Annotated in this window: 51 protein-coding genes, 3 tRNA genes and 1 pseudogene (2 of these 55 running past the window's edge); 27 read left to right on the plus strand and 28 right to left on the minus strand. The window is 65.2% G+C overall.

Annotated features, from left to right (window positions below):
* Positions 1-23, plus strand: partial view of a glucose-1-phosphate thymidylyltransferase RfbA gene (gene rfbA, locus A5740_RS17255; RefSeq protein ID WP_076195864.1) — the 3' end only. It extends 844 nt beyond the left edge of the window; 23 of the gene's 867 nt are visible here — the last part of the coding sequence; the start codon falls outside the window, past its left edge; its stop codon occupies positions 21-23.
* Positions 24-288: 265 nt separating this feature from the next.
* The gene (locus A5740_RS17260) at positions 289-624 is read left to right on the plus strand and encodes a hemophore-related protein (protein ID WP_076195866.1); all 336 of its coding nucleotides are present in this window, start codon (positions 289-291) and stop codon (positions 622-624) included.
* A 121-nt stretch (positions 625-745) separates the two neighbouring features.
* On the opposite strand, the gene A5740_RS17265 is transcribed toward A5740_RS17260, so the two are convergent.
* From A5740_RS17265 to A5740_RS17275, 3 genes are read right to left on the minus strand one after another with little or no spacing between them, the layout of a single operon-like run.
* Complete coding sequence (locus tag A5740_RS17265) at positions 746-3,676, minus strand: RND family transporter (protein WP_076195868.1); 2,931 nt, start codon at positions 3,674-3,676, stop codon at positions 746-748.
* Positions 3,677-3,682: 6 nt separating this feature from the next.
* Positions 3,683-6,550 carry an RND family transporter gene (locus A5740_RS17270; protein WP_076195870.1) on the minus strand — a complete coding sequence of 956 codons (2,868 nt, stop codon included), beginning with the start codon at positions 6,548-6,550 and terminating at the stop codon, positions 3,683-3,685.
* Positions 6,551-6,560: 10 nt separating this feature from the next.
* Positions 6,561-6,980: an MmpS family protein gene (locus A5740_RS17275; protein WP_076195872.1), complete on the minus strand. Its 420-nt coding sequence runs from the start codon at positions 6,978-6,980 to the stop codon at positions 6,561-6,563.
* A 666-nt stretch (positions 6,981-7,646) separates the two neighbouring features.
* On the opposite strand from A5740_RS17275, the gene A5740_RS17280 reads away from it, so the two are divergent.
* Together A5740_RS17280 and A5740_RS17285 are read left to right on the plus strand one after the other, a co-directional pair.
* Entirely contained in the window at positions 7,647-8,759 is a 1,113-nt protein-coding gene (locus A5740_RS17280; protein WP_139335182.1) for an acyltransferase, read from the plus strand.
* A gap of 193 nt (positions 8,760-8,952) precedes the next feature.
* On the plus strand, positions 8,953-9,444 hold the full coding sequence (locus A5740_RS17285; protein ID WP_076195875.1) for a hypothetical protein: 492 nt from the start codon (positions 8,953-8,955) through the stop codon (positions 9,442-9,444).
* A gap of 254 nt (positions 9,445-9,698) precedes the next feature.
* Here A5740_RS17285 and A5740_RS17290 read toward each other — a convergent pair.
* Positions 9,699-9,781, minus strand: a tRNA-Leu gene (locus tag A5740_RS17290).
* Between the two features lie 274 nt (positions 9,782-10,055).
* Between A5740_RS17290 and A5740_RS17295 the strand changes: the two genes are divergently transcribed.
* The 7 genes from A5740_RS17295 to pknB all read left to right on the plus strand — a co-directional run bounded on the left by A5740_RS17295 (position 10,056) and on the right by pknB (position 19,762).
* A complete protein-coding gene (locus A5740_RS17295) occupies positions 10,056-11,528 on the plus strand; it encodes an FhaA domain-containing protein (RefSeq protein ID WP_076195877.1) in 1,473 nt (490 codons plus the stop codon).
* 132 nt (positions 11,529-11,660) lie between these two features.
* Complete coding sequence (locus tag A5740_RS17300) at positions 11,661-12,128, plus strand: FHA domain-containing protein (RefSeq protein WP_029110475.1); 468 nt, start codon at positions 11,661-11,663, stop codon at positions 12,126-12,128.
* 31 nt (positions 12,129-12,159) lie between these two features.
* Positions 12,160-13,677 carry a PP2C family serine/threonine-protein phosphatase gene (locus tag A5740_RS17305; RefSeq protein ID WP_076195879.1) on the plus strand — a complete coding sequence of 506 codons (1,518 nt, stop codon included), beginning with the start codon at positions 12,160-12,162 and terminating at the stop codon, positions 13,675-13,677.
* Positions 13,674-15,089: an FtsW/RodA/SpoVE family cell cycle protein gene (locus A5740_RS17310; RefSeq protein WP_076195881.1), complete on the plus strand. Its 1,416-nt coding sequence runs from the start codon at positions 13,674-13,676 to the stop codon at positions 15,087-15,089. Before A5740_RS17305 ends, A5740_RS17310 begins: the two co-directional genes overlap by 4 nt.
* Entirely contained in the window at positions 15,086-16,561 is a 1,476-nt protein-coding gene (pbpA, locus tag A5740_RS17315) for a D,D-transpeptidase PbpA (protein ID WP_076195883.1), read from the plus strand. Before A5740_RS17310 ends, pbpA begins: the two co-directional genes overlap by 4 nt.
* Before the next feature lie 55 nt (positions 16,562-16,616).
* Positions 16,617-17,894, plus strand: coding sequence for a protein kinase (locus tag A5740_RS17320; protein ID WP_076195885.1), 1,278 nt, complete (start codon positions 16,617-16,619; stop codon positions 17,892-17,894).
* Positions 17,891-19,762 (plus strand): Stk1 family PASTA domain-containing Ser/Thr kinase, encoded by a 1,872-nt coding sequence (gene pknB / locus A5740_RS17325; protein WP_076195887.1) that lies wholly within the window; start codon positions 17,891-17,893, stop codon positions 19,760-19,762. Before A5740_RS17320 ends, pknB begins: the two co-directional genes overlap by 4 nt.
* Here the strand turns inward: pknB and A5740_RS17330 are convergent.
* Both A5740_RS17330 and A5740_RS17335 read right to left on the minus strand, forming a co-directional pair.
* On the minus strand, positions 19,740-20,414 hold the full coding sequence (locus A5740_RS17330; RefSeq protein WP_076195889.1) for an aminodeoxychorismate/anthranilate synthase component II: 675 nt from the start codon (positions 20,412-20,414) through the stop codon (positions 19,740-19,742). The genes pknB and A5740_RS17330 overlap by 23 nt on opposite strands.
* A gap of 17 nt (positions 20,415-20,431) precedes the next feature.
* Complete coding sequence (locus tag A5740_RS17335) at positions 20,432-21,181, minus strand: DUF881 domain-containing protein (protein ID WP_076195892.1); 750 nt, start codon at positions 21,179-21,181, stop codon at positions 20,432-20,434.
* 94 nt (positions 21,182-21,275) lie between these two features.
* On the opposite strand from A5740_RS17335, the gene crgA reads away from it, so the two are divergent.
* Positions 21,276-21,560, plus strand: a complete 285-nt coding sequence (gene crgA / locus A5740_RS17340) for a cell division protein CrgA (protein WP_076195894.1) — start codon at positions 21,276-21,278, stop codon at positions 21,558-21,560.
* A 155-nt stretch (positions 21,561-21,715) separates the two neighbouring features.
* On the plus strand, positions 21,716-22,132 hold the full coding sequence (locus A5740_RS17345; protein WP_076195896.1) for a PH domain-containing protein: 417 nt from the start codon (positions 21,716-21,718) through the stop codon (positions 22,130-22,132).
* A gap of 88 nt (positions 22,133-22,220) precedes the next feature.
* On the opposite strand, the gene A5740_RS17350 is transcribed toward A5740_RS17345, so the two are convergent.
* Positions 22,221-22,766, minus strand: coding sequence for a peptidylprolyl isomerase (locus tag A5740_RS17350; RefSeq protein ID WP_076195898.1), 546 nt, complete (start codon positions 22,764-22,766; stop codon positions 22,221-22,223).
* A 101-nt stretch (positions 22,767-22,867) separates the two neighbouring features.
* Between A5740_RS17350 and cwsA the strand changes: the two genes are divergently transcribed.
* A complete protein-coding gene (gene cwsA, locus A5740_RS17355; RefSeq protein WP_076195900.1) occupies positions 22,868-23,260 on the plus strand; it encodes a cell wall synthesis protein CwsA in 393 nt (130 codons plus the stop codon).
* A 9-nt stretch (positions 23,261-23,269) separates the two neighbouring features.
* On the opposite strand, the gene A5740_RS17360 is transcribed toward cwsA, so the two are convergent.
* Positions 23,270-23,860 (minus strand): hypothetical protein, encoded by a 591-nt coding sequence (locus A5740_RS17360; RefSeq protein ID WP_139335184.1) that lies wholly within the window; start codon positions 23,858-23,860, stop codon positions 23,270-23,272.
* A gap of 834 nt (positions 23,861-24,694) precedes the next feature.
* Between A5740_RS17360 and A5740_RS29410 the strand changes: the two genes are divergently transcribed.
* The 3 genes from A5740_RS29410 to A5740_RS17375 all read left to right on the plus strand — a co-directional run bounded on the left by A5740_RS29410 (position 24,695) and on the right by A5740_RS17375 (position 26,252).
* Positions 24,695-24,892 (plus strand): hypothetical protein, encoded by a 198-nt coding sequence (locus tag A5740_RS29410; RefSeq protein ID WP_371454765.1) that lies wholly within the window; start codon positions 24,695-24,697, stop codon positions 24,890-24,892.
* Positions 24,893-25,062: 170 nt separating this feature from the next.
* On the plus strand, positions 25,063-25,779 hold the full coding sequence (locus tag A5740_RS17370; RefSeq protein ID WP_076196033.1) for a DUF3800 domain-containing protein: 717 nt from the start codon (positions 25,063-25,065) through the stop codon (positions 25,777-25,779).
* Positions 25,776-26,252 carry a hypothetical protein gene (locus A5740_RS17375; protein WP_076195906.1) on the plus strand — a complete coding sequence of 159 codons (477 nt, stop codon included), beginning with the start codon at positions 25,776-25,778 and terminating at the stop codon, positions 26,250-26,252. Before A5740_RS17370 ends, A5740_RS17375 begins: the two co-directional genes overlap by 4 nt.
* Positions 26,253-26,548: 296 nt before the next feature.
* Here A5740_RS17375 and A5740_RS17380 read toward each other — a convergent pair whose 3' ends face one another.
* The 3 genes from A5740_RS17380 to A5740_RS17390 all read right to left on the minus strand — a co-directional run bounded on the left by A5740_RS17380 (position 26,549) and on the right by A5740_RS17390 (position 28,306).
* Positions 26,549-26,890 carry a hypothetical protein gene (locus A5740_RS17380; RefSeq protein ID WP_139335185.1) on the minus strand — a complete coding sequence of 114 codons (342 nt, stop codon included), beginning with the start codon at positions 26,888-26,890 and terminating at the stop codon, positions 26,549-26,551.
* 134 nt (positions 26,891-27,024) lie between these two features.
* Positions 27,025-27,891 (minus strand): DUF2510 domain-containing protein, encoded by an 867-nt coding sequence (locus A5740_RS28935; RefSeq protein WP_076195910.1) that lies wholly within the window; start codon positions 27,889-27,891, stop codon positions 27,025-27,027.
* A gap of 211 nt (positions 27,892-28,102) precedes the next feature.
* The gene (locus tag A5740_RS17390) at positions 28,103-28,306 is read right to left on the minus strand and encodes a hypothetical protein (RefSeq protein WP_076195912.1); all 204 of its coding nucleotides are present in this window, start codon (positions 28,304-28,306) and stop codon (positions 28,103-28,105) included.
* 453 nt (positions 28,307-28,759) lie between these two features.
* On the opposite strand from A5740_RS17390, the gene A5740_RS17400 reads away from it, so the two are divergent.
* On the plus strand, positions 28,760-28,957 hold the full coding sequence (locus A5740_RS17400; protein ID WP_076195916.1) for a hypothetical protein: 198 nt from the start codon (positions 28,760-28,762) through the stop codon (positions 28,955-28,957).
* Positions 28,958-29,167: 210 nt separating this feature from the next.
* On the opposite strand, the gene A5740_RS17405 is transcribed toward A5740_RS17400, so the two are convergent.
* From A5740_RS17405 to dnaA, 10 genes and pseudogenes are all read right to left on the minus strand, one after another.
* Positions 29,168-29,240, minus strand: a tRNA-Ala gene (locus A5740_RS17405).
* 154 nt (positions 29,241-29,394) lie between these two features.
* Positions 29,395-29,468, minus strand: a tRNA-Ile gene (locus A5740_RS17410).
* A gap of 56 nt (positions 29,469-29,524) precedes the next feature.
* A complete protein-coding gene (locus A5740_RS17415; protein WP_076195918.1) occupies positions 29,525-30,442 on the minus strand; it encodes a DUF3566 domain-containing protein in 918 nt (305 codons plus the stop codon).
* A 52-nt stretch (positions 30,443-30,494) separates the two neighbouring features.
* Positions 30,495-34,274 (minus strand): intein-containing DNA gyrase subunit A, encoded by a 3,780-nt coding sequence (gene gyrA, locus A5740_RS17420; RefSeq protein WP_076195920.1) that lies wholly within the window; start codon positions 34,272-34,274, stop codon positions 30,495-30,497.
* 50 nt (positions 34,275-34,324) lie between these two features.
* Entirely contained in the window at positions 34,325-36,352 is a 2,028-nt protein-coding gene (gyrB, locus tag A5740_RS17425; protein ID WP_076195922.1) for a DNA topoisomerase (ATP-hydrolyzing) subunit B, read from the minus strand.
* 218 nt (positions 36,353-36,570) lie between these two features.
* On the minus strand, positions 36,571-37,152 hold the full coding sequence (locus A5740_RS17430) for a DUF721 family protein (protein ID WP_076195924.1): 582 nt from the start codon (positions 37,150-37,152) through the stop codon (positions 36,571-36,573).
* Positions 37,149-38,303: a DNA replication/repair protein RecF gene (gene recF, locus A5740_RS17435; RefSeq protein WP_076195926.1), complete on the minus strand. Its 1,155-nt coding sequence runs from the start codon at positions 38,301-38,303 to the stop codon at positions 37,149-37,151. Before recF ends, A5740_RS17430 begins: the two co-directional genes overlap by 4 nt.
* An 8-nt stretch (positions 38,304-38,311) precedes the next feature.
* Positions 38,312-39,220 (minus strand): annotated as a pseudogene (gene gnd / locus A5740_RS17440) (phosphogluconate dehydrogenase (NAD(+)-dependent, decarboxylating)); the annotation flags it as partial.
* A gap of 10 nt (positions 39,221-39,230) precedes the next feature.
* Positions 39,231-40,421, minus strand: a complete 1,191-nt coding sequence (gene dnaN, locus A5740_RS17445) for a DNA polymerase III subunit beta (RefSeq protein ID WP_076195930.1) — start codon at positions 40,419-40,421, stop codon at positions 39,231-39,233.
* A 641-nt stretch (positions 40,422-41,062) separates the two neighbouring features.
* The gene (dnaA, locus tag A5740_RS17450) at positions 41,063-42,538 is read right to left on the minus strand and encodes a chromosomal replication initiator protein DnaA (protein ID WP_076195932.1); all 1,476 of its coding nucleotides are present in this window, start codon (positions 42,536-42,538) and stop codon (positions 41,063-41,065) included.
* A gap of 513 nt (positions 42,539-43,051) precedes the next feature.
* Here dnaA and rpmH point away from each other — a divergent pair.
* From rpmH to A5740_RS17495, 9 genes are all read left to right on the plus strand, one after another.
* Positions 43,052-43,195: a 50S ribosomal protein L34 gene (gene rpmH, locus A5740_RS17455; RefSeq protein ID WP_003898363.1), complete on the plus strand. Its 144-nt coding sequence runs from the start codon at positions 43,052-43,054 to the stop codon at positions 43,193-43,195.
* A gap of 30 nt (positions 43,196-43,225) precedes the next feature.
* Positions 43,226-43,582: a ribonuclease P protein component gene (gene rnpA, locus A5740_RS17460; RefSeq protein WP_076195934.1), complete on the plus strand. Its 357-nt coding sequence runs from the start codon at positions 43,226-43,228 to the stop codon at positions 43,580-43,582.
* On the plus strand, positions 43,579-43,935 hold the full coding sequence (gene yidD / locus A5740_RS17465; RefSeq protein ID WP_076195936.1) for a membrane protein insertion efficiency factor YidD: 357 nt from the start codon (positions 43,579-43,581) through the stop codon (positions 43,933-43,935). Before rnpA ends, yidD begins: the two co-directional genes overlap by 4 nt.
* A gap of 43 nt (positions 43,936-43,978) precedes the next feature.
* Entirely contained in the window at positions 43,979-44,992 is a 1,014-nt protein-coding gene (yidC, locus tag A5740_RS17470; protein ID WP_254849231.1) for a membrane protein insertase YidC, read from the plus strand.
* Positions 44,993-45,031: 39 nt separating this feature from the next.
* Positions 45,032-45,574 carry a R3H domain-containing nucleic acid-binding protein gene (locus tag A5740_RS17475; RefSeq protein ID WP_076195940.1) on the plus strand — a complete coding sequence of 181 codons (543 nt, stop codon included), beginning with the start codon at positions 45,032-45,034 and terminating at the stop codon, positions 45,572-45,574.
* Positions 45,575-45,633: 59 nt separating this feature from the next.
* Positions 45,634-46,350, plus strand: a complete 717-nt coding sequence (gene rsmG / locus A5740_RS17480; RefSeq protein WP_076195942.1) for a 16S rRNA (guanine(527)-N(7))-methyltransferase RsmG — start codon at positions 45,634-45,636, stop codon at positions 46,348-46,350.
* A 2-nt stretch (positions 46,351-46,352) separates the two neighbouring features.
* Entirely contained in the window at positions 46,353-47,333 is a 981-nt protein-coding gene (locus A5740_RS17485; RefSeq protein WP_371454766.1) for a ParA family protein, read from the plus strand.
* A gap of 49 nt (positions 47,334-47,382) precedes the next feature.
* Complete coding sequence (locus A5740_RS17490) at positions 47,383-48,423, plus strand: ParB/RepB/Spo0J family partition protein (RefSeq protein ID WP_076195946.1); 1,041 nt, start codon at positions 47,383-47,385, stop codon at positions 48,421-48,423.
* Between the two features lie 222 nt (positions 48,424-48,645).
* Positions 48,646-49,500, plus strand: coding sequence for an acetyltransferase (locus A5740_RS17495; RefSeq protein ID WP_076195948.1), 855 nt, complete (start codon positions 48,646-48,648; stop codon positions 49,498-49,500).
* A 13-nt stretch (positions 49,501-49,513) separates the two neighbouring features.
* Here the strand turns inward: A5740_RS17495 and A5740_RS17500 are convergent, their stop codons facing one another.
* The 7 genes from A5740_RS17500 to murJ form a co-directional block, all read right to left on the minus strand.
* Positions 49,514-49,945, minus strand: coding sequence for an SRPBCC family protein (locus tag A5740_RS17500; protein ID WP_076195950.1), 432 nt, complete (start codon positions 49,943-49,945; stop codon positions 49,514-49,516).
* 50 nt (positions 49,946-49,995) lie between these two features.
* On the minus strand, positions 49,996-51,186 hold the full coding sequence (locus A5740_RS17505) for an N-acetylmuramoyl-L-alanine amidase (RefSeq protein WP_076195952.1): 1,191 nt from the start codon (positions 51,184-51,186) through the stop codon (positions 49,996-49,998).
* A gap of 127 nt (positions 51,187-51,313) precedes the next feature.
* Positions 51,314-51,646 carry a thioredoxin gene (trxA, locus tag A5740_RS17510; RefSeq protein ID WP_076195954.1) on the minus strand — a complete coding sequence of 111 codons (333 nt, stop codon included), beginning with the start codon at positions 51,644-51,646 and terminating at the stop codon, positions 51,314-51,316.
* A 32-nt stretch (positions 51,647-51,678) separates the two neighbouring features.
* Positions 51,679-52,614 carry a thioredoxin-disulfide reductase gene (gene trxB, locus A5740_RS17515; RefSeq protein ID WP_076195956.1) on the minus strand — a complete coding sequence of 312 codons (936 nt, stop codon included), beginning with the start codon at positions 52,612-52,614 and terminating at the stop codon, positions 51,679-51,681.
* 81 nt (positions 52,615-52,695) lie between these two features.
* Positions 52,696-53,439, minus strand: coding sequence for a hypothetical protein (locus A5740_RS17520; RefSeq protein WP_076195958.1), 744 nt, complete (start codon positions 53,437-53,439; stop codon positions 52,696-52,698).
* Complete coding sequence (gene sigM, locus A5740_RS17525; protein ID WP_076195959.1) at positions 53,390-54,040, minus strand: RNA polymerase sigma factor SigM; 651 nt, start codon at positions 54,038-54,040, stop codon at positions 53,390-53,392. Before sigM ends, A5740_RS17520 begins: the two co-directional genes overlap by 50 nt.
* A gap of 99 nt (positions 54,041-54,139) precedes the next feature.
* Positions 54,140-57,671, minus strand: partial view of a murein biosynthesis integral membrane protein MurJ gene (gene murJ, locus A5740_RS17530; protein ID WP_076195961.1) — the 3' portion only. It continues 227 nt past the right edge of the window; the window shows 3,532 of its 3,759 coding nt (coding positions 228-3,759); the start codon falls outside the window, past its right edge; its stop codon occupies positions 54,140-54,142.

Consider the following 57,671-nt stretch of genomic DNA (forward strand, 5'->3'; position numbering starts at 1 on the left):
TGGAACTGTTGCAGCGCAAATAGCCGGCAATTTTTCCGGCCTCAGCAACTTCTCGCGCCGTCGGAATCAGCCAGTTGTACAGGCTAATCGTCAGCAAATTGCAGTTGCGGGAAAGATGACGACGCACGACCGGCGAATTGTCCTGTAACACCAGGCAATACGCAATGGATAAGTGTGGTAGACCGGCATAAGGTTTGAGTTTGGGTCTTCGTGGCTAATCCAGCGTCGACTCAGACCCGCCGGGCTCTCAACTCCATACATCCGAGTGGGTACCACCAGGAGGGAAACATGAAGCTTCCGTACACCAAACTCGCCGTCGCCGCGGCCGGGGTGGCCATGGCATTGTCGGCCGGCGCCGGCTTGGCCTCTGCAGAGCCCGACCTCGGTCCCATGGTGGATTCGCCGTGTACCTATGACCAGGCGATGAAGGCGGTACATGCCGAAAATCCGATGGCGGCACAGTATCTGGACCAATCCCCGCCGAACCAGCAGTTCCTCCGGGTGTTCTTGAGCTCGCCTCGCGATGAGCGGGTGAACCTGCTGAACAAGATCAAGGGCAACCCCGGCGTCGATCAGGCCCTCCCGGTCTTCACCCAGATGATGACCAGTTGCACCAAATACTGACCCGTTGATCGAGCGGCCACTGCCGCAGCTTTCTACCCCTGGGTCGTGGCGATCGCCACGAACAACCCAGGGGTAGAAATCGTTTACGCCCTCTTGGAAGAGTGTCTGAGGCGGTTTCCCGCTATTCGATCCTCTTGATCGGCTGCGTCGTCGCGGCATCGAAATGTGGCTCACCGAGCAGTGAGCGGACCAGCGGACGCGGCCCGTACGGGCGCAGCAGGGTACTGGCCGGGCGCGGACGCACCCGTTGCGGCCACCAGAACCATCGACCCAGCAGCGCCGCGAGTGAGGGGGTCATGAACGACCGGACGATCATCGTGTCGAACAGCAGACCCAAACCGATCGTCGTACCGATCTGGCCGATGATGCGCAGATCGCTGACTGCCATTGCGGCCATGGTGCACGCGAAGACGAAGCCGGCCGACGTCACCACCTTGCCGGTGCCGCCCATGGCTCGGATGATGCCGGTGTTGATGCCGGCTCCGATCTCTTCCTTCATCCGGGACACCAGTAGCAGGTTGTAGTCCGATCCGACCGCCAGCAGGATGATCACCGACATCGCCAGCACCATCCAGTGCAAAGAGATACCGAGGATGTACTGCCACAACAACACTGACAGCCCGAACGACGCGCCCAGCGACAACACCACCGTGCCGACGATCGACAGCGCTGCGATGAAGCTGCGGGTGATCATCAACATGATGAGGAACACGAGGCAGATCGCGGCGATCCCGGCGATCCACAGGTCGTACTTCGACCCCTCTTGCCAGTCCTTTGCCGTCGCCGCACCGCCGGCGATGAAGATCTTTCCGTTCACCAGCGGGGTGCCCTTGAGCGATTCCTCCGCCGCGGTCCGGATCTGATCGATCCGTTTGATCCCCTCTGGTGACTGCGGGTCACCGTTGTGGGAGATGATGTACCGCACCGACTTTCCGTCCGGTGAGATGAATGACTTCATCGCCTTCTTGAAGTCCGGATTGTCGAAGACCTCTGGTGGCAAGAAGAACGAATCGTCGTTCTTGGCCGCGTCGAACGCCTGTCCCATGGCGCTGACGTCCTTGGTGGTCTCGTCCATCTGGGCCATCAGACCCGACATCGTGGTGTGAGTGGTCAGCGACATCACGCGCATCTTCTTCATGAGCGCGATCATCTGCGGAAACTGGACCAGCAGCTGGGGCATGATCGCGTCCAGCTTGTCCATGTCCTTGACGAGGATCTCCAGCGTGTCGTCGAGTTTGTCCACGCCGTCCATCGCGTCGAAGATCGATCGGATCGACCAGCAGATGGGGATGTTGAAGCAGTGCGGTTCCCAGTAGAAGTAGTTGCGGATCGGGCGGAACATGTCGTCGAAAATCGAGATGCTGCCCCGTAGTTCCTTGGTGACTTCTTGCATCTCGTGAGTCCGCTCGACCATATCGTGCGTGGTCGCCGCCATCTCGGTCATCACCTTGAAGGTGTGTTCCATCGAGTCGATCATGACCTGCATGTCGGCGGCTTGCTTGAGCATGTCGTCGATGCGGGCCCGCTGGAACTCCGTGGCCTGCACCTGGCCGGCGCTCTGCAGGCTGAGCATGAACGGGATCGAGGTGTGGTCGATCGGAGTGCCCTCCGGCCGGGTGATGCCCTGAACCCGAGAAACCCCGCGCACCTTGAAGATTGCCTTGGCCAACCTGTTCAGCGTGATGAAATCCGTCGGGTTCCGCAGATCGTGGTCGGCCTCGACCATCAGGATCTCCGGGGTGATCCGGGACTGGGAAAAGTGCCGCTCGGCAGCAGCGAATCCCATGTTGGCCGGGATGTCACCGGGGATGTAGAGCCTGTCGTTGTAGCTGGTCTTGTAGCCGGGCAGCGCCAGCAGTCCGACCAGTGCGACGGCCAGCGACGCCACCAGGATCGGTCCCGGCCAGCGCACGACTGCGGTACCGATACCTCGCCACCGCCCGGTCCGCATCTCGCGCTTCGGATCGAGTAATCCGAACCGGCTGGCCACCACGACGCCGGCCGGAACGACCGTCACAGCAGCGGCGACCGCGACGAACATGCCGATGGCGCATGGAACACCCATCGAGTGGAAGTACGGCAATCGGGTGAAGGTCAGACACAGGATCGCGCCGGCGATGGTCAAACCGGAAGCCAGCACCACCGGCGCCACACCGCGGTACATGCTGTAGTACGCCTGCACCCGGTCCTCGCCGAGCTGGCGCGCCTCCTGATATCGACCGAAAAAGAAGATGCCGTAGTCGGTTCCGGCCGCGATGGCCAAGAACACGAGCATGTTGACCGCGAAAGTGGACAGCACGAACACCTGGTTGGCGCCGAGGAACGCCACCACGGCGCGGGCCGCCGCCAATTCGATACCCACCATGATCAACAGCAGAATGACCGTGGCCACCGACCGGTACACCATGAACAGCAGGATGAAGATGATCACGACGGTCACCGCGGTGATCTTCAAGATGGACCGGTTTCCGATGTGCTGCATGTCGGAAGCCAGTGGCGCAGCGCCAGATACGTAGACGTGAAGCCCCGCCGGCGGGTTGGACCGCTCGACGATGTCGCGCACGGCAGCCACAGATTGATCACCCAGCGGGGTGCCCTGGTCACCGGCGAGGTTCAGCTGGACGTACGTGGCCTTGCCGTCAGAGCTCGTCACGCTCGACGACGTGAGGCGATCCCCCCACAAATCCTGTACGTGCTCAACGTGTTCGGGGTCATCGCGCAGCTCGGCGATCAGTTTGGCGTAGTACGCGTGTACGTCCGCACCGAGCGGCTGGTCGCCCTCGAGCACGATCATCGCGAAGCTGTCCGAATTGGATTCTTCGAAGTTGTGCCCGATGCGTTTCATCGCCTGAGCCGAGGGGGCGTCCTTGGGCATCAAGGACACCGCGTTCTGCTCGGCGACGTGCTCGAGCGCAGGGATGGCCGACTTCCACTGCCCGCCAACCGAGGCCAGGGTCAAGACCACGATCAGCACCAGCCACGCCAGGATGATGATCGGCGAAAGCCAGCGAATTGTCCGCGCGATGAAGGGCGGCCGAGGTTGCTCGCTCATCCGGCGTTAATCCCTCAGCAGCAGCGAGCGCACCAGCGGCCGCGGTCCGGTCGGCCGAAGCATGGCGCTGGCGGGACGCGGGCGCACCTGCTGCGGCCACCAGAACCAGCGGCCCAGCAGGGCGGCGATCGACGGGGTCATGAACGCGCGCACAACCAGGGTGTCGAAGAGCAAGCCCAGACCGATGGTGGTGCCCACCTGCCCGATGGTCAGCAGGTCACTGACGATCATCGATGCCATCGTCGCGGCGAACACCAGGCCTGCGGCCGTCACCACCTTGCCGGTGCCCGCCATCGCTCGGATGATGCCGGTGTGAATACCTGCGTGGATCTCCTCCTTCATCCGGGAGACCAGCAGCAAGTTGTAGTCCGATCCGACCGCCAGCAAGACGATGACGGACATCGCCAGCACCACCCAGTGGATCTGTAGGCCCAGGAAGTACTGCCAGACCAGCACGGACAGGCCGAACGACGCACCTAGTGACATCGCCACCGTTCCCACGATCACCAGTGCGGCGACGAAGCTTCGGGTCATCAGCACCATGATCAGGAAGATCAGCGCCAAGGCCGACACCCCGGCGATCATCAGGTCGATCTTGGAGCCGTCGACGAGGTCCTTCACCCCGGCCGCGGTGCCGGCCAGATACAGCTTGGAGCTTTCCAGCGGAGTGCCCTTGAGCGCCTCCTCGGCCGCGATGCGGATCGGCTCGACGCGCGAAATGCCTTCGGGTGTCGCCGGATCCCCGCGCTGGGTGATCAGCATGCGGGCCGCCTTCCCGTCGGGGGACAGGAAGATCTTCATGATCCGCTGGAAGTCCTTGTTTTCCAGCACATCCGGCGGTAGGTAGAACGAATCGTCGTTGTTGGAGGCGTCGAACGCCTTACCCATGGCCGTCGCGTTGTCGTTCGAGTCGTCCATCTGGGAGAAGATGCCGGACATGGTGCTGTGCATCGTCAGCATCATCGTGCGGGTGCTCTGCATCGTCGCGATCATGGTCGGGAACTGCACCAGCATCTGCGGCATGAGCACGTCCAACTTATCGAGCTGATCGACCAGACCGCCCATTTTGTCGGTCACTTCATCGATACCGTCGAGCCCGTCGAAAATAGCCCTGATCGACCAGCACAGCGGAATGTTGTAGCAGTGCGGCTCCCAATACAGATAGTTCTTCAGTGGTCGCCAGAAGTCCTCGAAGTCCGCCATGTGATCGCGCAGTTCTTTGATGTCACCCTGCAGATCATGAGTGGTGCCGACCATGCCATGCGTGGTATCGACCATCTCTTTCATCAACTCGTACATGCGCTGCATGAGGGCGATGGTCGTGGACATATCGTCGGCCTGCTCGAGGAGGTCTTCCATGCGCTCACGCTGGAATGGCAGGCTCAACCGCTGACTGGCGTTGGACATGCTCAGCATGAAAGGGATCGACGAATGTTCGATCTGCGTGCCCTCGGGCCGCGTGATGGACTGAACATTCGCGATGCCGGGCACGGCGAACACCGCTTTTGCCAATTTGTTCAGCACCAGCAGATCGGTTGAATTCCGCATATCGTGGTCGGCTTCGACCAGCAGTAGGTCGGGCGTCGCCATTTTCGACTCCGGAAAGTGGCGGGCGGCCGCCGAGAAACCCTGGTTGGCCGGAATATCTTGCGGAATGTATTTCTGATCGGTGTAGCTGGGGTTGTATCCGGGCAGGGTCAACAGGCCGATCAAGGCAATGGCCAGAGTGGCCAACAGAATGGGTGCCGGCCAACGCACGATCGCCGTCCCGATACGCCGCCAGCGCCGGGTGATGACCGCCCGTTTCGGATCGAACAGCCCGACCCGGCTGCCGAGCGCGATGGCGGCAGGCACCAGCGTCAGCGCCACCGCGACCGCGGTGATGATGCCCACGGCACCCGGCACACCGAGGGGCTGGAAGTAGGGGAGGCGGGTGAAGCTCAGGCATGCGATCGCGCCGGCGATGGTCAAACCGGAGGCCAACACCACCTTGGCGACACTGCGATAGGCGGTGTAGTAAGCCTGCTCGCGGTCTTCGCCGACCTGACGGGCCTCCTGGTAACGCCCGGTGAAGAAGATGGCGTAGTCGGTTCCGGCCGCGATACCGACGGAGACCAGCAGGTTCACCACGTAGGTGGTCAGCCCGACCCAGCCGTGCATGCCGAGGAAGGCCACCAGGCCGCGGGCCACCTGCAGTTCGATACCGACGGTCAACAGCAGGATGATGACGACCAGGATCGATCGGTACAACAGGAGCAGCATCAGGAAGATGACGCCGATGCTGACCAGGGTGATCAGGATGACCGTATTGTTGCCGCTCTGGCCCATGTCGGCGACGATGGCGGCCGGCCCGGTGACATAGGTGTCGACACCGGGCGGCGCCTGGGTGTTCTTGATGACGTCCTGCACCGCTTTGACGGCTTCGTTGGCCTCGGCCTGGCCGAACCGGCCCACCAGGTTGAGCTGGACGTAGGCGGCTTTGCCGTCGGCGCTCTGGGCGGCGCCGGCGGTCAGTGGATCGCCCCAGAAGTCCTGAATGTGCTGAACATGGGCGGTGTCAGCCTTGAGCTGGCGGATCAGGTCGTCGTAGTAGGCGTGCGCGGCGTCACCCAGCGGTTCCTGTCCCTCCAGGACGATCACCGCGACGCTGCTGGAGTTGGACTCCTGGAACAGCTCGCCCATGCGCGTCATCGCTTTGACCGCGGGGGCGTCGGCAGGGCTCAACGACACCGAATGGTCCCGTTCGACCACTTCCAGCGGCGGGATCGCCACCGTCATGACCACCGTGATGGCCACCCACCCCAAGATGATCAGGGGGGAGAAACTGCGAATGAACGACGCCATTCGTGACTTGCGGTGCGCTTCGTTTTCCATGGTCAACCGCTCACGCAGCCTTCAGGAGGCAAGAAGTGAAGGCATTCACCTGGTTCGAGGTCTTCTCTGCCTTGACCTCGCCATCGACGGTGATGCGACACCCGATCGTATTGCTGTCACCCTGGGCCATGATGCTGCCCACCGCGGTGGTCTTGGCGATATCGAATTCCAGGGACCACGGCAGGCTGACATTCTTGACGAACTGCGGTTCGGCGTTCACATCGAAATAGCTGATGCTGGCCACAGTTCCCGGCGCGCCGTAAACCTCATAAATCAACTTCTTGGGGTTGAATGGTTTCGAGTCATTAACCTTGGTGTCAGCGTAGGTGGGGCGCTTATCGGAACCAAAGATGTCGTGCAGTCGCGAGACGGTGAATCCGGCCGCCGCAATCACCACAATCGCTAGTAACGGAATCCACAACCGCTGCAATAGCTTAAAAATCGTAGATCTCCTCCACTAGCCCCCCACGCCCGGCGCGTGCGCTGTGGCATAACGCACGGCCTGAGGGGGCGCACCCTAGGTCCGTTGAAGAGTAAACCATGGCCTTCTCCGTCATATCAGGCCGTTGCGCGGCGGCGATATGCGAAGGGAACCAGCGGCGACAGATCGGCGCAGCCGTAAATTAGGTAGCCAATTTCAATGCAAAAGGCAAGCTCATTTCCTCGAAATATGCCTTATGCGTTTTCGGCAAAATGCTCGAACGAATAGTTCGAGGCAGGCAACCTGCGGATTCTGTGCATCTTTCGCAATCTGGCTAAGTTTCACCCGGTCCGTTGTGCGTTGCTGTGACCCTGGTCTCGCGACCGGGTCCGGGCGAGCCGGCGCGGGACCACCGGGACTTAAGAGATCTATGGGAAAACTGATCGGTATCGCCGAAGCCGCCGCGAGGGCCGCTTCGGGGGCTCTCCACCGGCCACTTCAGCTGGCGCCGGCGGCTGTCCGTGGCGGCGCAGGAGCCAACGCCCGACCGGGTGTCGCGCCGCCGACGGCCCCGGCGACAGCCCCGACGACAGCCCCGACGATGGAAACGCCACGTGAAGCAATTTTCGGGAAATGCAAAGGGCCATACCGCTTGCCGTGACATTCTCATTGATCATGAAAGGACCGCACAGCAGGCGCACGATCGCATCGGTGTACGACCCCCGCTGTAATGCACTGAACTTCTGGCGGCTCATCTTCGCGGCCATGGTGGTGTTGCAACATTCCTGGCCGCTCACCGGCCGGGACATCACCGGACCCTTTACCCAATTGTTCACCCAGGTGTGGGTGGACGGGTTCTTCGTGATTTCCGGGTTCCTGATTACGTCGAGTTGGATGCGCCACCCGCATCTCCGCGATTATCTTGCTGCCCGGCTTCTCCGAATACTTCCGGGCCTGTGGGTCTGTGTACTGGTGGTGGCATTCGTCATCGCCCCCATCGGCGTGCTCGTGCAACATGGTGAGCCGCTGAAGTTCTCATCGCAGATTCTATGGGCGGTCAACAATGGCTTGCTGAACGTCTTCTACGTGGGGATCGACGGCACTCCGAAAGATGTTCCGTGGCCGGGGGTCTGGGACGGCACGCTGTGGACGTTGATCTTCGAACTGATCTGCTATGCCGCAGTCGCCGTACTGGGCGTCACCGGGCTGATGAAGAAGCGGTGGCTGATTCCGGCAGCGTTCGTCATCTCGCTGATCGGTGCCGCCCTGGCCGGCTATCCGACACAGGATTTCCAAACCATCCCGCAGATGGTGACCCGCTTCGCTCTGGTGTTCGCCGCCGGCGCACTCGTGTACCAGTTCCGCGACAAGCTGCCGGCCAACTGGTGGCTGGTCACCTTGTGCGTGGGACTTGTTGTGGCAGCCGGGTTCTTACCGAATTACCGCGTCTACGCGGCATTGCCGTTGGCCTACGCGGTCATGGTGTCGGGCGCGCTCCTAAAGCGCCCTCAGCTGCAGTTGCGCAATGACATTTCGTACGGCGTGTACATCTACGGGTGGCCGATGCAACAGCTGCTGGCGATCATCGGCCTGGACCGACTACCGGCGGGCGTGTTCTTCATCGTCGCCACCGCAGCCACCATCCCGCTGGCCGCGGCGAGTTGGTTCCTGGTGGAGAAACGCGCCATGCGGCTCAAACGGCGCCTGCAAAGCAAGCCTGAACCCGAGACGCAGTATCTCGAGGAGGGTTCAGACGCTGCTGCCGAGTCGAAGGTACAGGGGCACTGAGGATCTCATCAGATCGAGCGAGATCCCGCCCGACATGCTCCGCCGGTGCCCGCAGACGTCTGCGATCGACGAGCACGTCGCGGGCATGAGCCCGCGTCACCGTCGCCGTAAGGACCGCCGTTGACCGTGACGACCGAGAGAAACGGGGCAATGACCGGTGCGACTGGCATGGGTACGAATAGCAGGGGCGCTGATGACGCCGCTGGCTTTGGCGGGATGTTCTGGCATCGTGCTGAATCCCATTTCTCCCGAGGAGGCACGCCGGCAGGTCGTTGATGTCTCACGGCAGATCACTTCCGATCTCGGTGGCGAAGTGGCCGAAGCGAAGTTCGGTTATCAACCCTGTGGGATCAATGGCTCACCACCGTTCAATGGCCACTCCCATGTGCAGCTGTGGATGCCCGGGGCCGACCGGTCCCGCGAAGTCACCACCGACTCCGTGCTCGATCGATTACGGCAACACGGCTGGGAAACCAATCCTGACTATCACTCACACGCTGCGGCGTTCACGCGCGACGGGCTCGACGTCACAGTGTGGGTGATACCGCCGCCCAAGACGGACAAACCCCCACGCGCTCACGTGATGATCGACGTGTACACCGAATGCCGCGACACCTTCGACCATCGGACCGATGGGACGGCGTTCTCGTCGACGGACATCAAAAAAGACCTAACCTCCGGTTAGCCCGCGCCCAGAATCCCTCCGGCATCGGAACCCGCACCGTATTCAGCGCCAACACGATCGGGGCAACGTCGGCTTCGGGGAACACGTCGACTCGTAGTCCAACGTGCGGGCGAACGGCGCGTCCGCGAGGATCCGCACGTACTTCTCCGAATCCTCGCCGCCCATCGACCCGACCAAACCCCGTCAAGCACAAAGGCCACGAACCTTTTGTGGTTCGCGGCCTTTGTATCAGCGGCTCGTAGAACCGCTCTCTGTGGGCGAAGGGGGACTTGAACCCCCACGTCCCGAAGGACACTGGCACCTGAAGCCAGCGCGTCTGCCATTCCGCCACTCGCCCGAATGACCGAGGCAGCGTAACACTGCGGGCGCGCGGTTCCCAAACCGTGCGATCAGAGCGCCGATCGGAGGCGCGGAGAATCCCCAGAAACTCCTTAACCTCATCTAGATCAGGTCACTGACCAGCGTCGATCTGATTCTCAGAGTTCTGTTGGTCCCGCATTTGGGTACCTGGCCGATACCATGCTTGTGAGCAGTGTGGCCAGAGCGACACGCGGGAGCACGGGTGACCGTGCCGAGGCGGCGAACGACAACGAGTAAAGGCGGGCGGTGACATGGGTCTTGTCGACCGCATCGAACGCAAACTCGAGTCCACCGTCGGCGATGCGTTCGCCCGGGTCTTCGGCGGCTCGATAGTGCCGCAGGAAGTAGAGACGGCGTTGTGCCGGGAAGCCGAGTCCCGAGCCCGTACGGTGGCCGGTGGACAAGTTTTGGCGCCGAACGACTACGTAATTACGCTCAGTGGCACTGACTATCACAAGGTGAGCGCCGATACTGACCTGACCGCGACCACGTTCGCCAAACATCTGGGGGGATTCATCCGTGACCAGGGATGGCAAACGTATGGTGATGTGGTCGTCAGATTCGAACAATCACCGAATTTGCACACCGGACAGTTCCGCGCCCGTGGCGCGGTCAACCCCGATTCGACCGCTGGCGAATCCGCGCGAGCCGAAGGCGACCATGCGTTCACCGCAGAATCAGGAGAACCACCTATGACCGATAACCCGAATTACCGCGGCGGCCAGGGACAGGGGCGCCCCGGCGACGACTATTACGACGACCGCTACGGGCACCCCCAGGACGATCCTCGCGGCGGCCAGTACCCACCGGATCAGGGCGGCGGCTACCCCCCGCAGGACCAGGGCGGCTACCCGCCGCAGCGCGGCGGCGGTTACCCCGAGCGCGGCGGCTACCCCGACCAGGGTGGTTACCCGGATCAGGGCGGCTACCCCGATCAAGGCGGCTACCCGGACCAGGGTGGCTATGGTGCGCCCCCGCAGTCCTACGAGCAGCAGCGCCCGCCGGCCGGCTACGGCGGCCAGCCGGGTGGCCAGCAGGGCGGCTATGACCGTGGTTACGGCGGCCAGCCCGGCGGCGGCTACGGCCAGCCCGGGCCGGGCGGTCAGCCCGGTTACGGCGGCGGCGCCGAGTACGACTACGGACGTCAGGATCCCCGCCAGGGCGGCGGCTACCCCGACCAGGGCGGTGGCTATCCGGAGCAGGGCGGCGGCTACGGCGGCGGCCAGGGCTACGGACGTCAGGATTACGGCCAGCCGCAGCAGGACTACGGCCGCGGCTACGCCGAACCCCAGCAGGGCGGTTACCCCGAGCAGGGCTACGGCGCCGAGCCGGGATATGGCGAGCCGGCCGGATACGGCGGCGGCGGTGATTACGGCGCACCGGCCGGGCAGGGCGGTTACGGCGGGGGATACGGCGGTGGCGACTATGCCGCCGGCGGTGCCACCGTCACCCTTCAGCTCGACGACGGCAGTGGCCGCACCTACCAGCTGCGTGAGGGCGCCAACGTGATCGGCCGCGGTCAGGACGCCCAGTTCCGGCTCCCCGACACCGGCGTGTCGCGGCGGCACCTGGAGATCCGGTGGGATGGGCAGGTCGCGTTGCTGTCAGATCTCAACTCCACCAATGGCACCACGGTGAACAACGCACCTGTGCAGGAGTGGCAGCTGGCCGACGGCGACGTGATCCGGCTGGGCCATTCCGAGATCATCGTGCGCGTGCACTGAGCGTCTGAGAACCGGACACACCGGAGTGGCAAGCACCCCGCTTCGCCCTCACGGCTATCGCCGTCCAAGTATCGTGACGTTGCCGACGGTAGCGCAGCGTTGCCAGTGGGGCGGATACGGAGAGGACGTCAGATGCAGGGGTTAGTGCTGCAACTGACGCGCGTCGGTTTCCTCCTGCTGTTGTGGCTGTTCATCTGGTCGGTGCTGCGTATCCTGCGGACCGATATCTATGCGCCGACCGGCGCGGTGATGGTGCGCCGGGGTCTGGCCCTTCGCGGTTCCTTGCTGCCGAGTCGGGACCGGCGCCACATCGCGCGGCAACTGGTGGTCACCGAAGGCGCACTGGCCGGCACCCGCATCACCTTGGGTGCCCAACCGGTGCTGATCGGCCGTGCCGACGACTCCACTCTGGTGCTCACCGATGATTACGCGTCGACGCGCCACGCCCGGCTCTCACCACGAGGTTCGGAGTGGTACGTCGAGGACCTAGGATCGACCAACGGCACATACCTTGACAGGGCGAAGGTGACAACAGCGGTAAGGGTTTCCATCGGAACGCCGGTTCGAATCGGCAAGACGGTAATCGAGTTGCGCCCGTGATCGCGCACGCGCGGGGAGCACGAGGAACACTATGACCCTCGTTCTCCGATATGCAGCGCGCAGTGATCGCGGGCTGGTTCGCGCCAACAACGAAGACTCGGTGTACGCCGGGGCTCGACTGTTGGCATTGGCCGACGGCATGGGTGGCCATGCCGCCGGCGAGGTGGCCTCTCAATTGGTCATCGCCGCGCTCGCGCACCTCGACGACGACGAACCCGGTGGGGACCTGCTCAACAAGCTCGATGTCGCCGTCGGTCAGGGCAACTCCGCGATCGCGGCACATGTGGAAGCCGACCCGGAACTCGACGGGATGGGCACGACGCTCACCGCGATCCTGTTCGCCGGCAACCGGCTGGGCCTGGTCCACATCGGTGATTCCCGCGGCTACCTGCTACGCGACGGTGAATTGACCCAGATCACGAAGGACGACACGTTCGTCCAGACGCTGGTCGACGAGGGCCGCATCACCGCCGAGGAGGCCCACAGTCATCCGCAGCGCTCGCTGATCATGCGGGCGCTGACCGGACACGAGGTCGAGCCGACGTTGATCATGCGCGAGGCCAAGGCCGGCGACCGTTACCTGCTGTGTTCGGACGGACTGTCCGATCCGGTCAGCCAAGAGACCATCCACGAGGCCCTGCAGATCGAGGACGTCGCCGAGAGCGCCGACCGGTTGATCGAGTTGGCCCTGCGCGGTGGCGGCCCGGACAACGTGACCGTGGTGGTCGCCGACGTCGTCGATTACGACTACGGGCAGACCCAGCCGATCCTGGCCGGTGCGGTGTCCGGGGATGACGATCAGAGCGCCCCACCGGACACGGCGGCCGGGCGGGCCTCGGCCTTCAATCCCCGGCGCAACGAACCGAAGCGTGTGGTTCCCCAGCCGGCCGAGCCCGACCGCAGGCCCCGCTCGCGGCGCCGGATCCTGATCGCCGCGGTGCTCCTCGTGCTGGTGATCCTGGCCGGGTTGGCGATCGGCCGGGAGATCATCCGCAACAACTATTACGTCGCCGCCCACGACGGCACGGTGTCGATCATGCGCGGCGTACAAGGCTCCTTTCTCGGGGTGTCGCTGCAGGAGCCCTACCGGCTGGGCTGCCTCAACGACCGCAACGAACTGTCGCTGATCGGCGCCGACGAAAATCAGGACCGCCGTGACTGCCGGTTGATGGCGGTCGACGACATGCGTCCGTCCGAGCGCGCTCAGGTCGTGGCCGGCCTGCCCGGCGGTTCCCTGGACGACGCGTTCGAACAGATCAGCTCGCTGGCGCGTAGTTCGGTGCTGCCGGTCTGCGCACCGCGCACCGCCACCACGACATCCAAGCCGTCACCCGCGCCGGCGCCTGGTCCCACTCCGACCACGACGCCCGCACCGGGGCCGGTCCCGAGTGCCGAGTCACCGGCTCCGGAGTCACCCGCGCCGCAGACGGGCGCACCTGCGGCGCCGACGTCGGGCGCCCCGCTGCCCGCACCGACGCCGTCGCCGACCGTCACCGCACTGCCTCCGCCACCGCCCGAACCAGGGACGAACTGCCGAGCCGTGTCATGACAACTCAACCCCAGTCGCCGGTTACCGTCATGCCGCCGCTACCGAATCGGCGCAATGCGGAACTGCTGCTTCTGGGGTTCGCGACCCTGATCACCACCGTCGCGCTACTGATCGTCGAGGCCAACCAGGAACAGGGCCTGAGCTGGGATCTGGTGCGCTACGTCATCACGTTCGCCGCGCTGATGGGCGCTGCCCACCTGGCGATCCGACGTTTCACGCCCTATGCCGACCCGCTGCTGCTGCCCGTGGTGGCGCTGCTCAACGGGCTCGGCCTGGTGATGATCCACCGGCTGGACCTGGCCAAAGGTGAGTTGACCTCGGACGATCTGGGTGGCACCGCCAATCAGCAGATGATGTGGACCCTGGTCGGCGTGATCGGGTTCTCGGCCGTGGTGGCAGTGCTGGCCGACCACCGCATGCTGGCTCGATACGGGTACATCTGCGCGCTGACGGGCCTTGTGCTGCTGGTGATTCCGGCGCTGCTACCGGCGAGGTACTCCGAACAGTACGGCGCAAAGATCTGGATCCAGTTCCCCGGCTTCTCGATTCAGCCCGCCGAGTTCTCCAAGATCCTGCTGCTCATCTTCTTCGCCGCGGTGTTGGTGGCCAAGCGAGACCTGTTCACCAGCGCCGGCAAGCATTTTCTCGGCTTGGATCTGCCGCGGCCCCGCGACCTGGCTCCGTTGCTGCTGGCATGGGCGGCTTCGGTGGGCGTGATGGTGTTCGAAAAGGATTTGGGCACTTCACTTTTGCTGTACGCGTCGTTTCTGGTGCTGGTCTATGTGGCCACCGAGCGGCTCAGCTGGGTGGTCATCGGACTGGCCCTCTTCGCAGCGGGAAGCGTTGTGGCATACCAGGTTTTCGGCCATGTCCGGGTGCGGGTGGAAACCTGGCTCGACCCGTTCGCCGACCCTGAGGGCGCCGGCTATCAGATGGTGCAGTCGCTGTTCAGTTTCGCCACCGGCGGGATCTTCGGCACCGGCCTCGGCAACGGCCAGCCCGGCACCGTGCCCGCCGCGGCGACCGACTTCATCATCGCCGCGATCGGCGAGGAGCTCGGATTGGTCGGGCTCGCAGGCGTTCTCATGCTCTACACCATCTTCATCATCCGCGGTATGCGCACCGCGATCGCCGTCCGCGACAGCTTCGGCAAGCTGCTGGCCGCCGGCCTGGCCGCCACCCTGGCGATCCAACTGTTCATCGTCGTGGGCGGTGTCACCAAACTGATTCCGCTGACCGGGTTGACGACGCCGTGGATGTCCTACGGCGGATCCTCGCTGCTGGCCAACTACATCCTGCTGGCCATCCTGGTCCGCATCTCCCATGCGGCCCGTCGGCCGATCACCACCACCCCGGCGCCGAACCCCACCCCGATCGCCGCGGCCAGTACCGAGGTGATCGAGAAGGTATGAACACCTCCCTGCGCCGGGTGGCAGTCACGATCATGGTGCTGATCGTGCTGCTGCTGGCCAACGCCACGATCACCCAGGTGTTCACCGCCGACGGGTTGCGGGCCGACCCGCGCAATCAGCGGGTGCTGCTCGACGAATATTCGCGTCAACGCGGCCAGATCACCGCGGGCGGACAGCTGCTGGCCTACTCGGTGGCCACCGACGGACGGTTCCGCTTCCTACGCGTCTACCCGAACCCCGAGGTGTACGCCCCGGTGACCGGGTTCTACTCGCTGGGTTACTCCAGCACCGGCCTGGAACGCGCCGAGGACACGATTCTCAACGGCTCCGACGAGCGGCTGTTCGGCCGCCGCCTGGCCGATTTTTTCACCGGCCGCGACCCCCGCGGCGGCAACGTCGACACCACGATCAAGCCCGAGGTACAGCAGGCCGCGTGGGATGCACTGCAGAAAGGCTGTGACGGCCCCTGCAAGGGCTCGGTGGTGGCACTGGAGCCTTCGACCGGCAAGATCCTCGCCATGGCGTCGGCTCCGTCATATGACCCCAACCTGCTGGCCACCCACGATCTCGCCGCTCAGACTCAGACCTGGCAGCAGCTGCGCGACAACGAACAGTCGCCGCTGCTCAACCGTGCGATCTCCGAGACCTACCCGCCGGGCTCGACGTTCAAGGTGATCACCACCGCGGCCGCGCTGCAGTCCGGGGCCACGCCCGACACCCAGCTCACCGCGGCACCGCGGATTCCGCTGCCCGACAGCACCGCCACGCTGGAGAACTTCGCCGGCTCGTCCTGCGGCGCCGGCCCGACCGCGACGTTGCGCGAGGCATTCGCCAGATCGTGCAACACCGCATTCGTCGAACTGGGACTGAACACCGGCGCCGACAAACTCAAGACCACCGCCCAGGCCTTCGGTCTGGACGAGCCTCCGCCACCGATCCCACTGCAGGTGGCCGAGTCCACCACGGGTCCCATCGCCGACGGAGCCGCGCTCGGCATGTCCAGCATCGGGCAGCGTGATGTGGCCCTGACTCCGCTGCAGAACGCGCAGGTCGCCGCCACCATCGCCAATGACGGGATCGCGATGCGCCCGTATCTTGTGGATAGCCTCAAAGGACCCGACCTGACCACGATCGCCACCACGGCGCCCGCCGAAGAGCGCCGGGCAGTGTCACCCCAGGTCGCAGCTACACTTACGGACTTGATGGTCGCCGCCGAGCAGGTGACTCAGCAGAAGGGAGCCATCGCCGGCGTGCAGATCGCTTCGAAGACCGGTACGGCAGAGCACGGGACGGACCCCCGTAACACTCCGCCGCATGCCTGGTACATCGCATTCGCACCGGCCTCCGACCCCAAGGTCGCGGTCTCGGTGTTGATCGAGGACGGCGGGGACCGGTTGTCGGCCACCGGCGGCGCACTCGCCGCCCCGATCGGACGCGCCACGATTGCGGCGGCGCTGCGGGAGGGTTCATGAGTCCGCGAGCGAGGCGAGCAATGGGCCGCCTGAGGCGAACGAAGCGAGGCGAGCAATGAGCCCCCGCGTCGGAGTCACGCTGTCCGGGCGGTACCGGCTGCAGCGGCTGATCGCCACCGGCGGTATGGGTCAGGTCTGGGAGGCCGTCGACTCACGGTTGGGCCGCCGCGTCGCGGTCAAGGTGCTCAAGGCGGAGTTCTCCACCGATGCCGAGTTCGTCGAGCGGTTCCGGGCCGAGGCCCGCACCGTGGCCATGCTCAACCACCCCGGCATCGCCAGCGTGTACGACTACGGCGAGACCGAACTGGACGGCGAGGGCCGCACCGCCTACCTGGTCATGGAGTTGATCAACGGCGAGCCGTTGAACTCGGTGATCAAGCGCACCGGCCGGTTGTCGTTGCGTCATGCCCTGGACATGCTCGAGCAGACCGGCCGCGCCCTGCAGGTGGCGCACACCGCCGGCCTGGTGCACCGCGACGTCAAGCCCGGCAACATCCTGATCACCCCGACCGGCCAGGTGAAGCTGACCGACTTCGGCATCGCCAAGGCCGTCGACGCCGCCCCGGTCACCCAGACCGGCATGGTGATGGGCACCGCCCAATACATCGCCCCCGAGCAGGCCCTGGGCCATGACGCCACCGCGGCCAGCGATGTGTATTCGCTGGGAGTGGTTGGCTACGAATCGGTTTCGGGTAAGCGGCCGTTCACCGGCGATGGTGCGCTGACGGTGGCGATGAAGCACATCAAGGAAACCCCACCGCCACTGCCGGCTGATCTGCCGCCCAACGTGCGCGAGCTGATCGAGATCACCCTGGTGAAGAACCCCGGCATGCGCTACAAGTCCGGCGGTCCGTTCGCCGACGCGGTCGCCGCGGTGCGCTCGGGGCGTCGACCTCCCCGTCCCAACCAGGCTCCGACGTTGGGCCGTGCGGCTCCGGCTGCCGTGCCCTCGGCCGCCCAGGCCCGCGCCGCGGCCGATCTGACCGGCCGGACGCCGATGACGGCCACCCGGGCCCGGCCGACCACCGCCGCCCACCGCCCGGCGCCACCGCCGCGGCGCACGTTCTCGTCGGGGCAGCGGGCCCTGCTGTGGGCAGCCGGCGTGCTCGGCGCGCTGGCCATCGTCATCGCGATCCTGATCGTGCTCAACGCGCAGGACCGCAAGGATCAACAGCAGTCGCCGCCGCCCACGGTCACCGACACGGTGACCGAGACGACGCCCTACCAGACCCCGGCAGCGCTGCCGGATCTGGCTTTCCACGTGATCATGCCCAGCGACGCGGGGGCGCTCGCTCAGGGTGTCCCCAAGGCACCAGAACAGATACTGCGATGACGACGCCTCAGCACCTCTCCGACCGATATGAGCTCGGTGAAATCCTCGGCTTCGGTGGTATGTCCGAAGTTCACATCGCGCGCGACACGCGGCTGCACCGCGACGTCGCCGTCAAGGTCCTGCGCGCCGATCTGGCCCGGGACCCCAGTTTTTACCTGCGGTTCCGCCGCGAAGCGCAGAACGCCGCGGCGCTGAACCATCCCGCGATCGTGGCGGTGTACGACACGGGTGAGGCCGAGACCCCGAACGGACCGCTGCCCTACATCGTCATGGAGTACGTCGACGGCGTGACCCTGCGCGACATCGTGCACAGCGAGGGCCCGATCCCGCCGCGTCGCGCCATCGAGATCATCGCCGACGCCTGCCAGGCACTGAACTTCAGCCATCAGCACGGCATCGTGCACCGCGACGTCAAGCCGGCCAACATCATGATCAGCAAGAACAACGCTGTGAAGGTGATGGACTTCGGTATCGCCCGCGCCCTGGCCGACACCGGCAACAGCGTCACCCAGACCGCCGCGGTGATCGGCACCGCCCAGTACCTCTCGCCGGAGCAGGCCCGCGGGGAGACCGTCGACGCCCGCTCCGACGTGTACTCGCTGGGCTGTGTCCTCTACGAGATCCTCACCGGCGAGCCACCTTTCATCGGTGATTCGCCGGTCGCGGTGGCATACCAACATGTCCGTGAGGATCCGGTCCCGCCGTCGCATCGGCACACCGGCATCTCTCCCGAGCTCGACGCCGTGGTGCTCAAGGCCCTGGCCAAGAACCCCGACAACCGGTACCAGACGGCGGCCGAGATGCGTACGGACCTGATCCGGGTGCACAGCGGTGAGGCCCCCGAGGCCCCGAAGGTGCTCACCGAATCCGAGCGCACCTCGATGCTGAACTCGGGGCCGATGCTGACCCACCCCGGCGGCGCGCCCACGCAGAACCTCGTGGTGCCCCGCCCCGCGGACCGCAATGCCTCGGTGGCGCGGTGGCTGATCGCGGTGGCCGTGCTGGCGGTGCTGACCGTGGTGGTGACCGTCGCGATCAACATGTTCGACGGCGCACCCCGCGACGTACAGGTGCCCGATGTCAGCGGTCAGCGTTCGGCGGATGCCATTGCCGCGCTGCAGAACCGGGGCTTCAAGACGCGTACCGAGCCCAAGACCGACAACAAGGTGCCGCCGGAATACGTGATCGGTACCGATCCGTCGGCCAACAGCATGGCGGCGGCGGGCGACGAGATCACCGTCAACGTCTCCGCCGGGCCCGAGCAGCGGGTGATCCCCGATGTCGCCGGCCTGACCCCCTCGCAGGCCCGGCAGAAGCTCAAGGACGCCGGTTTCGAGAAGGTCAAGGAGTCCGCGAGTCCGTCGACACCCGAACAGAAGGGCCGCGTGCTGGCCACCAACCCGCCGGCGAACCAGACCGCCGGGGTCATCTACGAGGTGACGCTCGTGGTGGGTTCGGGGCCGGAGGACACCGCGGTGCCCGACTGCAAGGGGCAGAGCGCGGACGTGTGCAAGCAGATCCTGACCGCGTCGGGCTTCACCAACACCGTCGTCATCGATATCGACCACACCGCGCCCGCCGGTCAGGTGGTCGACACCGAGCCGACCGCCGGTACCTCAGTGCCCAAGGACACCCCGATCCAGATCCATGTGTCCAAGGGCAACCAGTTCGTGATGCCCAACCTGGTCGGGCAGTTCTGGGACGACGTCTACCCGCGGCTGACCGCGCTGGGTTGGACCGGGGTGCTGGACAAGGGCCCGGACGTGCGCGACAGCGGTCAGCGCACCAACGCGGTGGTCACCCAGAACCCGGCCCCGGGCACCGGGGTGAGCCGGGATGCGCGGATCACGCTGAGCTTCGCGTCGTAGCCGCGGCCACGGCGCGGGCCACCTCGGCTTCGAGGGAGGCCACCAGCTGCTCGGCGGGCGCGGCACCGCAGACCCCCAGCCAATTGGCCAGCATGCGGTGCCCGCCCTCGGTGAGGATCGACTCCGGGTGGAACTGCACCCCGTGGATCGGCAGCTCACGGTGACGCACGGCCATGATCACGCCGCTGTCGGTCTGCCCGATGACCTCGAGCTCGGCCGGCACCGTCTCGGGCAGGATCGTCAACGAGTGGTAGCGGGTCGCGGTGAACGGATCCGGCAATCCTGTGAGCACCCCGGCATCGTCGTGGTGCACGACGCTGGTCTTGCCGTGCAACAACTCGGGGGCCCGGTCGACCGTGGCACCGAATGCCACGCCGATGGCCTGGTGGCCGAGGCAGACCCCGAGTAGGGGAGTGGCGGCCGCGGCGCACGCCCGTACCAGGGGAATCGTGGCACCGGCGCGTTCGGGGGTACCCGGCCCGGGGCTCAGCAGCACGCCGTCGAAATCGGCGGCCACCTTGGCGAGGTCGGCTTCGGTGGCCAACCGTTGGTCGTCGTTACGCCAGACCTGCGCGTCCACCCCGAGCTGGCCCAGGTACTGGACCAGGTTGAACACGAAGCTGTCATAGTTGTCGACGACCAGAACCTGCATCGGCCCAGGTTACCGGGTTAATAGCCGACAGGTCCCGCGGGTTTCGCGTACCGCATGCGCAGCGGCTCGGTGTGGCCGGTGAGCTCGACCTCGGCACGGGGTTCCTCCAGATAGCCGAGCCCGAACCGCACCACGTACTGCTTGTAGAGGTTCACCAGAGGTGCGCCGGCCAGCGCGGCCTGCATCGCCGGGACGTCGCCGACCGCGGTGATGACGTAGGGCGGGCTGTATGTGCGGCCGTTGAGCAGCAAGGTGTTGCCGACGCAGCGTGGGGCCGAGGTGGCGATGATGCGCTGGTCCTGCATCTGGATGCCCTCGGCGCCGGCGCTCCACAACGCATTGAGCACCGCCTGGATGTCCTGCTGGTGCACCACCAGGTCGTCGGGGGCGGCATCGCGGGGGAAACGGCCCTCGGCGTCGCGCTGGGCGTCGTTGAGGGTGACCACCAGGCCGGGCCCCCGCACGGGCACCACTCCGGCGTCCACGGCCAACTCGGCGGAACGTTTCGTGATCGCGGCGAGCGCCGCGTGCGAGCTGGGGGACCCACCGTGATGGCTGTCGATCTCGGTGGACAGTGAATCGCGCTGGGCGGTCAGCCGGTCCACGGACTGCTGTGCCTCGCGGACCAGGTCGACGAGCCGGGGAGAATCGCTGCGGCGGATCTCATCCCCGCCGGAGACGCCGTGAGTGGCCGCCAGCAGCAGGCCGGCGCACAGGCAGACCACCGGTACGCCATAGCGCCACGGGGACCGATCAGGTTGGTCCATCGCTGTCTCTTTCCGACGTGCAGCTACGTTAGGCTCGTGAGGCATCCTGCCTCATCGTCGCACCGTGTGACGCCGACTGTCCGCGAAGGTACCCATGCCCAAGTCCAAAGTCCGCAAAAAGAACGATTTCACCATCAAGCCGGTGAGCCGGACCCCGGTCAAGGTGAAAGCCGGGCCGTCGAGTGTGTGGTTCGTCGCGCTGTTCATCGGCCTCATGTTGTTCGGTCTGTTGTGGCTGCTGGTGTTCCAGCTGGCCGCCACCAACCCGGTGGACACGCCGTCGTTTCTGCAATGGATGGCTGACCTGGGTCCGTGGAACTACGCGATCGCGTTTGCCTTCATGATCAGCGGGCTGTTGCTCACGATGCGCTGGCGCTGACCCGGAACGACACCCTAATGAATTCATCTTACGTTTTCAGCGTTACCGAACCAGCAACGTCGACGATGCTCAATCACATCGTTGTGATTCATCCCCATTGGGGATAGCACCTGTGGATAACTCCATTAGGCGCGGTAAGAGGGTGTGAACAACCCGTGCAGCAAACTCATTGGAGCCCACCGGCTGCTGGAGTCGCTGGTTGCGGCTTAGCCGGGTTGGCGATGGCTATCGCAGCTGTGACCGTGATCACAGACCCGCCCGGACGTGTTCTTGCCGGCATTGCTGCGGTGGGATTGCTCACCTTCGCAACCATGTCGTGGCGGGCACGGCCGAAACTGGCAATCAATCAAGACAGTCTCACCGTCGCCGGGTGGTGGCGCGACCGGAACTACCGCCGCGATGACATCCGGAAGGTCCGCATCACGGAGTTCCGCCGCATCGGCCGCAAGGTCCGGCTGTTGGAGATCGACACGGTCGATGACCGGCTGGTGGTCCTGACGCGGTGGGATCTCGGGACCGACCCGCTTCACGTGCTCGACGCGCTCACCGAGGCCGGTTTCGCGACCCCGTGAACGTGACCGCGTAAAAAAGCCCCTCACACAACACGACGCCCCCGGCTACCGGGGGCGTCGCGCGTTTGTCCGTGCGGGAGGCGCAGCTTTATGCCACGGTCACCGATTCGATGACCACCGGCTCGCTCGGTCGGTCGGAGCGGTCGGTGGCGGTGGAGGCGATCGCGTCGACCACCTTCTGCGACTCGGGATCCACGACCTCGCCGAAGATGGTGTGCTTGCGGTTCAGGTGCGGGGTCTGCCCGACGGTGATGAAGAACTGCGAACCGTTGGTGCCCGGTCCGGCATTGGCCATGGCCAGCAGGTAGGGCTTGTCGAACTGCAGCTCGGGGTGGAACTCGTCCTCGAACTTGTAGCCGGGCCCACCGCGGCCGGTGCCGGTCGGGTCGCCGCCCTGGATCATGAAGCCGTCGATGACCCGGTGGAAGACCGCGCCGTCGTAGAACGGACCGGACGTGCCGCCGGAGGCATTCTCGGTGCTGTAGTCCTTGGTGCCCTGCGCCAAACCGACGAAGTTGGCCACGGTCTTGGGAGCGTGGTTTCCGAACAGTGCGATCTTGATGTCGCCGCGGTTGGTGTGCAGTGTCGCCGTCGCGGTCTGAATGGGGCTCGTCACAAGAAGCCAGTCTGCCATCCCGAGCCTGGCGACCGTCAGATACCCCGCCAACGCCCCCACACCGGCGTGGAGATGGCAATGTGGAGCCCAGCCCAGACACGAGCCCAGAAAGGTGCCCCATGACCGCGAACGTGGATATCCGGTTGGCCCCCCATCAGCGGCTGGCCCGCGGCTTGAAATACAGCACGCTCGGGCCCGTCGACGTGACGCGCGGGGTGGCGGGAATCAGCGCCAACACCGTGTCCGCCGCCGCGGCCGGGCTCCGTAAGCGCTATGAGTCCGGCAAGCTGCGTCGTCAGCTCGCCGCCGCCGCCGAAGCCGTGGCCGCGCTGCCGGAGGTGATCCAGGAAGCCGCCGCACCACCCAAGCGGCGTCGCCGCCCCCTGGTGATCGCCGGCGTCGCCGCCGCCGTGCTGGCCGGTGGGGCAGTGACATTCTCGATCGTGCGGCGCTCCATGCGGCCCGAGCCCTCACCGCTGCCGCCCAGCGTCGAGGTCAGCCCGAAACCCTGACCGGGCGGGCTACTGCGCGGTCGGCGGCTGGCAATCCAGCCACTGACCGTTTTCCTTGACGAAAGCGTTGGGCTGCGTGGCCGTCGCCGGTGGGTTCACGCCGAACACCCATGTCGTGGTGAGGTCGGCGGTCGCCTTGTCACCGGTGACCTTGATGTTCTCCACCTTGTCGATCGTGGCCTTCGACGTCTGCCGAAGAAGCTCAAGGTTCGCCGCCTTGTACGCCGGCTCGTCGTATCGGATCAACGCGTCGACCAATTTGTTGATGGTGGCGTCCGATGCCGTAGGGTGCTGCCGTTTGAACCCACTCCGCAGCAGGTCGACGGGGGCGCCGGCCAGTTCTCCGGGGGCGCCGGCCGCGCTGATCGGCGGAAAGAACGTATCCACTTGATTTCGTACCGCGTCGCGGTATTGCACACAGGTCAGCTCGGCCAACCGGTTGAAATCGAACCCGGCCAACGCCTTTCCTTCCTGAGCGACCAGGTCGCGGATCTGCTGTTCGGCACTGACCGGCGCCACCGAGGAGGCGGGCGAACTCGACGTCGCCTCCGGAGCGCTCTCCGATCCACAACCGGCAACCGTCAAGACGGCAATGCCCACGACAAATGCACGTATCACCAAAGTTCTCACTTCCCCCCGCTGGCCGACAGCGGCAGCTTACCGGTCACCCAACCGCTGAGGGCCGTTGCGCAGCACGCGCCACACACGAAAAAGCGGCCCCGGTGCGCACACCGGAACCGCCGTCAAATCTTGTGGAGCCTAGGAGATTCGAACTCCTGACATCTGCCTTGCAAAGGCGAACCATGTTGCTGCTCAGCGGTTGTGAATAGCAATCACGTGCCAAAACAGATCACCGTGGATCACGGTAGTCATCTGTAACTGTGGTCAAATTGTGGTCAGTGAGTGGTCAACTGTTCGGAATCTTCGGGGCCGTGTACGACCCCAGGTCGTCCAGAAGGATTGAGACTGTATGTCGTAGGGCCAATACTGTGCTTCGGAGGCGCTCGTTTTCTTCTCTCAAACGCGTGGCCTCGGCTTCTAGCTCCCTCAACGACTGCGCGGCCGCCCCCTGGTCGGGGCTCTCCACGAAAAGGCCGAACGTGTTAGCTCTATGATCGGCAGTCTCCTGAATGCCTTCCGGAAGCTGCGGACCATCCGCTACACGCTCCTTCAGATACGCGAGCACCGATTCTGCCGTCAACTGACAGGGATTCGAACCCGGCATGCGGACCAGGCGGCCATCCCGAATTAGACGCCTTACCGTCGACTCGCTCTCCCGCGACAGCTCCGCAACGTCTCTCACGGAGTAGCTCGGTTTCGCTTGCACTCCGCCACACCTGTCAAATCCCAGTCAGTTGACGGTCAAACCGTCGGAACTCAAGTAGTCTCTCAGATAACCGCCAAATGACAGTCGTGAAATTCGCTGGGAGTGAAATGACGAAGGCGCTGCAGGCCTCACCAAGACGTTCGCCGAAGTCTGAACAGCGTCAGCGGACCGCGTTAGTAGCTCTCAGAATGTTGCCTGCGGAACGTGACGCCCTGTCTGCTGCTGCGAAGCGGCGGGGGGTGAGCGTGTCGGAACTAATACGGGCAAGTGTCCTCGCAGAGATTGTTGACCGTCCCGCGAACTGACTTCCAGCCATCGCTACATGCCAATGCAATTTGCGGCACGCCCGTGTGTCGTGACGGTTATACCGTCCACTTTCGTGTAAAAGTATTCGCATGACTTGGCACCCGGGGTGGTCTAGTGGGGAGTTCAAGGCAGCGATTGTGGCGCGTGCCTTCTACGGACCGCTGTGTTCATGAGTACAACGGGGCAGCGGTTTGAGATCTATTGCGACGAGAGCAGGCCGGAACTATTCGTAACGGCGGGCCGCCGATCAGGGCGCGCGATCATCGGGTCCCTTTGGATGCCGGCCGACTACCGAGACACCTTCAAACGGGATATCACGGCGCTTCGGGCTGCGCACGGAGTATGGGGAGAGTTCAAGTGGAATAAAGTCTCACCTTCGAAACTGGCCTTCTACCAGGCTTTGGTCGAGTACTTCTTCGCTTGCGACGAACTGCGATTCCGCGCCATCGTCGTTGACGCTTCCCAGCTTGATCTTGACAGGTTTCACGCAGCGGACGCTGAATTAGGCTTCTACAAGTTCTACTACCAGCTTTTGACTCACTGGATCGTTCCTGGCGCCACGTACACAGTCTTCTGTGACGACAAGGTGAACCGTGACCCTAAGCGCTTATCCGTTCTGAAACAGGTGCTCCAGAACGCCAATCGAGCCGCCGAGATTAAGACGCTGCAATCTGTGAATTCGCACCAAGTTGTGGCTGTCCAACTATGCGACGTACTGATCGGTGCAACGCAGTGGCGGGCCAACGGCAGCTCCGGTTCATCCCCCGCGAAAATGGCCCTCGTGAAGGACGTCGAGCTTCGCACCGGTCGCCATATTGGGCCTACGTATCAGTCCGAGCGAAAATTCAACATCTTCAATATCAGTCTGCAAGGAAGTCGCGAGTGACTCTTCATCTGCCTGATGAGACCGCTTACCGCGCGCACTTCGTCGCAACTTACACTCGATCTCCTCAGACGTTTCGGTTAGCGGTCGGTACTGCTCCGGTGTACTTCGCGGCCCACAATTTTGACCATGCCTTCTTCGAGAGCACTCAGCGCGACGGGTTCAAGGACGCCTTTTCCCTTCAGCGGGCCGAGCGGATGGACGATATCGCCACAGCGCTGGCGGACTCGACGATCGAACGCAGGGCCGGGTGGGACAAGGACAGTAAAAGCCACCACCACTCAAAGTGCGTGACAGTCGCAGTCGATGACTTCGTAGTCGTGATTCGCTTGGGGCTAACTCAGAAGGGGTTTCTCAAGGGCAAGTTCGTGACGTGCTACGTGGCAGACAACAGCATCGGCAAGATCCGAAAAGCACCCCTGTGGGACCAAGCGATCTGCATGCATGAGTTGGCCCAAACGAGAAGTGGACGCTGATTCGCATACGCGGGCTCAGCGTCCGAAGCCTCGATAGGTTCAGATACCGCTGGGTACTGAACTCGATTCAAGAGTATCAGCCCGTGTCAGACGTGGCAACGGCCGCTGCTCACAGGCTGGTTCCTGGTGGTTAGGCTCGCGCCTATTTTGAAGAGCGAGCGCTGCGAGCCTAACCACCAGGACCGACAAACACAACATCCTCGCAGTTCAGACGTGCTTTGGGCGCCCAATTGACGACTGTTAAGCAGCAAACACCGCTGCGGGCGCAATCCGTTCCGCTCGGACCTGCCTCAGAGCTACCCAAGCCACTTGTTGTTTTGGTTTACGTTCTCGATCAGGTCGTCCAGGGCGGACTTCAACAGAGCGGCTTCGTCGGTCGAGAGTTCGGCGGTGACGTTGACTTCGATGCTGTAGATGACACGTCCGTTTCGCCCTTGCCGGCCAATCAGTGCCGCGGTGCCAGCACCCCAGGGGTGCGCATACAAAGGGGAGAACCTGAGTTCACGATATTCCTCTCCCTCTTCCGTGTGTGTCCAAGGCCCAACTTCCTCGACATCGAGTGGGACGTTGAGATCAGTCCCATGGACCATTTCAGCGAGCAGGTCATCATTAGGCAGTTCATCGCTGGCGTCACTCACCTCATAAAGGCTATCTGTCCAGGGTCGGCTACACGATTGAGCTGCTCGGATGTCGCAGATCTCCCGCGCCACGCGCGCCTCGATGCCCAGCGTCGTGTCCACCTTCAGGCTCCGGTTTGCAGCTTCCGGCACGCCTAGCTTATGTAGACGATCAGTGGGTCGCCTTGTGGATTGGTTCCCGTGCAGCGTTGCGACGTCGGCCACGCGTCCGTGTCGGCTGCGGCGCAGCGCATTGTGTAGAGCCTGCCCGTGACTGGGCTGTAGGCCGTGACGATGGCGCCGGGTTGGCCGTACCAGGATCTGCGGACGTTGTCGGCGAAGGCGCAGCTGGTTTCGGCGGAGGCGACGCCCGTCAGGCCGGACGGGCACAGCCTGAAACTCTCGAGTTCACCCGGGCTCAAGACCGGCGGCGGGGGTGGTGGTAGTCGTGGTGCCGGCGGCGGCGCGGACGGAGAGGGCCGACTTTCCTCTGCGAACGCGAACGCTCCGGGCGGGGTTTCCCACAGCACGTTCTCGTCGTCCGCGGTGACGTCGACTGGAACGTCATGCTCGGTATCGTCCGTCGCTTTCACGGTCGCGATGCCCTTGTATTCGTTGCCGGATTTGTGAACCAGTAGCACCTCGATAACGGTCAGGTCTTCGAGATCCTCGTCATCGTCCAGGTTCCGTTGCATCGCCGTCTTCACTTCGCTCGCGATCGCTTCCGCCGGGGCCGGTGTCGGGCTTGCCGCGGTAGAGGTCGGTACGACCGTCGGCGTAGCTTGCGGGGCTTCCGAAGGCGACCGGGTAATAACGAATGCCGCTGAGCCGACAGCAATCGCGGCGGTAGCGGCGAGCCCTGTCCACACCGGCCAGTTCCGTCGGGGCTTCTCTACCGGCGGCGTGGCCTCGGGGAACTCCTGGGGCTCCGGCTGGATTGCGCCATCCCACTGGGTGCCATCCCAGTAGCGAGCACCCTGGCCGCCCAACGGGTCGGGGTACCAGCCTGAGGGATTTGTCATGCCGCCACCGCTGCCGCAACTACAGCACCGACCCGGATGCGGCGTTGGATGATTCGCGAGTGACTCATTTCTGCTGTTCAATCCCCCCGATTGATGGCTGTCACCTCAGTGGCAACAATTTACGCCGAGGACGAGCTAATCGTGGGTTCAATCGGGCGTCTCGTTCGCAGGAACGTTAGATTTCGCTGCTGGGATGACGCGGTTTGCCCGGTCAGAAGCGGCCGCGGTGCCGCATCGACTGAAGTGCCTGCCGGTCCTTCAACTTGCGTTCCAGTTCTTGGACGTCCTTGACGGTGACGCTCTCGATGCGGGTGCTGAAGTCGTAGGTCGAACCCGAGTCGCCGATGGGGTCAGCGGCAGGGGTGTTGGCTATCGCGGAGAGGTTGCCCCATTGTTCGTGATTGAAGACGGGCATGGGCTCCTGGCGCCTAGTCAGGTTCATCGCCAACCCGCCGGACGGGAGCCAGCCGCCTTGGTCGTAGATGCCGAGACGTTTGAGGGAGTCGAGTGTGTGCTGCTGGTTCGCCGGTGCTGGTGCGGCGTTCCCGATCCCCTGGCCGAGCCCTGGCGGTGGGCCGGCGGGGCTGGGTCAGGCCGGGTGCGGCGCCTGTGCCGTTGTGCGGCTGGGCGGGCTGCTGCGCGCCTTGCTGCCCCTGGAACATCTGCCCCACAGCCCCAGACAACGCCCCCGAGATCAACTGCTGCGGCATGAACCCGGTCGGGTCGGTGGTGAGCAGCCCCGGGGCGCCGGACGGGGTGGCCTGTTCGATGATGGAGTCAGTGAGAATGCTGAGCATCTGAGCGCCGTACTCCACACCATGCTTCGCGAGGCTGCCATTCCCGCAGCCGACGATGCGGCGGACGCCGCTTGGTCGATCACACCGTTGATGACTTCGGCGCCCATGCCGTAGATACTGGCGAGGAAGCTGTCGCCGGCAACGCTGCCATCGCGACGTCGAGCATGATGTCGACACAAGCTGAGGCGGCCATCTGCGTGCTGTTCGGCCACGACCGTGACCGCTGGGCAGCTGAGCAGCTGAGCAGATCGGAGCTCACCGCGACGTAGCCAACCTGGGCGTACACGTCACGCTGGCCGCCGACCCACTTGGTCGGGTTCTGCTCCCGGGGGCAGCGGGATGACGTGGGTGGATGTTGAGGCTGTTGGTATCGCCCTCAATCAGCTGTTGACTCGTGATTGTGGGCAAAGTGTGGGCACGGACGCCGCTTAACGCAAAAGCAGGCCAGACCGGAAGGGCCTGACCTGCTGATCTTATTGTGGAGCCTAGGAGATTCGAACTCCTGACATCTGCCTTGCAAAGGCAGCGCTCTACCAACTGAGCTAAGGCCCCGTATCCAGCCCGGACGGCTCGACGTCCGCCTCGTGCCAAATCTCTTCACCGTGTCGTGATCGCCAGACGACCACCGCGGCGGCTGCGACGCCGGCCAGAAGAAGAAACCGCATGGGCGCAACCTCTCGGTGATCACCGGTTACACCGGGTGTCGTGGGCCTAGGAGGACTCGAACCTCCGACCTCTTCGTTATCAGCGAAGCGCTCTAACCGCCTGAGCTATAGGCCCGAAAATTGGGATCGACCGAGCGCAGAGATTACCGCACCGGGGCGCAGACTCCCAAATCAATCCCTGTCGGCCAGGGTGACCTCGACCCCGCCCACCAGATCGGTGGTCAGGTTGTAGATGAAGGCACCGATGGTCGCCATCGCGCACAACACCACGATGTTGACCAGGCCGACCAGAGCGGCACCACCGAAGATCGTTCCGCTGGAGACCAATTCGCCACCTGAGGCACCGCTGGCGCTGGTCAACAGGTCACCGACATTGCTGTTGAGCTTGCTCCACACACCCATCGCGCCGAGCACCAGATAGAGGAACGCCACCGCGATCATCCACACGAAGAACATCACCACCGACAACACCAGTGAGACCTTCAGCACAGTCCACGGGTCCACCCGGCGGATCTGCATGCTGGCCCGGACCGGACCCTGATGCTGGGTGCGGTTGGCCACCTGAATGCGGGTGGTCGGGGTGTTCGACGGCCGGGGCGCGGCCGCGTCGCCAGACGCCTTCCGCTGCGACGGCCGGGGCGCAGGGCCGGACAGATCGGGCAACTCGCTGGCGTACGCCTCGGGCCGCACCTGCTCATTGCGCGGCTCGTTTCGGGGCTCGTTACGCGGCGCCGACGGGGCTGCCGGGGCCGGACGGGTCGGACGGCCTTGCTGCTCGGTCTCCTGTGACTCAGTGCCGGCGACGAAACGCTGCAGCCGGGCTTCCACCCCAGGGGAGTGCACCCCTGCCGAACGAGCATTCTCGTCGCGCGTCTCGCGCTGGTCGGAGGACGGTTGCGGGGCCCGGGCGGTACCGCGCTGCCACGGCGGGGCCTCACCCGTCTCGGTGATCTGTCCGCCGGCCGCCCGGGCCGACGCACCCGCCGTCTTCTTCCCACTCGGGCCGCCCTCGGCCCCGGCACCAGAACCGTTGGAGCTGCCCGGCCGGTCGCCCCCTCGCGGGAAACCCGGCTCGCTCGGTGAAGTCACCTACCAGCTCCTTAGCTCGGGCCGGGGCCCAGGTCGGGCCTCAGCAGCAGCGTCACTCGTCGTCGGACTCGGAACCGGACTCGACAACATCCGGATCGGACTCTTCCTCGGCATTGCGCGCTATCGCAATCAGTGTGTCGCCCTCGCCCAGGTTCATCAAGCGGACTCCCTTGGTCTGGCGGCCGGCTTTACGAACCTGACGTGCGGCAGTGCGAATCACACCGCCACCGGATGTGATGGCGTACAACTCCGTCTCGTCGTCGACGATCAGCGCTCCGACCAGATTGCCACGCTTGCGGTCGTACTGGATCGTCAGGATGCCCTTGCCGCCGCGGCCCTGTGCCGAGTACTCCTCGATCGCCGTCCGCTTGGCGTACCCGCCGGACGTCGCGACCAGCAGATACGTGTCCGGACGCACCACGTTGAGCGAGAGCAGCTTGTCCTCTTCGTTGAACCGCATACCCTGCACCCCGGAGGTGGCACGGCCCATCGGGCGCAGCGCCTCATCGGTTGCCGAGAACCGGATCGACTGGCCTTTGGCGCTGACCAACAGCAGGTCGTCCTCGGCCGAGCACAGCACCGCGCCGACCAGTTCGTCGCCGTCACGCAGGTTGACCGCGACGATGCCGCCCGAGCGGTTCGAATCGAAGTCGACCAGCTTGGACTTCTTCACCAGGCCGTTGCGGGTGGCCAGCACCAGATAGGGCGCATCCTCGTAGGTCTTCAGTTGGATGACCTGGGCGATGCGCTCCTCGGGCTGGAAGGCCAGCAGGTTCGCCACGTGCTGGCCTCGCGCCGTGCGTGAGGTTTCCGGCAGCTCGTAGGCCTTGGCCCGGTAGACGCGGCCCTGCGTGGTGAAGAACAGGATCCAGTCGTGGGTCGAGCAGACGAAGAAGTGGTTGACGATGTCGTCGGCCTTGAGTCCGGCGCCCTGCACACCCTTACCGCCGCGCTTCTGGCTGCGGTAGAGGTCGGTCTTGGTGCGCTTGGCGTATCCGGTCTCCGTGATCGTGACGACCACGTCTTCCCGGGCGATCAGGTCCTCATCGCTGACATCGCCGTCGGCCGGCATGATGCGGGTCCGCCGGTCGTCACCGTGCTTCTCGACGATCTCGGCGAGCTCGTCGCGCACGATCGCACGCTGACGTTCCGGCTTGGCCAGAATGTCCTCGAGGTCGGCGATCTCGGCCTCGATCTTGGCCAGATCGTCGACGATCTTCTGCCGTTCCAGGGCCGCCAGCCGACGCAGCTGCATGTCCAGGATCGCCTGAGCCTGGATCTCGTCGATGTCGAGCAGCTCGATCAGGCCGGCCCGGGCGATCTCGACGGTCTGCGAGGCCCGGATCAATGCGATCACTTCGTCGAGCGCGTCGAGGGCCTTGACCAGACCGCGCAGGATGTGGGCCCGCTCGTTGGCCTTGCGCAGCCGGTAACGGGTGCGCCGGACGATGACGTCGAGCTGATGCGCCACGTAGTAACGGATCATCTGGTCGAGGCGCAGTGTGCGCGGTACCCCGTCGACGATCGACAGCATGTTGGCGCCGAAACTGGTTTGCAGCTGGGTGTGCTTGTAGAGGTTGTTCAGCACGACCTTCGCGACGGCATCGCGCTTGAGCTCCACCACGATTCGCAGACCGACCCGGTCACTGGACTGGTCCTCGATGTTGGAGATGCCGGCCAGCTTGCCGTCACGCACCTGCTCGGCGATCGAGCTGATGAAGTTGTCGTGGTTGACCTGGTACGGCAGTTCGGTGATGACGATGCCGGTACGGCCCCGGCTGTCCTCTTCGATCTCCACCACACCGCGCATCCGGATGGAGCCGCGGCCGGTGGTGTAGGCGTCGTGGATGCCCTGGGATCCGACGATCAGGCCGTGGGTGGGGAAGTCGGGTCCCTTGACCCGCTCCATCACCGCCGCCAACGTGGCTTCCTCGTCGGCCTCGTAGTTCTCCAGGCACCAGTAGACGGCCTCGGCCAACTCCCGCAGGTTGTGCGGCGGGATGTTGGTGGCCATACCGACGGCGATACCGCCCGAGCCATTGGCCAACAGGTTGGGGAACCGGCTCGGCAGCACCGTGGGTTCCTGCACCCGGCCGTCATAGTTGGGGGCGAAATCGACTGTCTCCTCGTCGATTTCACGCAACATCTCCATCGCCAGCGGGGTCAGCCGGGCTTCGGTGTTGTGGCTGACGAACCCATTGGTGATGAACGCATGGTCATCGGTATCGACCCGCAGGCTGTACACCGGTTGCACGCCGGTCTCTGTCACCGATTCGACCTCGGCGTAGTAGAACCGGCCATCGGTCAGATCCGTGGCGATGGCGCGCACGTCCGGGTCCGCGATATGGCTGAGGATCTCGGCGCCATGGCGACGCCACCGATCGATCCGATCGACGTTGTGCTTGCGCAACCACTCTTTGTCGACCCAGCGACCGCCGGCGTGGGTACGAATGAACGCGCCGAGGCCCGGCACGTGGTCGGCATCAAGACCCTTGGCCGATTCAGGAAGCGCCGACAGGATCTCGTTCAGCTTGGCCTGTTTGGCACCGCCGAATCCGATCTGCGTGGCGAACAGTTCCGCCTGTGCCCGGTTCGTGATGACGACTTTGTACTCACCGGTGGCATGACGGTAACGGTGCGACACCACGCCGAACTCCAGCAACATCTGCTGCACGTCTTTGGCGAGTTGATCGCTCCGTGTCGAGTACGAGACCTGAATAGTGTTGCGCGGCAATGCCGAGCATGATCCATCACCCTCGAACAAAGCCTGCAGGAATGTCCGCTTGACCACGGTTGCCGAATGCCACAGCCATTCGGGAACGCGTTTGTCCGCGGACCGTTGGCCGACCATGCCACCCAGTCGTGAGGCTTTGAGCGCCTGCAGATTATGGACGTCGAGTTCATGCAACATCGATCCGGAGACGATGGTGCGCGACGAGAGGTAGCGCGGACCACCGACGATGGCGTCGTATGCCGTGACAACCATGTTGAAGAAGCCGCGGTCGAGGTTGTTGAAACCAGCCCGGCCTTCAGACACGAACCCTTCACTGATGAACGCGCCGAGGAGCAGCGCTTCGAGGGTCTCGTACCAGTCCGCGGGGCCGAACTCGGCCGGTGGCGTCCGCTGAATGGCGACGCGATCCCCGGGGCGGATTTCTTCGATGAGTTTCCACAGCAGTGTCGGCACGCCAGCGACATCCGCCAGGCACAACAACGGGTGATTGCTCGTTCCGGTGACTGCGTATCCGTCAGCCGTCCGCACGGTGTAGGTCTGATGCTCACCGGAGTGGAACAGTCGATCCGCCACGACCGGATTACCGTGTCGATCCACAACCTTGAGGTCGATCACATGGTCGGTATTCGGGCGTGCTCCCGGCACGATGTCCGCGATCCGCACTGAGTGACCCATGGGCAACCGCACCAGCGCGTCGCCGGTCACGCAGTACCTCATCGCCGCCGCGGGGTCGTTGCCGGGCGAGCCGAAGTTGCCCTGTCCGTCGACCAGCGGGTAGCGCAACGACCAGGGCTGGGCCATCCGGACCAGGGTGTCGTAGATCGACGCGTCGCCGTGCGGGTGGTAGTTACCCATCGTCTCGGCCACCGAGCGGGCCGATTTCGCGTGGCTGCGGTCGGGGCGGAACCCGGAGTCGAACATCGCATACAGCACGCGGCGGTGCACCGGCTTGAGGCCGTCCCGCACCTCGGGCAGCGCGCGCCCGACGATCACGCTCATGGCGTAGTCGATGTAACTGCGCTGCATCTCCTGCTGGATGTCGACCGGTTCGACGCGGTCTCCGGCTTCGCCGCCGGGCGGCAGGGTGGTGTCAGTCATGTGATCCTCGGTTGTTGATCTAGCCGGTGGATGTCTTGAGCGTCATGCCTTTAAACGTCCAGGAAGCGAACGTCTTTGGCGTTGCGCGTGATGAAGCTGCGCCGGGCTTCCACGTCCTCACCCATCAGAATGGAGAACAGCTCGTCGGCGGCGGCGGCGTCGTCGAGCGTCACCTGACGTAATACCCGCACTGTCGGATCCATGGTCGTCTCCCACAGTTCCTTGGCGTCCATCTCGCCGAGACCCTTGTAACGCTGGATACCGTCGTCGACGTTGATGCGCTTGCCCGCCGCCTTGCCGGCCTCGAGCAGGCCGTCGCGCTCGCGGTCGGAGTACGCGAATTCCGGTTCCTGGCGCTGCCATTTCAGCTTGTAGAGCGGTGGCTGGGCCAGGAAGATGTGGCCGTGCTCGACCAGCGGCTTCATGAACCGGAACAGCAGGGTCAGCAGCAGGGTGGAGATGTGCTGGCCGTCGACGTCGGCGTCGGCCATCAACACGATCTTGTGATACCGCAGCTTGCTGATGTCGAACTCGTCGTGGATCCCGGTACCCAGGGCGGTGATGATCGCCTGGACTTCGGTGTTCTTCAAAACCCGGTCGATACGGGCCTTTTCGACGTTGATGATCTTGCCACGCAGCGGCAGGATCGCCTGGAACATCGAGTCCCGACCACTCTTGGCCGAACCACCGGCCGAATCACCCTCCACCACATACAGTTCCGACTTCGTCGGATCGGTGGAACGGCAGTCGGCCAGCTTCCCGGGCAGGCCGCCGATATCGGTCGCGCTCTTGCGGCGGACCAGCTCCCGGGCCTTGCGGGCGGCAATCCGCGCCTGTGCCGATGAAACTGCTTTGTTGACAACAGTTTTCGCCTCGGCCGGATTCGCCTCGAACCAGTGCGTCAGCTCTTCATTGCAGATCTTCTGAACGAACGACTTGACCTCGGTGTTCCCGAGCTTGGTCTTGGTCTGGCCCTCGAACTGCGGTTGAGCCACCTTCACCGAGATCACCGCGGCCAAGCCCTCACGGATGTCGTCACCGGTGAGGTTCGGATCCTTGTCCTTGAGCAGCTTCTTGTCCTTGGCGTACTTGTTCACCACGGTGGTCAGCGCAGCGCGGAAGCCTTCCTCGTGGGTTCCGCCCTCGTGGGTGTTGATGGTGTTGGCGAAGGTGTGCACCGACTCCGAATAGCCGGCGTTCCACTGCATCGCGATCTCGACCTCGTGACCGGGGCCCTTGCCGTCGAAATCGATGACGCTGGGTTGAATCGCGGTCTTGGTGCGGTTGATGTGCTTGACGAAATCCACCAGACCGCCGGGGTAATGGAACACCCGGTGCTTGACCTTCTGCGGCGCCGCCACTTCGGCTGCCTTTTCCTCGGCCGTCTTCGGCGCCTCGGCGTGGTCACTGACGACGTCGTCCACCACTTCCTCGGCCGAGACGCGCTCGTCGGTGAGCTCGATGGTCAGGCCCTTGTTGAGGAATGCCATCTCCTGCAGCCGGCGGGCGATGGTCTCGAAGTCGTAGACCGTGGTCTCGAAGACATTCGGGTCCGCCCAGAACCGGATCGTGGTACCACTCTTGGTCGTCTTCTCGCCCTGCTTGAGGGTTCCCGGCACCGAATTCTCGTAGGTCTGGAACCACTCGTAGCCGTCTTTGCGGATGTCGGCCTCGAGCCGCGTCGACAGTGCGTTGACCACGGACACGCCCACGCCGTGCAGCCCGCCGGACACTTGATAAGCGCCCTCCTCGAACTTGCCGCCGGCGTGTAGGACGGTCATCACGACGTCGACGGTCGGGATTCCGGTGGCATGCATGGCCACCGGGATGCCGCGACCGTCGTCGGTGACCTGGACTCCGCCGTCCTCGAGGATCCGCACATCGACCTTGCTGGCGAAACCGGCCATCGCCTCGTCCACCGCGTTGTCGACGACCTCCCAGACCAGGTGGTGCAGGCCGCGCTCACCGGTGGAACCGATATACATGCCCGGACGTTTACGAACCGCCTCCAATCCCTCGAGCACCTTGATCGAATCGGCGCCGTACTCGCTTGGGGCGTTCTTCTTCTGGGCAGCCACGTCGGACGCGTCTCCTTGGGGTTCGCGGGAGGCGGTTGCGTCACCGCCCTGCAGATCTCGCCATAGTCTACCGGTCGACACGGACAGGGCCCACTCTGTGGCGGCGTTTTCACCTATCTAACTGCGCCGTGCGCGGAACTTCTCGGCCATTGGTGCCTCCGGAGGTTCGGAGCGATCCATTAGGAGCGTCTCGGCGCTCTCAGCGCAATGCCGACGGTCTAGCCGTAGGTATCGCGCGGGCCGCGACCCGGCACGTGGTACCGGCCTTTACGCCAAGACGGTCCGACCGGACCCACGATCTTGAGCGAGGTCACCACCCCGTCGCCGACGGCTGCGGCGATCTTGGCCAGCAGCTGGGCCTGCACCATCCGGAGTTGGGTGGCCCAGGCCGTCGACTCGGCGGAAACCGTCAGCACCCCCTCGTTCAGGCCGGTCGGATTGGCGTGATCGGCGATCTGGTCACCGACCACCGCCCGCCACCGCCCGAAGACCGACCCCTCGGCGACCCTCGAGGACCAGCCCCGCACCTTGGCCAGATCTTGCGTCGCCGCACCGAGCGGTTGGGGGTCGCGCACGTCGGGGCCGGGGCCCGACCAGGTGCGTCGTCGTCCCGCGTTGCCCGCCACGCGCCGCACCGGCGCCCGGCGACCACGGCCGACATCCTTACCCTGACTACGCGCTGCGCCCCGCGCCTCCTCGAGGGTCCGCCGGACCAGATCCATCCCCCGCATCCGGGTCAGATCGTCGGCGGAGACCGCAGGCGAGGGCGGTTCGGCGGATTCGGCCGGCTCGTTCGTCATGACTGCACCATCGATGTGCGCCCGTGGTCGTCCTCGGTCATCCTGATCTCCACCCGGTTGCTCGCCCAGTCTTCGGGAATGTCCTCTCCGACTGCGGCCGTGACCAGGACCTGCTCGGCTTCGCCGGCCACCGCCGCCAGCGCCTGACGGCGCGAGGTGTCCAACTCGGCGAACACGTCGTCGAGCAACAGCACCGGGTCCACGCCGTCCGAACGCAGCAACTCGTAGGCACCCAACCGCAGGGCCAACGCCATCGACCACGATTCACCATGGCTGGCAAAGCCTTTCGCAGGCTGATCACCCAACCACAGCTCGAGATCATCTCGGTGCGGCCCGACCAGACAGACCCCACGATCCAACTCGGCGTCGCGCCGGCGGGCCAGACCGTCGAGGAGCGCGGCCTCGTAGAACTCCACACTCTCGGGTCCCGGAGCGTTCTCGATCGCCTCCACGCTGCTGCGGTACCGGATCGTGGCAGGCCGCGATGCGGGCGCCAACAACTGATAGGCCTTCTGCACCTCGGGGTGAAGTTGTTCGACGAGGGCCACCCGTGCCGCGATCAGCGCCGCGCCGTGGGCGGCCAGGTGTCCGTCCCACACCTCGAGGGTGTCCAACACACTGCGATCACCGCGATAACGCGCTCCCGCAGCGGTTTTCAGCAAGGCCGTGCGCTGACGCACCACCTTGTCGTAATCGGCCCTGATCCCGGCGACAGCCGGGCGACGCGTGGTCGCCAACTCGTCGAGATAACGGCGCCGCTCACCCGGATCGCCCCGCACCAGCGCCAGGTCTTCCGGACTGAACAGCACCGCACGCAACACGCCGAGGATTTCTCGCGGGGAACGCACCGGCGAGCGGTTCAGCCGGGCCTTGTTGGCGCGGCCGCTGGTGATCTCGAGATCGACCGCCAGCTCGCGACCCTCGTTGACCACGATGCTCGAGACGATCGCGCGCTGGGCCCCGGCCCGGATCAGCGGAGCGTCCGAGGCCACCCGATGCGAACCGAGGGTGCAGCAATACCACAGTGCCTCAACAAGATTCGTCTTACCGAAGCCGTTCGAGCCGACGAACACGGTGCGGCCTGGCTCCAGCTCGAGCTCCACGTGGGCCCACGACCGGTAATCGGTCAGTCCCAGGTGTCGGACATACACGACAGGACCTAACCGGACTCGCTGATCCGGTGCACGGCATGGCCACCGAACTGGTTGCGCAGCGCCGACACCGCCTTCATGGTGGGGGAGTCCTCCTGCCTCGAGGCGAACCTGGCGAACAACGACGCGGCGATCACCGGCATCGGAACCCGATGGCTGATGGCTTCTTCCACGGTCCAGCGACCTTCGCCGGAATCCTCTGTGTATCCGCTGATCTCGGCGAATCCCGGATCTTCTTTCAAGGCCTTGGCCAACAGCTGTTGCAACCAGGACCGCACCACCGTGCCGTTGGTCCAGGCCTGGATGACCGCCTGGGGGTCATCGATCAGGTCTTCGGCGGCCAGTAACTCGTATCCCTCGGCGTAGGCGTGCATGAGGCCGTACTCGATACCGTTGTGCACCATCTTGGCGTAGTGACCGGCACCGACGGGCCCGGCGTGGACGAATCCGTCCGCGACCTCACCTTGTGGACGCAGCGTGTCGAAGATCGGCATGGCTCGAGCCACGTCCGCATCACTGCCGCCGACCATCAATCCGTATCCCTCGTGCAGGCCCCACACCCCGCCGGAGACTCCGGCGTCGATGAAGTTGATTCCCTTGTCGCCCAACAACTTCGCGTGCGGACCGTCTTCGGTGTAACGCGAGTTGCCGCCGTCGATGACCAGATCGCCCGCGCCGAGCACGTCCGCCAACTCGAGGATCGTCTGGTGGGTCACCGTCCCCGACGGCACCATCACCCACACCACGCGCGGCGCCTCGAGCGCCCCGGCCAGCTCCGCGAGCCCGGGCACATCGCTGACCTCGGGGCGGGGGTCGTAGCCGACGACGTCGTGACCTGCGGCGCGCAGGCGCTCACGCATGTTGAAGCCCATCTTGCCCAGGCCGACTAACCCCAGTTGCATGTGCGCCCTTCCTCGCCCCGGCCGGTCAGCCGGGAAGCCGTACCGGCATCAACAGGTAGACGTAATCGGTTTTGGCGGCCGGGAACGGACCGGAACCACCGATGGCGCCCTCGTCACTCGTGGGACGCAACACCGCCGGGCGGCTCGGCGTGGTGAACCCGAACGTCACCCGCTCCGAACGCAGCGAGCTCAGCCCATCCGTCAGGTAGGTGGGGTTGAACGCGATGGTCAGCGGGTCACCGGCGAACTCCACCGGCAGGTCTTCCTCGGCGCGGCCCACGTCATCGGCACCGGCCGACAGATGCAGCACATCGTCGCCGAACTCCATGCGGATCTGGGCGCCCCGGTCGGCCACCAGCGCCACACGCTTGATCGCCTCGGTCAGCTCGGCGACGCCGATGGTGGCCACCGCGGTGTGCTCGGTCGGCAGGAGCTGACGGAACTTCGGGAACTCCGCATCCAGCAGGCGGGTGGTGCTGCGCTTGCCGTTGCTGCGGATACCGAGCAGGCCGTCCTTGCCGACCGACTCGCCGGCACCGAGTGACAGGTGCACCTGGTTGCCGTCGGTGCCGGCCTTGGCGGCCTCGGCAAGGGTCTTCGCCGGAACCAACACCGCCGCCTCGACATCGGTGGCGCTGGTTTCCCAGGTCAACTCGCGCACCGCCAGCCGGAACCGGTCGGTTGCGGCCAAAACCACTGACTCACCGGAGATCTCGACCCGGATGCCGGTCAGCATCGGCAGGGTGTCATCCCGGCCGGCGGCGACGGCAACCTGACCGATCGCCTCGGCGAACAGGTCCGAGGACACCACACCGGTCTCCTCGGGCAGCGACGGCAGCGCCGGATAGTCCTCGACCGCCAGGGTCGGCAGGGAGAACCGGGCACTACCGCACGTCAACGCGACCCGGGTGCCGTCCACGCTGAGCTCGACCGGCTTGGCCGGCAGCGCCTTGGTGATGTCGGAGAGCAACCGTCCGGACACCAAAACGCTTCCAGGAGAAGCGATTTCGGCACTCACCCGGACCTCGGCGGAGACCTCGTAGTCGAAGCCGGAGATGGTCAGCCCCTCATCGGTGCCGGTCAGCAGAACGCCGGCCAGCACCGGGATGGTGGGCCGGGTCGGCAGATTGCGGGCCACCCAGGCCACCGCGTCCGCGAAGTCCTCACGCACTACGCGGAACTTCAGGTCCGTCAGCCCAGCCGTCGTCGTCGCCACGTGCTATGCGCCCCTTCGATGATCCCCATAACGAGCTCTACCAGCGTGTTCCCAAAACCGCACCATGCAGCACGACGCTGAATGACAAAGCTGGTAATCGCTGTCGATGAACCACCGTAGAGCTTTCCTCACCAACTTGAAAGCTAATCGCTCGGGGTGACATTCGGGCTGCTCGGGCTCGAGCGGCGGGGCGGTCCGCTCGGTGTCCCCAAGGCCCTTCTTCTAAAAGGAATTCTCAGAAGATATTTGAGTAACAGTATTAGGTGCTGTGAAAACTGGGGATGAACGGGTGTTTGCCCAGCACCGGCGGTGTGTCGCAATGTGAGTGCGCTGTGGAGTCCGGTGGATGGACCGGCTCTCGAGTGTGCACAGCCCGGGCGGTGTGGATGATTTTGTCATTCATCCCGTGGTTTGCGCCCAGGTTGTACACAGGCGCATCCACAGCGCTGTGGTGTGACCTGTGACGCATCGTGGGGCGAAAGTTGTTACAAGATTTTTCGCCGAGGACACCCGAGAGCCCACGATGTGGGACCCGGACGGAGATTGGACGGGTCGCAAAGGGCCACGGAAAGACCTCGGAAAGGGCCACGGACAGACTCAGAAGAGCCTCGAACAGGACTCAGATGGCCTAGCCGCAGGATTCAGCGCTTCGCGCGCTGACGAATCCGCGTGGTGAGTTCCTTGACGTGGTCGAAGACTTCACGTCGCTCGGCCATTTCGCCGCGGATCTTCTTCTCGGCGTACATCACGGTGGTGTGATCGCGCCCGAAAGCCTGACCGATCTTGGGCAGTGACAGGTCGGTGAGTTCCCGGCACAGATACATGGCGATCTGGCGGGACTGCGCCAGTGCCCGGGTCTTGCCGGGCCCGCGGAGCTCCTCGACCGTGGTCTCGAAGTATTCGGCGGTGGCCGCCATGATCGCGGCGGTACTGATCTGCATCGTGGTGGCGTCGGCGATCAGATCGCGCAACACAACCTCGGCCAGTGCCTTGTCGATCCGGGTCTTGTTGAGCGAGGCGAACGCGGTGACCCGAATCAGTGCACCTTCGAGTTCACGGATGTTGCGTTCGATGCTGCTGGCGATGAGCTCGAGCACGTCATCGGGCACGTCGAGGCGATCCATCTGCGCCTTCTTGCGCAGGATCGCTATCCGGGTCTCCAGCTCCGGCGGCTGCACGTCGGTGATCAGGCCCCACTCGAAGCGGGTCCGCAGCCGGTCTTCGAGAGTGGCCAGCTGCTTGGGCGGCCGGTCGGAGGAGATCACGATCTGCTTGTTGGCGTTGTGCAGCGTGTTGAAGGTGTGGAAGAACTCTTCCTGGATACCTTCCTTGCCCTCGATGAACTGGATGTCGTCGACGAGCAGGATGTCGATGTCACGGTAGCTGCGCTTGAACGACGCCTTGCGGTCGTCGCGCAGCGAGTTGATGAAGTCGTTGGTGAATTCCTCGGTGGAGACGTACTTCACCCGCATGCCGGGGAAGAGACGTTGCGCATAATTTCCGGCCGCGTGCAGCAGATGGGTCTTACCGAGGCCGGATTCACCCCAGATGAACAGCGGGTTGTAGGCGCGGGCCGGCGCCTCGGCGATGGCGAGGGTGGCGGCGTGCGCGAACCGGTTCGATGCGCCGATGACGAAGGTGTCGAAGGTGTAGCGCCGGTTGAGGTTGACCGCGTTGTCGTCGCCGACCGTCGAATCGCGCTGCGGGCTGCTGAAGTAGCCCGGCCAATTCTCCTCGGCGCTGACCTTGGCGGCCCGGTCGTCATCGATCTCGTCGACGTCGGCAGGGACGTCCGGGGCCTCCTCGAGAGCAGCTGACTCCGCATGCTCGGTAGGGGAGTGGTCGTCCTCGGCGGACGGGGTGGCGATCCGCACCCCCAACTCGATGCGTTGACCCAGCTTGCGGCTGAGCGCGTTGATGATCGGCTCGCGCAGGTGCCGTTCGATCTCGTTCTGCACGAACGGGGTGGGCACCGACAGCAGAGCAAACCCCTCCGCGATGACGAGCGGTTGCGCGAGCTTCAGCCAGGCCCTTTGCTGGGGAGTGAGGTCACCGTTGAGTTCGGCGACGACGCTGTTCCAGACGGCGACGAAGGGTGGGTCGGGGTCAGCTGTCAACGACGGTCTCCCCCTTTGAGGTGCTTCGAGGTCGACCCGGGGACGACCAAAAAGAACGATGACGAACTGTCCACATATTTATCCACAGCTTGTGGAGAAAGGACAGTCGTCGTCGCTCTGTTGTCTGTTTGGAGGCCGTCAGAGCCGGGTATGTCACGTGGGTCCGAAGGTGACGCGGGACCGACGTCCTCGTTTCATTGTCCGGGGCCGGTCCATGCGAGGAACGGCATTGCCAGAAGCTAACAGTTTTCTCTCGATGTGCCAACAGTTCTGCAACATCGGATGCAGTCCAACTATGCGGGTCGGCGCAGGTTTGACCGAGGGAATTCTCATCAGTACCCTCGAGCAGTCGCCCGCACGTGGCGATACGGCTGCGCCCGGGAACTCGACGGAGAACGCGCCGGTTAGTAAAGCACGACGGACGAGCTTAAACCGAGCTTGCACGGTAACCGTTTTCGACGACATTTCGGTGTCGGCGAGCGCGGGTGCCAAATGGAACAAGGAGAGATTGACGTGGCCAAGGGCAAGCGGACCTTCCAGCCCAACAACCGCCGCCGTGCGCGCGTGCATGGGTTCCGGCTGCGGATGCGCACCCGCGCCGGCCGCGCCATCGTCGCCAACCGTCGTAGCAAGGGCCGTCGCGCACTCACTGCGTGATCTTGCGGTTCTCAGGCGGGATCTAGCGCGGTGCTTCCGGCTCGATACCGGATGAGGCGGTCCGCGGAGTTCAGTGCCACCGTCAGTCGTGGCGCGCGTGCAGTCCAACCCGATGTGGTGGTACACGCGCTGCATGACGGGACGGACGCTACCGGCCCGCGGGTCGGTTTGATCGTGTCCAAAGCCGTCGGGAACGCGGTGGAACGTCACCGCGTGTCACGGCGGCTGCGTCATGTCGCGCGCAGCGTCATACCGCGACTGGAAGCCACCGACCTCGTGGTGATCCGCGCCCGCGCGGGTAGCAGTGAGGCACCGTCGCGTCGGTTGGAGCAGCAACTGCAGCGCGCTCTCGAGCGCCTGGACGCGCGGCGCGGGACGTCACCATGATTCGCCGGGCGGGCGCTGTGATGGCCCGCGGTGCGATTTCCGTCATCCAGCTCTACCGCCACGCCATCTCTCCGTACCGGCCACCGTCATGCCGGTTCATGCCGACCTGCAGTCAGTACGCGGTCGACGCCTTCACTGAGTACGGCTTGTTCCGCGGTGCGTGGCTGTCCTTGATCCGGCTGCTGAAGTGCGGCCCGTGGCACCCCGGTGGATGGGATCCCATTCCGGATCGGTGCCCCCACGATCACGAGTCCGTCAGTTCTGACGGGACCGTCCCTGGCGAGAAAGCCACCGCCGAAAACCTTGTCTGGGAGACCCCAGCGAAGCGAGGGGAGAGCAAGTCGCGTGTTTAACTGGTTCAGCCTGGACATCATCTATTACCCGGTGTCGGCGATCATGTGGGTTTGGTACAAGGCGTTCGCCTTCGTGCTGGGCCCCGAGAACTTCTTCGCCTGGGCACTGTCGGTGATGTTCCTGGTGTTCACTCTCCGCGCGATCCTCTACAAGCCCTTCGTCAAGCAGATCCGCACCACGCGGCAGATGCAGGAACTGCAGCCCCAGATCAAGGCGCTGCAGAAGAAGTACGGCAAGGACCGTCAGCGCATGGCGCTGGAGATGCAGAAGCTGCAGCGCGAGCACGGGTTCAACCCGATCCTGGGCTGTCTGCCGATGCTGGCCCAGGTCCCGGTGTTCCTCGGCCTGTACCACGTCCTGATGTCCTTCAACCGCACCCAGACAGGCATCGGCCGGTTGGGTCTGTCGGTGGAAGAGAACCGCAGCCTGGCCAACTACGTCTTCAGCGCGACCGACGTCGGGCACTTCCTCGACGCGAACCTGTTCGGGGCTCCGCTCGGCGCGACGATGATCCAGCAGCACGGGCTCGAGGCATTCACCGAATTCAACCGCTTGGCTGTTGTCATCGTCGGCGTGCCGATCATGATCCTGGCCGGCGTCGCCACGCACTTCAACAGTCGGGCCTCCGTAGCTCGCCAGAGCGTGGAAGCCGCGGCCAATCCCCAGACCGCGATGATGAACAAGCTCGCGCTGTACGTCTTCCCCCTCGGCGTGGTGGTCGGTGGACCGTTCCTGCCGCTGGCGGTGATCATCTACTGGCTGTCCAACAACATCTGGACCTACGGTCAGCAGCACTACGTGTTCGGGATGATCGAGAAGGAAGAGGAAGCCAAGAAGGCCGAGGCGCTCGAACGCCGCTCGGCGAACGCGCCCGCACCCGGTGCCAAACCCAATCGCGCCCGCAAGGCCGACACTGCGGCCATGGCAGCAGCCACCGAGGACGTCGATGACGCGACTCAGTCCGAAGACAAGAACCCGGCAGCGGAAGCGGGAGGGCAGAGCGTCAATCTCAACAAGCCCAAGCCCGGTGCGCGCCCCAAGAAGCGGAAACGGTGACCAGTTCTCACGCTGGCTACAAGTAGGGAGAAGACGGATATGACGGACGCACAGACGACCGAGCCCGAGGCCGAGGTGGAGGAGGGCACCCAGTCCGCGCCGAAGAGCGAGGACGATCTGGAGGAGCGACTGGTTGCCGAAGGCGAGATCGCCGGCGACTACTTGGAGGAGCTTCTCGACCTGTTGGACTTCGACGGCGATATCGACCTCGATGTCGAAGGCGACCGTGCGGTGGTGAGCATCGACGGCGGCGGGGACCTGAGCAAGTTGGTGGGCCGCAAGGGCGAGGTGCTCGACGCGCTGCAGGAGCTGACCCGACTGGCCGTTCATCAGAAGACCGGTGAGCGGAGCCGGCTGATGCTGGACATCGCGCGGTGGCGTCGTCGTCGCCGTGACCAGCTCGCCGCTCTGGGTGACAAGGTGGCCCGCCGCGTGCTGGAGTCGGGCGAGCGTGAAGAGTTGGCTCCGATGACACCGTTCGAGCGCAAGATCGTTCATGACGCGGTGGCCGCGGTCGAGGGCGTCCGCAGCGAGAGCGAGGGCGTGGAGCCGTCGCGACGCGTCGTCGTTCTGCTTGGCTGAGTTTTAGTTACACAGGTGTAGTTCGGAATGCGGCGACGGTGCCGTGGGGAGTGCGGAGGATGTTTCACGTGAAACATGGACCGGTTCCCGCGGCACCGGAAGCCGCGGCGGAGGTCTTCGGGGATCGTCTCGAGACCGCCGAACGGTACGCGGCAATTCTGGCCGGTGCCGGTGTCGAGTGGGGATTACTCGGTCCGCGGGAAGTGGACCGGATCTGGGACCGACACATTCTCAACAGCTCCGCGCTCGGAGAACTCGTGGCCCACGGTGAGCGCGTCGGTGATATCGGCAGTGGCGCCGGCCTCCCGGGTATCCCGTTGGCCTTGGCTCGTCCCGATGTGGACGTCGCCCTGATCGAACCGCTGCTGCGCCGCAGCGAGTTCCTGCGCGAGGCGATCACCGAACTGGGGATCGACGTGACGGTGGTGCGGGGCCGGGCCGAGGACACCGAGGTACGTCAGTCGGTCGGGGAGTTGGACGTGGTGACGTCTCGCGCAGTCGCCTCACTCGACAAGTTGACGCGCTGGAGCATGCCACTGCTTCGGGTGGACGGCAGGATGCTCGCGCTGAAAGGTGAGCGTGCCGAGGCCGAGATCGATGAGCACCGGCGTGTGATGGCTTCCTTGGGTGCAGTCGATGCCAGGGTGGTGAAATGTGGCGTGAACTATTTGAACCCGCCCGTAACCGTCGTCGCCGCACGGCGCTCGGCGGAGAGACCGGGCAGTCGGTCGACGGGCAGAGCCTCCGGGTCGCGGGGGAGATCGGGCAGGAGATGAGGATGGGTTCTGATCGGCAGCGAGCTGCCGGAGCGAAGGCGACGCCCCCTGTTTCACGTGAAACCGTTTCACGTGAAACATGGAATGACGGCGCTGCGTGGTCGACGGACGCGAGTATGGACACGCCTATTGCGGCTGAGGCGGAACAGGCCACCCGCGTGCTCCATACCTCGCACGGGCAGCTTCCCCGTCCCTCGCGCCAACGGGTGTTCACCATTGCCAACCAGAAGGGTGGCGTCGGCAAGACGACGACTGCGGTGAATGTCGCCGCGGCCCTCGCACTGCAGGGGCTGCGCACCCTGGTGATCGACCTCGACCCGCAGGGCAATGCCAGCACCGCGCTGGGCATCGAACATCGCCCGGGCACCCCGTCCTCCTACGAGGTACTCATCGGCGACATCCCGGTCGAGGAAGCGCTGCAGCGGAGCCCGCACAGCGAGCGCCTGTTCTGCATCCCCGCGACGATCGATCTCGCCGGCGCCGAGATCGAACTGGTCTCCATGGTGGCCCGCGAAGGGCGGCTGCGTTCCGCGCTCGCCGCGCTGGCCAACCACAATTTCGACTACGTCTTCATCGACTGCCCGCCGTCACTCGGTTTGTTGACGATCAACGCGCTCGTCGCCGCACCCGAGGTGCTGATTCCGATCCAGTGTGAGTACTACGCGCTCGAGGGTGTCGGGCAGCTTCTCCGCAACATCGAGATGGTCAAGGCGCACCTGAACCCCGAGCTGTCGGTGTCGACCGTGATACTGACGATGTACGACGGGCGGACGAAGCTGGCCGACCAGGTGGCCGAGGACGTCCGCGAGCACTTCGGCGACAAGGTGTTGCGCACCGTGATCCCGCGGAGCGTGAAGGTGTCCGAAGCCCCCGGATACGGGATGACGATCCTCGATTACGATCCGGGCTCCCGGGGCGCGCTGAGCTATCTTGACGCCAGCCGTGAGATCGCAGAGCGCGGGGCACCGCCCCGGGCGCAGTAGCAGTACCAGTGGGTAGACAGCGGACCGCAGTGATGAGCAGGAGACGACCATGAATCAGCCGGCACGGAAGCGGAGTGGCCTCGGCAGGGGACTGGCGGCGCTCATCCCGACCGGTCCCACGGAGGACGGCAACGATGCGCTGAGCCCCCGGATGGGTGCCAGCGCCGCCGACGTTCTCCTCGGACCCCCGGGCGCCTCCGACGACTCCGGCGTCGCCCCCACCGCCGCGGCTCCGGCCGTTGCACGTGAAACCAACCCGGTTGTCACCGGCGATGTCGGCGCCACCTACCGCGAGATCGATCCGAGCCTGATCCAGCCGAACCCCCGCCAGCCTCGGCAGGTGTTCGACGAAGAGGCACTGAGCGAGTTGGTGCACTCGATCCGTGAGTTCGGATTGATGCAGCCAATCGTCGTCCGTGAGGTGACCGAGGACGGCGAAACCCGCTATCAGCTGGTGATGGGGGAGCGGCGCTGGCGCGCCGCCCAGAAGGCCGGCTTGGAGACCATCCCGGCGATCGTCCGCGAGACCGGTGACGACAGCATGCTGCGTGACGCGCTGCTGGAGAACATCCACCGGGTACAGCTCAATCCGCTGGAAGAGGCAGCCGCCTACCAACAGCTCCTCGACGAGTTCGAGGTCACCCACGATGAACTGGCCGCCCGGATCGGACGGTCACGGCCATTGATCTCCAACATGATCCGCCTGCTGCGACTTCCGATCGCGGTGCAGCGTCGCGTGGCTGCCGGGGTGTTGTCCGCGGGCCACGCGCGGGCGCTGCTGGCGCTCGAAGGCGGTCCGGAAAAGCAAGAGGAGTTGGCCGCCCGGATCGTCGCGGAAGGGATGTCGGTGCGCGCCACCGAGGAGGCCGTGACGCTGGCCAACCGTGATGGCATTACTGCGCCGCCGGCCCCGCGACGCAAGCCGATCCAGATGCCGGGACTGCAGGACGTTGCTGAACGACTCTCCTCTGCCTTCGACACCCGAGTCACCGTGAGTCTCGGCAAACGCAAGGGCAAGATCGTGGTCGAGTTCGGCTCAGTGGACGATCTGCAGCGCATTGTCGACATCATGAGCGCAGAACAGCCCTGAAAACCCACGACCGACGACACCAGGCTGTTCCGTCACTGTGACACATCAGTGATCAGCGCACCCGGCCGCGAACGCAGTAGGAAGCAAAGTAGCTGTGCGGCATAGCATTTCACCTCGGAGGCGGAACGCGATGAGATTTTCGGGGCACAGTGCGTCCGTCCGGACGGACTCTCCTATCCTTGAGGGGCAGCCACGCACTCAGTGTGAAAGCCAGGGACCTCAGTGACAGCACGGATCACGCCGCTTCGGCTCGAGGGTTTCGAGCAGTTGCCCAAGCATGCGCGACGGTGTGTGTTCTGGGAAGTCGATCCGACCACCATCGATGACGACCGCCTGAGTGATCCCGAGTTCGAGAAAGAAGCGTGGCTTTCCATGGTCATGCTGGAGTGGGGATCGTGCGGTCAACTCGCCGTCATGACGAGTAGGGGCGACGAACCGGATGCGGCATCCGAGGAATCACAAGCGGATGCGGCGGACCCGGCCGGCCGGTTCGACGTGGTGGCCGCAGCGTCACAGTTCGGCTTGGCCCCGCCGGCCGGTGCGGACGAACCGTGTTTGGGCTTCGCGTTCTACGCGCCCCCCGGAGCGGTGCCTCGGGCCCGGCTTTTCCCCACCGCCCCGGTGAGCGCCGATGCGATTCTGCTGACCGCCGTCGGCGTGGATTCCACCGAGGACAGCGAGCGGTTGTCCCAGAGCCTACTTGCCGCGGTGGTCAACGATCTGGTTCGTCGCGGAGTCCGTGCATTGGAAGCCTTCGGCTACACCGCGGCTCTCACCGAACTTTCCGGCAGCGGGAAGCTACCTGCAGAGCTGTCCGCGGCGACGCAGGTCCTGGGAGACTGCGCGGTGGACCAGTGCATGCTCGAATCCGATTTCCTCGAAGATGTCGGCTTCACGGTCATCGCACCACATCCGTACTTCCCGAGACTGCGGCTGGAACTCGACAAGGGACTCGGCTGGAAAGCTGAAGTGGAAGCCGCGCTCGAGCGGCTGTTGGAGAACGCGCACATCGAGTTATCGGTCGGCGCGGGCATGTCCAGCACCGGCGTGGGGTCGAAAAGCTCTGCGCCACAGTAAATCTGTGATTGACTCAGCCGGATCGGCGGCGTACTGCGCGAGCGGCGCGGGCACTGGCCACGCGTATCGCAATCGCGACGATGAACTGTGAGCCGGGAATGACTGTGCGGAAGCTGATCTCCGTGGTGATCCGAGTACCGCCGGCAGCCGGCTCGACCGTGATCTGGCCGGTGTAGTCGCGGAACGGCAGGCCGGACAGCAGCTCGTATCGCAATGTCGTCGGCGCCTCGAACGCTGTGATCCGTTCGCGGACGGGAGATCCGAACAGGTGAATGGCACGCACGGCGCCCACCCCGTCGCGATCGGGGCTGCCGACCTGTTCAAGGACGACCTTGCGCGCGGGCATCCACTCCGACATGAGTTCATGATTGGAGACAACGTCCCACGCCACACGTCGATCAGCGGCGACACAGCGGGTGTCGGTGTAGTGGAAAGTCCGCGCCATATCGTCCAGCTAAGCACGGATCGGCGCTCACGCTCAGGTTTGATTGGCGCTCACGCGCCGCGGCCCGCCTGTTCCACCGAAAGCTCATGCGCCAACAACTCGGCGAAGGTGAAAGTGCCTGTGGGGCGGTCGTTTTTACCCAACAAGTACAGTCGCTTGACCGCGGCCAAGATGCCCTCGGCGATCGCGTCGCGAGTGTGGGTCGACAGCAGCAGGCCGCGATCGTGCGGGTTGGTGATGTAGCCGATGTCGACCTGGACCGTGGGCATGCGAGTCAGCCGTAGCAGGTCCCAGGTGCGGCCGTGGGAGCGGCAGTCACGTAAACCGGTGCGCGCCACAACTTCTCGTTGAATGAAGTCGGCGAGATTGCGGCCGATGGTCGACACCGAGCCGTGGGAGTTGCCGAAATGGAACGATGCCACGCCGTTGGCGGCGGGGGAGGTCTGTGCTTCACAGCGCAGGCTGATCATCAGATCGGCACCGACGGTGTTGGCCGTGTTGGCGCGATCGACGTCGAGCGGGCTGCGGTTGGCGGGCCGGGAGATGAAGGTTTCCATGCCGATCGCGGTCATCCGGCCCTCGAGCCGACTCGCCAAGTCCCACAAGATGTCCGCTTCGCTGATCGGACCGTCGGGCCCGTGCATGATCATCCCGTGGTCCGCGCCGCCGCGGCCCGGATCGATGATGACGTGTTTACCGGACAGGCGGGGACCCGAGCGGCGGACCAGTTCCTCTTCGCGAATGGCGTGCGGTGAGCCGCCGGTGACGCGGGGACCGAGGAAATACAACGAGCGCAACGTCTCCGGCCCACAGATACCGTCGGGGTAGAGACCGTACTCGCGCTGATAGGAGGACAGCGAGTTGTGCGTCTGCAGGCCGAAATGCCCGTCGACCATGCCGGTGTAGAAACCGAGATCCTGCAATCGGGCCTGCAGGGTGGCGACGTCGTCGCCGTACATGGGCGCCCCGAACTGGTGGGTCAGGGTACGGGCGCCGAGACGGTAGGAGGCCTCGCGCAGGGCACGGTAGGTGGCCTCGCCGACGATGCCGTCCACCAGCAGACCCCGGTGCTGCTGAAAGGCTCGGACCGCACGGTCGAGCTCGTCGTCAAAGGCGTCGAGCGCAACATGTCTACCGGTGCTCAGGTCAGCGTCTGGGCTGTCCATCAGACCTAACGCGGCCAACGCTGCCCGGATCTCGGTGACTGCTCCGCCACGATCACCGCGACGCAGACTCGACATTCGGCCCCTCCATGCTGGTCTCCGGCCGTCTGCCGGACTAGCTAGCCAGCATTGTCTCAGACTTCGGCCACATACCGGAAAACGCCAGGCGTATCCGCGGTGGGCGTGGTGTCGGTTTCAGGTGGTGTCAGAGGGCGTCGGCAAGCTCGCGCAGCAGTGCGGCCTTGCCCTTGGCGCCGACGATGCGCTTCACCGGTGCGCCGTCCTTGAACAGGATCATGGTCGGGATCGACACCACCTGGAAATCGCGTGCGGTGGCCGGGTTGGCGTCCACGTCGATCTTGGCGACCCGCAGTTCGCCGGCCTTCTCGCCGGCGATCTCCTCGAGCACCGGGGCGACCATCTTGCACGGCCCGCACCAGGTGGCCCAGAAGTCCACCAGCACCGGGGTGCTGCTGCTCAGGACGTCGTTGGAGAACGAATCGTCGGTGACCGTAACTGTTGCGCTGTCCGCACTCATGGAGCTCTCCTGTCGTCGAAAACTGTTGGGGGTCAGCTGTTGTCCGCGAGCCAACGCTCGGTGTCGATGGCCGCCGAACAACCGCTGCCCGCGGCGGTGATGGCTTGGCGGTAGGTGTGGTCGACAAGGTCGCCGGCGGCGAAGACACCGTCGAGGGTGGTGGACGTGGTCCGGCCGATCACCTTCACGTAGCCCTCGTCGTCGAGTTCGATCTGGCCGCGCACGAGACCCGAGCGGGGATCGTGGCCGATCGCCACGAACACGCCGGTCACGTCGAGCTTGGACTCCTCGCCGGTGACGGTTTCGCGCAGCCGCACCCCGGTGACCTTCGGGTCGCCCTCGATCTGGGTGATCTCGGTGTTGGTCAGGAAGGTGATCTTCTCGTTGGCCCGGGCGCGCTCCAGCATGATCTTGGAGGCGCGGAACTCGTCGCGGCGGTGCACCAGGGTGACCGAACGGGCGAAACGGGTGAGGAACGTCGCCTCCTCCATCGCCGAGTCACCGCCACCGACCACGATGATGTCCTGGTCGCGGAAGAAGAAGCCGTCGCAGGTGGCGCAGGTGCTCACGCCCATGCCGGTCAGGGCTTCCTCGCCGGCCACCCCGAGGTGCCGGGCTGCGGCGCCCATCGCCAGGATCACCGAGCGGGCCTGGTGGGTCTCGTCGCCGACGGTGACCGTTTTCACCGGGCCAGTGAGGTCGACGGCGTCGACGTCTTCCATGCGCAGATCGGCGCCGAAGCGCAGCGCCTGCTCACGCATCTCGTCCATGAGCTCGGGCCCGGTGATGCCTTCGCGGAAACCGGGGTAGTTCTCCACCTCGGTGGTGGTCATCAGGGCGCCGCCGAACTGCGTGCCCTCGAACACCAGCGGCTTGAGCTGGGCGCGGGCGGCATAGATGGCTGCGGTGTAACCAGCCGGGCCGGAACCGATGATGATGACGTCATGAACCGTCGCTGAGGTGGACATGTAGGCCTTTCTGCCGTTCTCGGCACGGGTTGCAACGTCAGCCTAGGCCGGATCTGTTCCCAGGCGAGCGCGTAGATCAGACTACGGACTTCTCACCGGGCGGTTGATCACGGTCCGGGCCAGTAATCCGGCCTGACTGCCGTCGCAATCCGCCGCGACCACGAGCGCGATGACGGCGTCAGCGGTCGGCTGGTCTGCGGCCGGCAACAACATCAACACCCCGGGCTGTCCGCCCATGCCGTGCCGCCGGGCACCGAGAATCTGCACGTCGGGCGGGTAACCGAGGGCCTGCAGGCACGCCGCGCGGTGCTGCGGATCGGTCAGGGGACCGAAGTCGGATGGCGCCGAGAGCAGCCCGAGGACCTGAGAATCGGGCAGATCGATCGCGGTGCGCGGCGGTGACACGCTGATCTGGCCGAGGCTGGTCAGTGTCGACGTGGTCGTCGCCGGCGCGCGCAGCAACATCACGCTGCCGACCACGATCGCCACCACGGCCGCGCTCACCCCGGCGAGCGCCGCCAACAGCTTCCAGCGTCTGGCCGGAGGGCCCGGCGCAGCCCGCAACGCCTCGGACAGGCGGGCGCTGACGTCCTCGGGGACCGGGGGAGCTGACGCCGGGTCCGCGCCGAGCGCGCGGACATCCCGGCGCACCCGATCGAGGGCGGACAGGATGGCCCTGGCCTCGGGCCCGGCCTGTGGATCGGTGCGCACCCGTCGGCGCACCTGGGCGGCGGTGGCGTCGTCGAGTAGCCCGGCCTGTAGGTCAGCGAGCAGCTCAGCAGGTATCGGGCCGTCCGACGGCACTCGGGGCGGGCTGCCGTTCATCGGTTTCAAAATACTGGAGCAGCCGCGCCAGCTTGGTCCTGGCGCGGGCACACCGGCTCTTCACGGTGCCTTCGGCCACCCCGAGCAAGCGCGCGGTCTCGGCCACCGAATAGCCCTGCATGTCGACGGCCACCACGGCGGCGCGCTGCTCGACCGGCAGCTGCATGAGCGCCCGTTCGATCATGATGGCGGTGTCCACCCGCGGGGCCGGATCTCCAGCGGGATCACGCAGGTGACGCAAGTGGCCGAGTTCGTGGAGAGTCGCGGCGGGCTGGTGGCGTGACCGGCGTACCCGGTCCAGGCAGGCGTTGACCACGATGCGGTAGAGCCAGCTGCTCACGGCCGAGTCGTAGCGGAACGACGCGGCCGTGCGATGTGCCGAGAACAATGCGTCCTGTACCGCGTCGTCGGCATCCTCATGGTGACGGCTGGTCAGAAATGCCAAGCGGCGCAGCTGAGGGTGGTGGCGGTGGACGAGCTCCTCGAACGCGTAGCGGTCTCCGGCGACGTGGGCCGCGAGCAATTCGGCATCAGAGCGATCGGTCGCGTCGTGCTCCCGCGTCTGCTCCGCCGGCTTGCCGGTCCCCCCGAACCTTCCCACACGCTGAACTTAAACGCTGTCGGGCGACCACCCGGACACTTGTTTGCCAGCATCGGCATAACGCCAGCTCACAGCGTTACGAGGGCTGTGGATAGGGCGTCAGGAGGCCGCCTTGACGGTGATCTCGGAGATGTCCGTGCGGCTCTTGCCGTCCACGGTGCCCAGTGTCGAGATCCACACCAGCACGTACGACGTCGACGACGCCTTGTCCACCGAGATGGTGTTGGAGCCGGGCTTCAGCGTCGTCGACGGGGTCAGTTCGGTGGTGTCCGACAGCGACGACGGGGACGCCGACTTCGCCGAGCGGATCTGCACCGAGGTGCCGGTGCTGGTGACGTTGAGGGCGACCGAACCGATCACCGTCGGCTCCGGCAACTGCAGCATGAGGCCGACCCCGTTCTTGAATCCGGGAAACGGCGCGGGATCGGAGTAGGTGTCGGTGGACCACGCCGTGCTCGAGTTCCCGTCGATGGCCTGCCCGGCGGTGGCCGGTGAATCAGCCTCACCTTCAGGTGAAAACACCGTCGCCCGAACAGGTTTCACCGTGCTGCCGCTGGCGGCCGAGGAACCTTCCGGGTTCTCCTCGCTGCTTGCCGAGGGCGCGTTCAAGCCGAGTTCGTCGCGGTTGAGCCCGCCGCCGACATCACCGAAGATGCGGTTGAGGATGGAGGCCATCACCAGCAGCGCCACCAGGACGACGGCCGCCGCCACGCTGATCCCGATGATCAGTCCCTTGCGCCGTCGAGCCTCGGCCGCCTCGTGCTCTTCTGGGGTCTCGTGGGCCCGGACCGGGGCGGCGGGGGCCGGAGTCTCCTCGAACGAACCCATCAACTCGGTCCGGTCGGCGATCGCGGTGGCCTGCTGCAGCAGGTTCAGAAGGGTTGGGGCGCTGCGAATTCCGCCACCGGGCTGGACGGCGCGGGCGGCGGCAGCCGAGATCTGGAACGGGATGTCGCGATCCACCGCGCGCGGTTCGACCGGTTGCCCGGCCGGATCGAGCGCCGCCGGGTCCAGACCACTGCGCGACCCGGATTCCTTCAGCGGCCAACGGTTGACCAGCAGGGCGTACAGTGCGGCACCGATGCCACGGATGTCGTCGTCGGGCGTGGCGTCGGGCATGGTGGCCGGGAAGGCAAGCGCCACATCACCTTCGATGCTGACCCGGACTCGGCTCGGGTGATCGATGGACAGCGCCACCCCGGCCCGGTGCGCCGCCTCGGCGGCCGCGGCCAGTGACTGGATGGCCCGGGCCCCACCGACAGGCGAGGGCGAGGTGTCGGCCACCTCGGCCAGAGAACCGCCGCGGATCCACTCCGAGACGATCAGCCCGCCGGAACCACTGTGTGCCACATCCAGCACTCGGGCGATACCGGGAACGTCGATGCGGCTGAGTTTGAGTGTGCGCGAGAGGATTTCCTGCACCTGCGCGTCGGACATGGTGGCGTCCGGGTCGACGAACGTCAACGCCACCTGGCGGTCCAGTGCGGTGTCCAGGGCCTGCCAGAATTGCAGATGCGGTGGGCCGCCGTGGAACACGAGCAACCGGTAGCGGCCGTCGGCGATGGTGGCCCCGGGGATGAGGTGCACATCGTCGTCTTCCGGCTCCAGCGCGGCCTCGCGCGGCGCCGCGAACGAGATGGGTTCCCGGGTCGGGTCGCCACCGAAGTCGGTGACGGGCCGGGCCGTGCCGTTCGACCGGCCTCCGCCGTGCTCGGCCGATGCCGCCACCGAGGTGTTGTCCTCGGCTGACGCAGCTGACGTGGCCGGCATCGCTGTCGTGGACGACGTAGCCGACGGCTCGTTCGGCGCGACGTCCGGCTCGAACTCGTCGGGTTGGAACTCGTCGGGCTGGAACTCGTCGGCACTCGGCCGCGGCAGCTTCGTCGTCTCGCTCGTCATCTCGGACGTGGAGGTGGCGTTCCGTGCCGAGCCGTCCGCAGATTCGTCGGTCACCGGTGGTCCTTTCCACATCCCCGCCCCGGCAACACCCGCCGGGGTCCCGCCTCCGGCGGCTGCCGGGCTAGACGGCCACCGATCAGGAGAAGAATTCCTCTGATCAGGGTACGTGACGGGCGCCGCAGGGTGCGGCGCGACGGGCGGCGCAATTGTGGGCACGGCTACCTGTTCGGTCGCCGGTGGAGCGCCCTGCCCCCGCCCGAGTCGGCGGCGCACCAACGCCAGTGCCGACTGCGCTTCGGGAATCCGGGCGGCCAGCATGACGCCGGCGATGATCGGCAGCATGATCAGCCCCAGCACGAGCAGGCGCAGGATCGAGCCGCCGGCGCCGGCGTGCGCGGTCAGTGACTCCAGCCCGAGCAGCTGATCGGCCGTGTGCGCCACCAGGCTGGCGAGCAGCGCGCCCGCCAGCGTCACCAGGATCGTGCGGATCACGGTGTCGCGCAGCATCCGCCCGCCGCGGGGACGCAGGTTGGACTTCAACAACAGGTGACCGACCACCGCGCCGGCGAGGAATCCCAGGCCGTTGGCCAGGCCCAGGTAGCCGGCCACCATGTTGGCGTTGTCGGTCAGGTGGGGGACGGCGACGGAGGCGACGATCTTGACGGTGGTGATCACCACGATGATGAAAATCGGGGTCCACGGCTTTTCCCGCGCGTAGAAGACCCGCAGCTGCAGCAGCACCAGCGCGTAGGGGATGAGCGTGAACGACGACAGCGTGATCGCCATCCCCAGGTAACCGGCGTCCGAGGCGCTGAAGTTTCCATAGGCGAACAGCGCGCTGCCGATCGCCGGGCCGCCGACGGTCATCATCGCCACGACGGGGATGAGCGTCACCATGGTGAGCCGGGTGGCCAGGGAGAAATCGTCGAGCACGGCGGGCACGTTGTCGGCCGCGGCGTTGCGGCTCAACCGCGGCATCACCACCGTGAGCACCGTGACGCCGATCATTCCGAACGGCAGCATCAACACCAGCCAGGTGTAGTTGTAGATGGCCGGCCCGGTGTCGGCCGCCCCGCTGGCGATCTGATTGCCGACGATCAGTCCGATCTGGCTGATCAGCACGTAGAGCACCATCGCGGCGGCCATGGCGCCGAACTTCTTGAGTCGGGCGTCGATGCCCCACAGCGGGCGCAGACTGACCCGTTCGGCCCGGATCGCCACGAACAGCACCGCGGCCTGGGCGACCACGCCCAGCGTGGTGCCGATGCCCAGCACCACCAGCTTGGCGGTGCCCATGTGCGGCGGATCCACCGAGAACTCACCGGGGACCAGGACGAAGACGCCCAGCGTCACGATCGCCACCAGGTTGTTCAGCACCGGTGCCCAGGCCGGCGGGCCGAACACGTTGCGGGTGTTGAGGATCGCGGTGAAGACCGCGGACAATCCGTAGAACAGCACCTGCGGCAACAGCAGGTAGGCGAACGCGGTGGTCAACGGATTGTTGACCTTCGGATCACTGCCGAGCATGAGCCGCACCAGCAGCGGCGCGCACAGCACCGACAGCACCGTGGTGACCAGCAGCAGCGTGGTGGCCAGGGTCACCAGTCGGCGGACGAAGGCGGTGCCGCCGTCGGCGTCGTCGCGTTCGGCGCGGGCCAGCACCGGAACGAAGATCGCGGTGAACGTGGCTTCCAGCACCAATGCGGCCACCATGTTGGGCAGCTGGTTGGCC

The organism is Mycobacterium sp. GA-1841 (genome assembly GCF_001954135.1).
In the GTDB taxonomy this organism is placed as follows: domain Bacteria; phylum Actinomycetota; class Actinomycetes; order Mycobacteriales; family Mycobacteriaceae; genus Mycobacterium.

What these genes read in the sequence shown, in the direction of transcription:
- A5740_RS17260 (WP_076195866.1), top strand. Translation starts at nt 289, where the DNA reads ATGAAGCTTCCGTACACCAAACTCGCCGTCGCCGCGGCCGGGGTGGCC.
- A5740_RS17265 (WP_076195868.1), bottom strand. Translation starts at nt 3,676, where the DNA reads ATGAGCGAGCAACCTCGGCCGCCCTTCATCGCGCGGACAATTCGCTGG.
- A5740_RS17270 (WP_076195870.1), bottom strand. Translation starts at nt 6,550, where the DNA reads ATGGAAAACGAAGCGCACCGCAAGTCACGAATGGCGTCGTTCATTCGC.
- A5740_RS17280 (WP_139335182.1), top strand. Translation starts at nt 7,647, where the DNA reads ATGAAAGGACCGCACAGCAGGCGCACGATCGCATCGGTGTACGACCCC.
- A5740_RS17285 (WP_076195875.1), top strand. Translation starts at nt 8,953, where the DNA reads ATGACGCCGCTGGCTTTGGCGGGATGTTCTGGCATCGTGCTGAATCCC.
- A5740_RS17295 (WP_076195877.1), top strand. Translation starts at nt 10,056, where the DNA reads ATGGGTCTTGTCGACCGCATCGAACGCAAACTCGAGTCCACCGTCGGC.
- A5740_RS17300 (WP_029110475.1), top strand. Translation starts at nt 11,661, where the DNA reads ATGCAGGGGTTAGTGCTGCAACTGACGCGCGTCGGTTTCCTCCTGCTG.
- A5740_RS17305 (WP_076195879.1), top strand. Translation starts at nt 12,160, where the DNA reads ATGACCCTCGTTCTCCGATATGCAGCGCGCAGTGATCGCGGGCTGGTT.
- A5740_RS17310 (WP_076195881.1), top strand. Translation starts at nt 13,674, where the DNA reads ATGACAACTCAACCCCAGTCGCCGGTTACCGTCATGCCGCCGCTACCG.
- pbpA (WP_076195883.1), top strand. Translation starts at nt 15,086, where the DNA reads ATGAACACCTCCCTGCGCCGGGTGGCAGTCACGATCATGGTGCTGATC.
- A5740_RS17320 (WP_076195885.1), top strand. Translation starts at nt 16,617, where the DNA reads ATGAGCCCCCGCGTCGGAGTCACGCTGTCCGGGCGGTACCGGCTGCAG.
- pknB (WP_076195887.1), top strand. Translation starts at nt 17,891, where the DNA reads ATGACGACGCCTCAGCACCTCTCCGACCGATATGAGCTCGGTGAAATC.
- A5740_RS17330 (WP_076195889.1), bottom strand. Translation starts at nt 20,414, where the DNA reads ATGCAGGTTCTGGTCGTCGACAACTATGACAGCTTCGTGTTCAACCTG.
- A5740_RS17335 (WP_076195892.1), bottom strand. Translation starts at nt 21,181, where the DNA reads ATGGACCAACCTGATCGGTCCCCGTGGCGCTATGGCGTACCGGTGGTC.
- crgA (WP_076195894.1), top strand. Translation starts at nt 21,276, where the DNA reads ATGCCCAAGTCCAAAGTCCGCAAAAAGAACGATTTCACCATCAAGCCG.
- A5740_RS17350 (WP_076195898.1), bottom strand. Translation starts at nt 22,766, where the DNA reads ATGGCAGACTGGCTTCTTGTGACGAGCCCCATTCAGACCGCGACGGCG.
- cwsA (WP_076195900.1), top strand. Translation starts at nt 22,868, where the DNA reads ATGACCGCGAACGTGGATATCCGGTTGGCCCCCCATCAGCGGCTGGCC.
- A5740_RS29410 (WP_371454765.1), top strand. Translation starts at nt 24,695, where the DNA reads ATGACGAAGGCGCTGCAGGCCTCACCAAGACGTTCGCCGAAGTCTGAA.
- A5740_RS17370 (WP_076196033.1), top strand. Translation starts at nt 25,063, where the DNA reads ATGAGTACAACGGGGCAGCGGTTTGAGATCTATTGCGACGAGAGCAGG.
- A5740_RS28935 (WP_076195910.1), bottom strand. Translation starts at nt 27,891, where the DNA reads ATGACAAATCCCTCAGGCTGGTACCCCGACCCGTTGGGCGGCCAGGGT.
- A5740_RS17390 (WP_076195912.1), bottom strand. Translation starts at nt 28,306, where the DNA reads ATGCCCGTCTTCAATCACGAACAATGGGGCAACCTCTCCGCGATAGCC.
- gyrA (WP_076195920.1), bottom strand. Translation starts at nt 34,274, where the DNA reads ATGACTGACACCACCCTGCCGCCCGGCGGCGAAGCCGGAGACCGCGTC.
- A5740_RS17430 (WP_076195924.1), bottom strand. Translation starts at nt 37,152, where the DNA reads ATGACGAACGAGCCGGCCGAATCCGCCGAACCGCCCTCGCCTGCGGTC.
- yidD (WP_076195936.1), top strand. Translation starts at nt 43,579, where the DNA reads ATGATTCGCCGGGCGGGCGCTGTGATGGCCCGCGGTGCGATTTCCGTC.
- yidC (WP_254849231.1), top strand. Translation starts at nt 43,979, where the DNA reads ATGTGGGTTTGGTACAAGGCGTTCGCCTTCGTGCTGGGCCCCGAGAAC.
- A5740_RS17475 (WP_076195940.1), top strand. Translation starts at nt 45,032, where the DNA reads ATGACGGACGCACAGACGACCGAGCCCGAGGCCGAGGTGGAGGAGGGC.
- rsmG (WP_076195942.1), top strand. Translation starts at nt 45,634, where the DNA reads ATGTTTCACGTGAAACATGGACCGGTTCCCGCGGCACCGGAAGCCGCG.
- A5740_RS17485 (WP_371454766.1), top strand. Translation starts at nt 46,353, where the DNA reads ATGGGTTCTGATCGGCAGCGAGCTGCCGGAGCGAAGGCGACGCCCCCT.
- A5740_RS17490 (WP_076195946.1), top strand. Translation starts at nt 47,383, where the DNA reads ATGAATCAGCCGGCACGGAAGCGGAGTGGCCTCGGCAGGGGACTGGCG.
- A5740_RS17500 (WP_076195950.1), bottom strand. Translation starts at nt 49,945, where the DNA reads ATGGCGCGGACTTTCCACTACACCGACACCCGCTGTGTCGCCGCTGAT.
- A5740_RS17505 (WP_076195952.1), bottom strand. Translation starts at nt 51,186, where the DNA reads ATGTCGAGTCTGCGTCGCGGTGATCGTGGCGGAGCAGTCACCGAGATC.
- trxA (WP_076195954.1), bottom strand. Translation starts at nt 51,646, where the DNA reads ATGAGTGCGGACAGCGCAACAGTTACGGTCACCGACGATTCGTTCTCC.
- trxB (WP_076195956.1), bottom strand. Translation starts at nt 52,614, where the DNA reads ATGTCCACCTCAGCGACGGTTCATGACGTCATCATCATCGGTTCCGGC.
- A5740_RS17520 (WP_076195958.1), bottom strand. Translation starts at nt 53,439, where the DNA reads ATGAACGGCAGCCCGCCCCGAGTGCCGTCGGACGGCCCGATACCTGCT.